The sequence below is a fragment of the Maribacter chungangensis genome (assembly GCF_042676845.1).
GTDB lineage: Bacteria > Bacteroidota > Bacteroidia > Flavobacteriales > Flavobacteriaceae > Maribacter > Maribacter chungangensis.
On the sequence record NZ_JBHTHY010000027.1, the window covers coordinates 1 to 55,159 of the forward strand.

General features: G+C 40.1%; 54 protein-coding genes and 1 tRNA gene. 28 read left to right on the top strand and 27 right to left on the bottom strand.

Features of this window, described 5'->3' with window-relative positions; genetic code table 11:
• The first annotated feature begins 288 nt into the window (after positions 1-288).
• From ACFQZJ_RS18960 to ACFQZJ_RS18990, 7 genes are all read left to right on the top strand, one after another.
• Positions 289-1,164, top strand: coding sequence for a DUF6090 family protein (locus ACFQZJ_RS18960; protein WP_379936550.1), 876 nt, complete (start codon positions 289-291; stop codon positions 1,162-1,164).
• 128 nt (positions 1,165-1,292) lie between these two features.
• A complete protein-coding gene (locus ACFQZJ_RS18965) occupies positions 1,293-1,844 on the top strand; it encodes a hypothetical protein (protein ID WP_379936551.1) in 552 nt (183 codons plus the stop codon).
• The gene (locus ACFQZJ_RS18970) at positions 1,826-1,984 is read left to right on the top strand and encodes a hypothetical protein (protein WP_379936552.1); all 159 of its coding nucleotides are present in this window, start codon (positions 1,826-1,828) and stop codon (positions 1,982-1,984) included. Before ACFQZJ_RS18965 ends, ACFQZJ_RS18970 begins: the two co-directional genes overlap by 19 nt.
• Before the next feature lie 476 nt (positions 1,985-2,460).
• Positions 2,461-3,576: an NAD(P)/FAD-dependent oxidoreductase gene (locus ACFQZJ_RS18975; RefSeq protein ID WP_379936553.1), complete on the top strand. Its 1,116-nt coding sequence runs from the start codon at positions 2,461-2,463 to the stop codon at positions 3,574-3,576.
• A 159-nt stretch (positions 3,577-3,735) separates the two neighbouring features.
• Positions 3,736-4,359, top strand: coding sequence for a hypothetical protein (locus ACFQZJ_RS18980; RefSeq protein WP_379936554.1), 624 nt, complete (start codon positions 3,736-3,738; stop codon positions 4,357-4,359).
• A complete protein-coding gene (locus ACFQZJ_RS18985) occupies positions 4,349-4,819 on the top strand; it encodes a 3-oxoacyl-ACP synthase (protein WP_379936555.1) in 471 nt (156 codons plus the stop codon). Before ACFQZJ_RS18980 ends, ACFQZJ_RS18985 begins: the two co-directional genes overlap by 11 nt.
• Positions 4,820-4,880: 61 nt before the next feature.
• Positions 4,881-5,252 (top strand): SnoaL-like domain-containing protein, encoded by a 372-nt coding sequence (locus tag ACFQZJ_RS18990; RefSeq protein ID WP_379936556.1) that lies wholly within the window; start codon positions 4,881-4,883, stop codon positions 5,250-5,252.
• A 17-nt stretch (positions 5,253-5,269) separates the two neighbouring features.
• Here the strand turns inward: ACFQZJ_RS18990 and arfB are convergent, their stop codons facing one another.
• The 9 genes from arfB to ACFQZJ_RS19035 all read right to left on the bottom strand — a co-directional run bounded on the left by arfB (position 5,270) and on the right by ACFQZJ_RS19035 (position 14,254).
• A complete protein-coding gene (arfB, locus tag ACFQZJ_RS18995; protein WP_379936557.1) occupies positions 5,270-5,674 on the bottom strand; it encodes an alternative ribosome rescue aminoacyl-tRNA hydrolase ArfB in 405 nt (134 codons plus the stop codon).
• Between the two features lie 160 nt (positions 5,675-5,834).
• The gene (locus ACFQZJ_RS19000) at positions 5,835-6,425 is read right to left on the bottom strand and encodes a hypothetical protein (protein WP_379936558.1); all 591 of its coding nucleotides are present in this window, start codon (positions 6,423-6,425) and stop codon (positions 5,835-5,837) included.
• Positions 6,422-6,928, bottom strand: coding sequence for an RNA polymerase sigma factor (locus ACFQZJ_RS19005; RefSeq protein WP_379936559.1), 507 nt, complete (start codon positions 6,926-6,928; stop codon positions 6,422-6,424). Before ACFQZJ_RS19005 ends, ACFQZJ_RS19000 begins: the two co-directional genes overlap by 4 nt.
• 283 nt (positions 6,929-7,211) lie before the next feature.
• Positions 7,212-8,186: an ABC transporter ATP-binding protein gene (locus tag ACFQZJ_RS19010; protein ID WP_379936560.1), complete on the bottom strand. Its 975-nt coding sequence runs from the start codon at positions 8,184-8,186 to the stop codon at positions 7,212-7,214.
• An 89-nt stretch (positions 8,187-8,275) separates the two neighbouring features.
• Positions 8,276-10,432 carry a prolyl oligopeptidase family serine peptidase gene (locus tag ACFQZJ_RS19015; protein ID WP_379936561.1) on the bottom strand — a complete coding sequence of 719 codons (2,157 nt, stop codon included), beginning with the start codon at positions 10,430-10,432 and terminating at the stop codon, positions 8,276-8,278.
• A gap of 306 nt (positions 10,433-10,738) precedes the next feature.
• A complete protein-coding gene (locus tag ACFQZJ_RS19020; protein WP_379936562.1) occupies positions 10,739-11,728 on the bottom strand; it encodes an aspartate-semialdehyde dehydrogenase in 990 nt (329 codons plus the stop codon).
• A gap of 288 nt (positions 11,729-12,016) precedes the next feature.
• Positions 12,017-12,424: a large conductance mechanosensitive channel protein MscL gene (mscL, locus tag ACFQZJ_RS19025; RefSeq protein WP_379936563.1), complete on the bottom strand. Its 408-nt coding sequence runs from the start codon at positions 12,422-12,424 to the stop codon at positions 12,017-12,019.
• 86 nt (positions 12,425-12,510) lie between these two features.
• Entirely contained in the window at positions 12,511-13,617 is a 1,107-nt protein-coding gene (alr, locus tag ACFQZJ_RS19030) for an alanine racemase (RefSeq protein ID WP_379936564.1), read from the bottom strand.
• Positions 13,610-14,254: a thymidine kinase gene (locus ACFQZJ_RS19035; protein WP_379936565.1), complete on the bottom strand. Its 645-nt coding sequence runs from the start codon at positions 14,252-14,254 to the stop codon at positions 13,610-13,612. Before ACFQZJ_RS19035 ends, alr begins: the two co-directional genes overlap by 8 nt.
• Positions 14,255-14,463: 209 nt before the next feature.
• On the opposite strand from ACFQZJ_RS19035, the gene ACFQZJ_RS19040 reads away from it, so the two are divergent.
• The 6 genes from ACFQZJ_RS19040 to ACFQZJ_RS19065 all read left to right on the top strand — a co-directional run bounded on the left by ACFQZJ_RS19040 (position 14,464) and on the right by ACFQZJ_RS19065 (position 20,165).
• Positions 14,464-15,144 carry a hypothetical protein gene (locus ACFQZJ_RS19040; protein WP_379936566.1) on the top strand — a complete coding sequence of 227 codons (681 nt, stop codon included), beginning with the start codon at positions 14,464-14,466 and terminating at the stop codon, positions 15,142-15,144.
• A gap of 117 nt (positions 15,145-15,261) precedes the next feature.
• Positions 15,262-15,933: a 16S rRNA (cytidine(1402)-2'-O)-methyltransferase gene (rsmI, locus tag ACFQZJ_RS19045; protein WP_379936567.1), complete on the top strand. Its 672-nt coding sequence runs from the start codon at positions 15,262-15,264 to the stop codon at positions 15,931-15,933.
• 30 nt (positions 15,934-15,963) lie between these two features.
• The gene (locus ACFQZJ_RS19050) at positions 15,964-17,004 is read left to right on the top strand and encodes a succinylglutamate desuccinylase/aspartoacylase family protein (protein ID WP_379936568.1); all 1,041 of its coding nucleotides are present in this window, start codon (positions 15,964-15,966) and stop codon (positions 17,002-17,004) included.
• Positions 17,001-18,128 carry a DUF819 family protein gene (locus ACFQZJ_RS19055; protein ID WP_379936569.1) on the top strand — a complete coding sequence of 376 codons (1,128 nt, stop codon included), beginning with the start codon at positions 17,001-17,003 and terminating at the stop codon, positions 18,126-18,128. The genes ACFQZJ_RS19050 and ACFQZJ_RS19055 overlap by 4 nt, the downstream gene beginning before the upstream one ends.
• Before the next feature lie 116 nt (positions 18,129-18,244).
• Positions 18,245-18,814, top strand: a complete 570-nt coding sequence (locus tag ACFQZJ_RS19060) for a uracil-DNA glycosylase family protein (protein ID WP_379936570.1) — start codon at positions 18,245-18,247, stop codon at positions 18,812-18,814.
• Positions 18,815-18,965: 151 nt separating this feature from the next.
• Entirely contained in the window at positions 18,966-20,165 is a 1,200-nt protein-coding gene (locus ACFQZJ_RS19065) for an ATP-binding protein (RefSeq protein WP_379936571.1), read from the top strand.
• A 64-nt stretch (positions 20,166-20,229) separates the two neighbouring features.
• On the opposite strand, the gene ACFQZJ_RS19070 is transcribed toward ACFQZJ_RS19065, so the two are convergent.
• Both ACFQZJ_RS19070 and ACFQZJ_RS19075 read right to left on the bottom strand, forming a co-directional pair.
• Positions 20,230-20,385, bottom strand: coding sequence for a hypothetical protein (locus ACFQZJ_RS19070; protein WP_379936572.1), 156 nt, complete (start codon positions 20,383-20,385; stop codon positions 20,230-20,232).
• Positions 20,386-20,871: 486 nt separating this feature from the next.
• Positions 20,872-21,474 (bottom strand): carboxymuconolactone decarboxylase family protein, encoded by a 603-nt coding sequence (locus ACFQZJ_RS19075; RefSeq protein ID WP_379936573.1) that lies wholly within the window; start codon positions 21,472-21,474, stop codon positions 20,872-20,874.
• 128 nt (positions 21,475-21,602) lie between these two features.
• Here ACFQZJ_RS19075 and ACFQZJ_RS19080 point away from each other — a divergent pair, with 128 nt between their 5' ends.
• Both ACFQZJ_RS19080 and recJ read left to right on the top strand, forming a co-directional pair.
• Entirely contained in the window at positions 21,603-22,028 is a 426-nt protein-coding gene (locus ACFQZJ_RS19080; RefSeq protein ID WP_379936574.1) for an OsmC family protein, read from the top strand.
• Between the two features lie 92 nt (positions 22,029-22,120).
• Positions 22,121-23,809: a single-stranded-DNA-specific exonuclease RecJ gene (recJ, locus tag ACFQZJ_RS19085; protein WP_379936575.1), complete on the top strand. Its 1,689-nt coding sequence runs from the start codon at positions 22,121-22,123 to the stop codon at positions 23,807-23,809.
• Between the two features lie 105 nt (positions 23,810-23,914).
• On the opposite strand, the gene ACFQZJ_RS19090 is transcribed toward recJ, so the two are convergent.
• Complete coding sequence (locus ACFQZJ_RS19090) at positions 23,915-24,865, bottom strand: GNAT family N-acetyltransferase (protein WP_379936576.1); 951 nt, start codon at positions 24,863-24,865, stop codon at positions 23,915-23,917.
• Between the two features lie 293 nt (positions 24,866-25,158).
• Here ACFQZJ_RS19090 and ACFQZJ_RS19095 point away from each other — a divergent pair, with 293 nt between their 5' ends.
• The 3 genes from ACFQZJ_RS19095 to ACFQZJ_RS19105 all read left to right on the top strand — a co-directional run bounded on the left by ACFQZJ_RS19095 (position 25,159) and on the right by ACFQZJ_RS19105 (position 27,827).
• A complete protein-coding gene (locus ACFQZJ_RS19095) occupies positions 25,159-26,415 on the top strand; it encodes an MFS transporter (protein ID WP_379936577.1) in 1,257 nt (418 codons plus the stop codon).
• Positions 26,416-26,527: 112 nt separating this feature from the next.
• Positions 26,528-27,007: a c-type cytochrome gene (locus ACFQZJ_RS19100; RefSeq protein ID WP_379936578.1), complete on the top strand. Its 480-nt coding sequence runs from the start codon at positions 26,528-26,530 to the stop codon at positions 27,005-27,007.
• A 130-nt stretch (positions 27,008-27,137) separates the two neighbouring features.
• Positions 27,138-27,827, top strand: coding sequence for a DsbA family oxidoreductase (locus tag ACFQZJ_RS19105; protein ID WP_379936579.1), 690 nt, complete (start codon positions 27,138-27,140; stop codon positions 27,825-27,827).
• Positions 27,828-27,855: 28 nt separating this feature from the next.
• Here the strand turns inward: ACFQZJ_RS19105 and ACFQZJ_RS19110 are convergent, their stop codons facing one another.
• Positions 27,856-28,617, bottom strand: a complete 762-nt coding sequence (locus tag ACFQZJ_RS19110; RefSeq protein WP_379936597.1) for a UDP-2,3-diacylglucosamine diphosphatase — start codon at positions 28,615-28,617, stop codon at positions 27,856-27,858.
• 154 nt (positions 28,618-28,771) lie between these two features.
• Between ACFQZJ_RS19110 and ACFQZJ_RS19115 the strand changes: the two genes are divergently transcribed.
• Complete coding sequence (locus ACFQZJ_RS19115) at positions 28,772-29,224, top strand: PA2169 family four-helix-bundle protein (RefSeq protein ID WP_379936580.1); 453 nt, start codon at positions 28,772-28,774, stop codon at positions 29,222-29,224.
• 87 nt (positions 29,225-29,311) lie between these two features.
• On the opposite strand, the gene ACFQZJ_RS19120 is transcribed toward ACFQZJ_RS19115, so the two are convergent.
• From ACFQZJ_RS19120 to ACFQZJ_RS19150, 7 genes are all read right to left on the bottom strand, one after another.
• Positions 29,312-29,764, bottom strand: coding sequence for a 6-pyruvoyl trahydropterin synthase family protein (locus tag ACFQZJ_RS19120; RefSeq protein ID WP_379936598.1), 453 nt, complete (start codon positions 29,762-29,764; stop codon positions 29,312-29,314).
• Positions 29,765-29,838: 74 nt separating this feature from the next.
• Positions 29,839-31,056 carry a histidinol-phosphatase gene (locus ACFQZJ_RS19125; protein WP_379936581.1) on the bottom strand — a complete coding sequence of 406 codons (1,218 nt, stop codon included), beginning with the start codon at positions 31,054-31,056 and terminating at the stop codon, positions 29,839-29,841.
• A 183-nt stretch (positions 31,057-31,239) separates the two neighbouring features.
• The gene (locus tag ACFQZJ_RS19130; protein ID WP_379936582.1) at positions 31,240-31,668 is read right to left on the bottom strand and encodes a DUF3592 domain-containing protein; all 429 of its coding nucleotides are present in this window, start codon (positions 31,666-31,668) and stop codon (positions 31,240-31,242) included.
• 210 nt (positions 31,669-31,878) lie between these two features.
• Entirely contained in the window at positions 31,879-32,436 is a 558-nt protein-coding gene (locus ACFQZJ_RS19135) for a hypothetical protein (RefSeq protein ID WP_379936583.1), read from the bottom strand.
• Positions 32,437-32,445: 9 nt separating this feature from the next.
• Positions 32,446-33,216, bottom strand: a complete 771-nt coding sequence (locus tag ACFQZJ_RS19140) for an enoyl-CoA hydratase/isomerase family protein (protein ID WP_379936584.1) — start codon at positions 33,214-33,216, stop codon at positions 32,446-32,448.
• Between the two features lie 213 nt (positions 33,217-33,429).
• A complete protein-coding gene (locus tag ACFQZJ_RS19145) occupies positions 33,430-34,761 on the bottom strand; it encodes an MATE family efflux transporter (RefSeq protein WP_379936585.1) in 1,332 nt (443 codons plus the stop codon).
• 9 nt (positions 34,762-34,770) lie between these two features.
• The gene (locus tag ACFQZJ_RS19150) at positions 34,771-35,271 is read right to left on the bottom strand and encodes a GNAT family N-acetyltransferase (protein WP_379936586.1); all 501 of its coding nucleotides are present in this window, start codon (positions 35,269-35,271) and stop codon (positions 34,771-34,773) included.
• A gap of 52 nt (positions 35,272-35,323) precedes the next feature.
• On the opposite strand from ACFQZJ_RS19150, the gene ACFQZJ_RS19155 reads away from it, so the two are divergent.
• From ACFQZJ_RS19155 to ACFQZJ_RS19165, 3 genes are all read left to right on the top strand, one after another.
• On the top strand, positions 35,324-36,121 hold the full coding sequence (locus tag ACFQZJ_RS19155; protein ID WP_379936587.1) for a universal stress protein: 798 nt from the start codon (positions 35,324-35,326) through the stop codon (positions 36,119-36,121).
• Positions 36,122-36,292: 171 nt separating this feature from the next.
• A complete protein-coding gene (locus tag ACFQZJ_RS19160) occupies positions 36,293-36,487 on the top strand; it encodes a GIY-YIG nuclease family protein (protein ID WP_379936599.1) in 195 nt (64 codons plus the stop codon).
• Positions 36,478-36,551 (top strand) — tRNA-Ala (locus ACFQZJ_RS19165). The genes ACFQZJ_RS19160 and ACFQZJ_RS19165 overlap by 10 nt, the downstream gene beginning before the upstream one ends.
• A 378-nt stretch (positions 36,552-36,929) precedes the next feature.
• Here ACFQZJ_RS19165 and ppgK read toward each other — a convergent pair.
• The 6 genes from ppgK to ACFQZJ_RS19195 all read right to left on the bottom strand — a co-directional run bounded on the left by ppgK (position 36,930) and on the right by ACFQZJ_RS19195 (position 48,697).
• A complete protein-coding gene (ppgK, locus tag ACFQZJ_RS19170) occupies positions 36,930-37,685 on the bottom strand; it encodes a polyphosphate--glucose phosphotransferase (protein ID WP_379936588.1) in 756 nt (251 codons plus the stop codon).
• Between the two features lie 95 nt (positions 37,686-37,780).
• Positions 37,781-39,523, bottom strand: coding sequence for a RagB/SusD family nutrient uptake outer membrane protein (locus ACFQZJ_RS19175; protein WP_379936589.1), 1,743 nt, complete (start codon positions 39,521-39,523; stop codon positions 37,781-37,783).
• A gap of 16 nt (positions 39,524-39,539) precedes the next feature.
• Entirely contained in the window at positions 39,540-42,695 is a 3,156-nt protein-coding gene (locus tag ACFQZJ_RS19180; protein ID WP_379936590.1) for a SusC/RagA family TonB-linked outer membrane protein, read from the bottom strand.
• A 6-nt stretch (positions 42,696-42,701) separates the two neighbouring features.
• The gene (locus tag ACFQZJ_RS19185) at positions 42,702-44,321 is read right to left on the bottom strand and encodes a glycoside hydrolase family 32 protein (RefSeq protein WP_379936591.1); all 1,620 of its coding nucleotides are present in this window, start codon (positions 44,319-44,321) and stop codon (positions 42,702-42,704) included.
• A 23-nt stretch (positions 44,322-44,344) separates the two neighbouring features.
• Entirely contained in the window at positions 44,345-45,712 is a 1,368-nt protein-coding gene (locus ACFQZJ_RS19190) for a sugar porter family MFS transporter (protein WP_379936592.1), read from the bottom strand.
• Between the two features lie 243 nt (positions 45,713-45,955).
• Positions 45,956-48,697: a hybrid sensor histidine kinase/response regulator transcription factor gene (locus ACFQZJ_RS19195; protein WP_379936593.1), complete on the bottom strand. Its 2,742-nt coding sequence runs from the start codon at positions 48,695-48,697 to the stop codon at positions 45,956-45,958.
• A gap of 516 nt (positions 48,698-49,213) precedes the next feature.
• Here ACFQZJ_RS19195 and ACFQZJ_RS19200 point away from each other — a divergent pair.
• From ACFQZJ_RS19200 to ACFQZJ_RS19225, 6 genes are all read left to right on the top strand, one after another.
• Positions 49,214-49,483, top strand: a complete 270-nt coding sequence (locus tag ACFQZJ_RS19200; RefSeq protein WP_210707319.1) for a helix-turn-helix domain-containing protein — start codon at positions 49,214-49,216, stop codon at positions 49,481-49,483.
• Positions 49,484-49,558: 75 nt separating this feature from the next.
• A complete protein-coding gene (locus tag ACFQZJ_RS19205) occupies positions 49,559-50,764 on the top strand; it encodes a primase-helicase family protein (RefSeq protein WP_379936594.1) in 1,206 nt (401 codons plus the stop codon).
• Positions 50,765-50,972: 208 nt separating this feature from the next.
• Positions 50,973-51,929: a toprim domain-containing protein gene (locus ACFQZJ_RS19210; protein ID WP_379936595.1), complete on the top strand. Its 957-nt coding sequence runs from the start codon at positions 50,973-50,975 to the stop codon at positions 51,927-51,929.
• Positions 51,926-52,231: a mobilization protein MbpA gene (mbpA, locus tag ACFQZJ_RS19215; RefSeq protein WP_379936596.1), complete on the top strand. Its 306-nt coding sequence runs from the start codon at positions 51,926-51,928 to the stop codon at positions 52,229-52,231. The genes ACFQZJ_RS19210 and mbpA overlap by 4 nt, the downstream gene beginning before the upstream one ends.
• Positions 52,228-53,097, top strand: coding sequence for a relaxase/mobilization nuclease domain-containing protein (locus tag ACFQZJ_RS19220; RefSeq protein WP_210707312.1), 870 nt, complete (start codon positions 52,228-52,230; stop codon positions 53,095-53,097). The genes mbpA and ACFQZJ_RS19220 overlap by 4 nt, the downstream gene beginning before the upstream one ends.
• Before the next feature lie 11 nt (positions 53,098-53,108).
• Positions 53,109-53,582, top strand: a complete 474-nt coding sequence (locus ACFQZJ_RS19225; RefSeq protein WP_210707311.1) for a DUF6730 family protein — start codon at positions 53,109-53,111, stop codon at positions 53,580-53,582.
• Positions 53,583-53,696: 114 nt separating this feature from the next.
• Here the strand turns inward: ACFQZJ_RS19225 and ACFQZJ_RS19230 are convergent, their stop codons facing one another.
• Positions 53,697-54,914 carry a site-specific integrase gene (locus ACFQZJ_RS19230; protein WP_210707310.1) on the bottom strand — a complete coding sequence of 406 codons (1,218 nt, stop codon included), beginning with the start codon at positions 54,912-54,914 and terminating at the stop codon, positions 53,697-53,699.
• Positions 54,915-55,159: the final 245 nt, after the last annotated feature.

Consider the following 55,159-nt stretch of genomic DNA (forward strand, 5'->3'; position numbering starts at 1 on the left):
AACGACGATAGAAATTGTTCTTTGGTATACGTTCGCTCAGTTGAAATTGTGCGAACAGCTTTTCCTGGTACTCCTTTTTTCCCTGCATACCTAAAGGTACGATCAATCGCCCCATGGGCAAGATCGAAAAGCAACTTTTTTGCCTATCTTGTGCAACAGGCACACAACCTATAAACAATACGGGCTTCGGGTTTAATCCAAAGGTTTGTGTATTTTTATGAAGTCCGCAAAATCTTTGGGATTTTGCTTTAACAAGGAAAAGAAAAAACAAAACCAAAAGATTTCGCTATGTGCGTGGCGGAAAGCAAACGCTGGTTTGCTCCCGTACTGTTCATAGCTCAACCGTTGTGCTTCATTATAACCAACCGCTATCTAATGATAAAATTTTTTAGAAAAATTAGACAAAACTTGCTTTCGGAAGGAAAAACGGGAAAGTATTTTAAATATGCTCTCGGAGAAATTATACTTGTAGTAATTGGAATTCTAATTGCGCTTCAAATTAATAATTGGAATGAGCAAAGAAAAGATAAAATAAAGGAACAAAGTTTACTTAAACAACTACAAGAAGATTATCAGTCTAATCTTTTACAATTAGAAGAAAAAATGGCGACCAGAGAAATCATGCTTAAATCAGCAGTACAACTGTTGAATGCTTTTGATGAACCAGTTGGTGTTTTTAGAGATTCCGTAATTAAAAATCTCGCTGACATTAGGAATGAGCCGACATTCGATCCTATAAAAAACAACTTAACCAGTTCGGAGAATTTAAGATTGATTAGCAACAACGAATTGAGACGTTTACTATCAAATTGGTCATCTGATGTAGTTGGAGTAACAGAAATCGAAACTAATTGGATTAAATTACTGAACGAGCAATATCATCCAATTATTTCAGAATTAGGTTTGGGCAGAGATGTCTATAATAGTTTTATGAACGCATCTAAACATTATTGGCTATTAGATAAGAACTCAAATTCTTTTAAATCAGAAATTGGAATTTCAAAATTAAGCGCTACCCTAAATGAAATATTAATTAATAAAAATTTGGAATCTATCATTTCTGCGGCAATTGTTCTTAATAGAGGTGCTAATCTGCAATCTGACGCTTTACGACGAAGAATCTTGGAGATTTTAGAATTAATTGAAGACGAAATGAAAAATTAACGAAAGCACAACAATGGCTATTACAGGCTTATCCTGAAAATTCCGCAGGAATTTTCAGCTTGTCGTATAATTGCAAAAGTCCGTACTAACCCACGCAACTACTCATAGCCAAACCGTTGTAAAACATTTTGAAAAAAATAATCGCCATATCAATTTTAAGTATTCTTTTTAGCTGTAAAGAAAAAGAGCAAAAAGTATTATCGGAATTTACCGAGCAAGATGCTTACGAAATAATTAACACTCACTTTATCGGACAACTAAACGAAAGTGATGCCGATTCAATAATTTATTGGAATAACCGACAATTAAGAAGTCCAGAATTTGAACATACATTTATAGAATCTGATAGAATTTTAAACTTTACAGAAATTCCAGCACCATATCCAATTTTTACGGCTGAATATTGGAATACGGAAAAAATAAATGGAATTAAGGTTATGGAATGGAAAGAATACGATTCGTTCTTTAAGAAAAATGATTCAATGAATCTAGAAGTTTTATGGGACACTAAATTTAATGGAGAATATGTTCACAATGTTTCATATCCAATTTACAATCCTGAAACAAAGATTGCGGTAATACGAGATTATGATTATCGACCATTTATAATTTGTGGAACTGGATTGGACAACATATACTATTATAAGAAAAATGAAAGTGGTTGGAGTATACTCAGATAGAAAATTGGGCAGACGGAATTGAAAATGAAAACGCAAAGTTTACGCAGACGGAATTTACAAGGTTTATGGAAAAGAAGGATATTATTAAAATCGTTGCGGAAAAAACGTTTTACAACAACGTATCCTATGAAAAGCCCTAGTCCAGTTCTCTAAAGGTAATCAATATTCTCTTTTTGCCTTAAACCACCTTTTTTTCTTTTTAATATAACGTGCTCCGCATCCTGTGTGTGATACACCTTTTTTCAGGGTTCACCGGTCCCGAACCTTCGGGATAGACTGTTTAAACGATTAAGACCGAGAAATACTAAAACAAAAAGGTATAAAACAGGAAAACGAACCATACAGATAAAATTTGACCAAAAAGTGCCGAAAACAGAAATAAAAAAACTGGTAAAGGAACAAGCTAAACTGAACCAAAAATAAATACTACTGCTCATAATAAAGCCACCTATGAAAAGCCTGGCATGGTTCTCTAGTGCAATTTCCTTTTTGCCTTGAACCAACGTTCTAGACCGCTAATTGCCTAGTTTGTTTTGTAATGAATTTTGTGTTGGTACTTAATTAAATACTAGTTTTGAGTGCTGGTTTTATGCTAGAACCAAAAACAATTAATATTATGAACCTAAGCTACTGGGAATATAAAACTTGGCTGTCCAACATTGATTTTACCGTCGTTGGTAGCGGTATCGTTGGACTTAATTGTGCTTTACAGTTACGTAAACGATTTCCTGAGGCCAAAATTCTAATATTGGAAAGAGGCCTATTGCCGCAGGGTGCCAGTACCAAAAATGCGGGTTTCGCCTGCTTTGGGAGTATTTCCGAAATCCTTTCAGACCTAAAGACCCATTCAGAAGAAGAAGTACAGCAACTGGTACAAGACCGATGGGACGGTATAAACGGCTTACGTGACATGTTAGGCGATGCTGCATTGGATTTACAGCTGCTTGGCGGTCACGAGCTTTTTTTGGAAGAAGATAACGCGCTTTTTCATGAATGTGTGTCGCAGCTACACCGTGTAAATGAATTGTTGCGTCCCGTTTTTGGTGCCAATGCCTTTGAGGTCTCTCCCAATAGGTTTAACTATAAGGGCATTGCTCCAAATTATATATCGCACACCTTTGAAGGGCAGATAGATACCGGAAAAATGATGCAGGGCTTATTGCAGAAAGCGACTTCCGAGGGCATTAAAATTTTAAATGGCGTCACCGTAATATCGGTTAACGATAGTGCCGATGGGGTTGCGATAACGACCGATGCATTTACGTTTTTTTCCAAGAAATTATGTGTCGCCGTTAATGGTTTTGCAAGCGATTTGATACAAGAAAAAGTACAACCGGCAAGGGCGCAGGTAATCATCACCAAACCTATTCCAAACCTGCCTATAAAAGGCACGTTTCATCTTCAGGAAGGGTATTATTATTTTAGGAATATAGACAATCGCATCTTATTGGGCGGCGGTCGAAATTTGGATTTTAACGCCGAGGAAACGACCGAGTTCGGCACGACCAAGTTAGTTCAGGACAAATTAGCTGAAATATTAAATGTGGTTATATTACCCGATACGCCTTTTGAGATTGACTATGCGTGGAGCGGCATCATGGGTGTGGGCAAACAAAAGAAACCCATAGTAAAATTAGTGTCCAACAATGTGGCTTGCGGTGTGCGTTTAGGAGGCATGGGAATCGCCATAGGAACTTCTGTTGGTATACAACTGGCAGATATGTTTCAATAGGGGTTCTTTTTAAAATAACCCAATAGAATTGCATACGCTAAGATATTATTTTTATATTGTAGCCCCCATCATATCTTCACCTTAGGTAATTGCATACATCCTTAACCTTTTAATTGTAGTTCGCTGCACTATGGCATACGCATAGCTGAACACTATAATATGAAAGTAGATTTTAAAAATTACGGGACGCATGTTTTGTTGTCTTTGTTGATGTCCTCTGTTTTTGGATGCGCTAGTATACAAACCTCCTATCAGAGAGAATACAACAGGATTTGGAGAGAAATGGTCAAGTCCGAGGCTTTTCAAAAATCATTGGAAAAACAGGCACAGGAACAAGATCTTTATGCCAGTGCGGACGATGACATGATACTTTTGGAAGAACCCTACGAAGTCAAGACCAATATCTTGTTTGAAAAAGAGTATCAATCTTTGGTGTCACGGGCTTACTTTAAAATCATAACGGAGGCGGAGAAAGCGGATGCCCGCATATCGTCTGAGTATAGAATGCTAAAGGAACAGGAGGATAATAATCCTACTGGTATGGATAAGGCTATTAAAAAACGAAAAGAACTGGTAACTAAAAAGTACAACGCGCACAAGGCAATGCTCGGCGGACTAAAATCTTGGAATATATTTAGTGAACATAGGTCCGGAGACCTGGATTATTTTAAGGCCGAAAACCGGGATGCTATTTCAAAAATGAAGGCGAATGGTGAGGACAATGCCCAAATCGTAAATTACCTGATCTATAAAATGGCAGATTTGTACCATCTTGAAGAATAACGACGATCTCTACGCTCTTAAGGAAGTTGCATTTACCCACTGCAGCACATTTGTAGCGGAGCGATTAGCTCGGTTAAACCGGCAGGCCAAAGAAATTTCAGATGCACTTACCTCCGAGACCAAAAGTAGTGCAGGCGATAAGCACGAAACAGGAAGGGCCATGCTTCAATTGGAACGTGAAAAATTAGGGGCACAACTTGCCGAAGCGGAAAAAATGCAAGCTTTGTTACATAAAGTTCCTAAAAACAAAGCACTTGGCCATGTTGGTCTAGGGGCATTGGTCATTACAAACCTCAGTAGCTATTTTATCGCTGTTTCCGCTGGCGAAACTAGCCATAAAAACCAGAAGATCTATTGTATTTCCCCGGCAACTCCCATAGGAAAATTACTCATGGGAAAACAGGCAGGAGACAACTTCACTTTTCAGGCCAAGGAGACTATAATATTGACAGTCATTTGATTATAGGTTGAGTATAGTACTTTTCTTCGTATCTTTTAGGCACTAATCAATACATAAAATCATGACAACAGAAGAAGTAGCTCGCAACTTAGTGCGTTTTTGTAAAGAGGGCAAATATCCGGAGGCATACGATTTGTATGCAGACGATGCGGTGAGTATGGAAATGGAAGGAATGGCTTTTGGAAATCAGATTACCAAAGGGAAAGCCAACATTTTGGAAGAATTTGTCCAATGGCAAAATAACATTCAGGAAATGCATGGCGGCAGTGTGGGCGAGCCCATGGTGGCCGGCAATCATTTTGTGGTTCCTATGACAAGCGATGTAACCTTTAAGGAAGGCGGCCGCATGCAGATGGAGGAATTGTGCGTATACGAAGTTGCAAACGGAAAGATCAAAAAGGCCCAATTTTTCTATGAAGTCCCTCCGCAGTAGTTTCCCAAAGTGTTAGTTTAATCCAAGCGAGGTTTGCTCCGATTCGCTTTTTTAAGCGCGGCCTTTTTTTTGGATTTCAGCCTTTTTTCTATGGATGACCTGGACGGTTTGGAAGGTTTTCTTTTTTTGGGGATAATGAGTGCTAGGTCCAGCAGGGACAATAAACGTTTAATAACTATGGATTTGTTACTGTGTTGACTTCTGGATTCATCACACTGTAACACTAACAATCCATTTTTAGATAATTTGGATTTCAGCTTTAATAAAAGGCGGCTTTTTTCCCTTTCGCTGAGTCCATTGGAATTTTGGACATCAAAGGACACCTCAACCTTAGAGGAAACCTTGTTCGCGTGCTGGCCACCGGGACCACTGCTGCGAACGGCCTTAAATTGAAGTTCCTGTAAAATGATATCACGATCCAAAATATAATTTTCGGTAAAAATAGCGAAACCAACAATAATGTTAATCTGTGAATTGTCTTTCCGACCCAAGGAGGAATCCCACGTACTGTTAAGTAGAGATTGCCCCTACTTCGGATAGGAAAACAAGTGGTTAAACGCTTTAAAAAGTAACCAAAACCAGCTATCCCTTTAGTTCTGCTAATAATGCATCGACCTTGGCTATTCTTGGTTCGATTTCATTTTTTACTCTTCGTTTATTTAAAAAATAGCCATATAGTCCTATGGCGATAGTTAGCAAATAGCTAATAACTATTATAGTTCGCTTTTCGGGTATCTCCCAAAAGTCAAATAGAAAAAGTAGCATTATTGGAAATAGCGGCAGAATTCCCCAGTAGAAGTAGGTTTCAAGCAGTTTCTTTTGGGCTTCAAGATATACTTTAGTCTTTTTTAGATGTTTTAGGTAATTTTCCTCCAAATTACTTGGCTTTGTTTTGTTTACGCCTAGTATTTTGGTTAATGTAATAATCCCTAAGACAATTATTAAAATAGAGGCGATTTTGGCAGTGGTAAATGGAACCCAATAGACTACGAATGCAAAGGAAATAATGCCAATAATTACCGAAATGAATTCTACTAGTTCTAAATACTTCCACCAACGATGTAACCTTCCCAAACTGGATTGTAGCTCTATCATCAATCTAGATTTCTCGAACTTTATACGTTCTTGTTCACTTGAGGATTGCCAAATTTTAATCAATTCATCTTCTATCATGAGTTTTCGTTTATACAGTTCAACAATTTTGATTTAATCCGCTTGACCTTTACCGCTATGTGATTTTCCGATAATCCTAGAATAGTTGAAATTTCCCTGTAGGCAAGTCCTTCCAAGTAGAGGGCAACTATCGCCTTATCGGCTTCATTTAGTGTTTTCACACAGATTCTTAGTTTATGGAGTTTTTCGTTTTTGTCTTCACGATAATCCACTGAATCATAATTGGCAATAACGATACTATCCAATCGGATAAACCGGTGTTGATTTTTGGTGTGTTTGGATTTAAACCGTAGACAAACATTTAAGGCAATTCTATACATCCATGTGCTTATTGCGGCATCACCTTTAAACGTGCCCATAGCCTTCCAAACATGAACGAGTATTTCTTGAAATAGGTCTTTGGCGTCGTCATCGTCTTTGGCATAGATGGAGCAAATACGAAACAGTTTCTCTTGGTGCTGTTCCAGCGCGGTAAGAAATAAAGTTTCCTGTTGGTTTTTCATGGTCAATGTCCCTTTCTACTAGTTTAGTTACCAAAGTCTTTTAAATATGACACTTTGTTATAAAATTATTTGAAATTGAATAGCTAAGAGCGTTTATAGTGAAAAGGACATGGCAAGTTTAAACCAGCAGCATTCACATTAATTTAATTATAATGTGGTACGTTGCTTGTGTAGAAAAACAAAAATGTAAAAGATTGAGATTCCTATGTTGTATCCCTTAATGGCTACTGCGGACTTGTGGGTTTCCAAGTTATCTAGGCATATACCAAAAGATCGGCCCGGGCTATTGTATTCGTTGGTTTATGGTATCTAAGGAGATATTCAGATACAATTCTTTTCCTTTTGGTAAAACCGTATGATGCTGAAAATAAATTGATTCTCCATTTGCTATATTCCCTATGTTAAGGTAATAATTACCCATAGGAAAACTTTCTATAACGGTAACGGCTAGGCCGGAAGTGTTCGAAACCTTCAGTTCATGCGCGTAGACAATAATGGTTTTGTCCGATTGGGCGTATGATTTTAATTGTGACATGGAAATACTATTTGCCTCCCCAAAAAGGGATGCGATGTATAGATTTCTAGGATTTCTAAAGAGCTCCATAGGGTGATCATCTGCAATAATGCCTTTATCCCGCAATACGACCATGCGGTCCATAAAAGGCAGTACATCGTTGTGGTCATGCGTGGCTACAATACACGTTATACCATTGTCCTTTGCATACTTAAATATGTTCCTGCGCAGGCTATTTTTTAAGAAGTTATCAATATGGCCAAAGGGTTCGTCCAATAAAACTACCTCAGGTTTTTGGGCCAATACCCGTGCCAAGGCAACCCGTTGCTGTTGTCCCCCGCTTAGCGTATTTACTTTTTTATGAGCGAAATCGGTGAGCTTTATTAGTTCTAAAAGTTGCTGGGTTCTGTCTTTAAGTTGTTTTGGGTAAAATACGGACAGGTACTGGCTTATGTTTTCCTTGACTGTGGTAAAGGGCATTAAATCAAAGTCTTGGGATAAATATTTCATATAGGGTGCTCCTGGTACCAAATTATAGGCCGGGCCAAGAATGGGTTCGTTTTCCCAAAAGATTTCTCCTTGTTCCAAGTCCATTAACCCGTATATGAGTTTTAAAAGGGTGCTCTTTCCGCAACCACTTTCCCCTATAAGGGCTACGTGCTCGCGCCGTTGTATTCTTAGATTAATGTCCGCTAAGACAGGTACGGTGTCATAGCTGTAAGATACATTTTCAATTCTTAACATGGGGAATAGCCTCTAGTCTAGTACGATAATAGGAAATCCGTTCATAACAAGAACGGATTTCCCAATAGTATATTGATTTAAAATTGAATTTATTCCTTAAATTCTTTTAGAACGGCTTGGTTGGGCAATTCGTTAAAACCCATATTGTAGAGCGTAAATCCAAAAATATCGGCATATTGTTCAATGGTTTTGCTCACAGGTGTTCCCGCACCATGTCCTGCATTGGTCTCTATACGGATCAGGGTAGGATGGTCACCCGTTTGTTTTTCCTGTAATTCTGCAGCAAATTTAAAACTGTGGGCCGGCACCACACGATCATCATGGTCTCCGGTAGTTACTAAGGTTGCAGGATAGGAAGTTCCCGCGGTTACGTTATGTACGGGCGAGTAGCCTTTCAAATAATTGAACATTTCCGCATTGTCTTCCGAAGTACCATAATCATAAGCCCAGCCTGCACCTGAGGTAAAGGTATGGTAGCGAAGCATATCCAATACACCAACAGCGGGCAGTGCTACCTGCATCAAATCGGGTCGCTGTGTCATGGTTGCGCCAACCAGCAATCCACCATTGGAACCGCCTCGGATGGCCAAATATTCCTTGGAGGTGTAGTTGTTATCAATGAGGTATTCCGCCGCGGCGATAAAATCATCGAAAACGTTCTGTTTTTTTGTTTTGATACCCGCATCGTGCCACTGCTTGCCATACTCGCCACCGCCTCTTAAATTAGGTACGGCATAGACACCTCCCTGCTCCATCCAAACGGCATTTACAATACTAAAAGAAGGTGTAAGGCTGATGTTAAAACCACCGTAGCCATATAGGATAGTTGGATTCTTGCCGTTGAGTTCCAGTCCTTTTTTGTGCGTTATGATCATGGGTATTTTAGTACCGTCCTTAGACGCATAGAATACTTGCGTAGATTCGTAATCGGCAGGGTTAAAATCTATTTCCGGTTTCCAATACTGTTCGTATTTTCCCGTTTCTACATTGTACTTGTACGAGGAACCGGGCGTGTTGTAATTGGTAAAGGAAAAGTAGAATTCCTTATCCTCTTTTTTGCCGCCAAAACCGCTCGCACTTCCTAATCCCGGAAGCTGAACTTCCCGCACTTGTTTTCCGTTGTAATCATATTGATAGACCTTGGATATGGCATCTACCATATATTCCGCGAAAAAATAGCCGCCACCTGTACTTGGACTTAAAACGTTTTCGGTTTCGGGAATAAAATCTACCCAATTTTCATGTCCGGGATCTGCGGCATCTACGGTCACTATTTTTTGGTTGGGTGCGTTTCTGTTCGTTACCAGAAATAATTTGGAACCTACATTTTCTATAAGGTACACATCGGATTCCGTGTCGTCTACAATCGGAATCAGAAGTCCGTTGGGATCTTCCAAATCCCTAATGAACAATTTGTTCCCGGAAGTGGATACCGATGCGGAAATGGTGAGGTATCTATTATCCTCCGTTACACTAGCCCCAACATAGCGATGCTTCTCTAGCGGCGTGCCACCAAAGATCAAGGCGTCGTCTTTTTGATCCGTGCCCAGTTTGTGGTAATATACTTTGTGCTGATCTGTTTTGGCGGAGAGCTCACTGCCCTCTGGTTTGTCGTAACTGGAATAATAAAAACCATCGTTCCCTTTCCAGGAGAGACCGCTGAATTTTATATCTACGAGGGTGTCCGCTATAATGTTTTTGGATGCTGTTTCCATAACAATGGCCTTGCGCCAATCACTACCGCCTTCAGAAATCAAATAAGCGGCCAAAGAACCGTCTTTCGTAAAACTAAGTCCGGCCAAGGAAGTGGTGCCGTCTTCGGAAAAGGTATTCGGGTCCAGAAAAACTTCTGCCTCTGCATCTCCTTTTTGGCGGTAGACAACATATTGGTTCTGTAGCCCGTCGTTCTTGTAAAAATAGGTGTAATCCCCTTCTTTAAACGGGGAACCTAATTTTTCGTAGTTCCATAATTTTTCCAAACGATTTTTAAGGTCTTTACGAAATGGAATATTTTCTAAATATCCGAAGGTAGTTTTGTTCTGTTCGGCAACCCAAGCCTCTGTTTCCGGGCTACGGTCATCCTCCAACCAGCGATAGGGATCTGGCACATCGGTTCCAAAATACGTGTCTACGGTGTCAACTTTTGCGGTTACGGGATAGTTCACTGCTACGGGGTCTCTTTTAGTTTCTGTTTGGCATGCAACAAAAATAACAATTGTTGCTAGGCTTAAAATTAGTTTTTTCATGGTGCTAGTTGCGTTTATTTGGATAAAACTACCATAAAAAAACCTTCAAAACAGGATAGTTTTGAAGGTTTTAACATTGAAGTCATTTAAACTTTTTCTGTTCGCTAAAAAATTGCTCTTTTTCGCCGCGGGCTGCAGCTGGCTCCTCATTCAAAAGCCAAATTGTTGGCTTTTGTTTCGGCCCTGTCTTTTTTTCCTTCCATAGCTGTGCTATGCAACTCAAAAAAGCCTTCAAATGGTCATAAAATTGCTAATTTTCGCTTGAACGTGAAAAGTTTAAACCACTTCATTCTGTATCGCTAATGGTTACACGAGTTTGTTCTCTACTACGTACTCGGCAATTTGTACAGCGTTCGTTGCTGCTCCTTTTCTAAGGTTATCTGCAACGATCCACATATTTAAAGTATTGCGTTGGGTCTCGTCCCTGCGGATGCGCCCAACAAATACCTCATCTTTATCGTGGGCATAAATTGGCATGGGATAAGTATTGGTATCCGGATTGTCCTGTACGGTAACGCCTGGTGTATCGTTTAGGATACGGCGGATCTCGTTCAATTCAAAATCATTCAAAAACTCAACGTTTACGGATTCCGAATGCCCTCCTGCCGTAGGGATGCGCACCGCTGTTGCCGAAATGGAAAAAGAACGGTCGTTCAATATTTTTTGTGGTTCTCGGGCCAGTTTCATTTCTTCCTTGGTGTACCCGTTTTCCAGAAATACATCGCAATGTGGAAGGGCATTTCTACCAATAGGATAGGGGTAGGCCATTTCACCCTTAACACCCGCTATTTCGTTTTCCATTTGTTTTATCGCCTTAACGCCCGTTCCGGAAACGGACTGATAAGTAGAGATAACCACGCGCTTCATTTTATATTTTTGGTGCAAGGGCGCCAATGCCATTACCAACTGAATCGTAGAACAGTTGGGATTCGCAATAATTTTGTCGGTGGCCGTAAGTTCGTGGGCATTGATTTCGGGCACTATTAATTTTTTGTCCGGATCCATGCGCCATGCAGATGAATTGTCTATCACCGTAGTACCGGCCTCGGCAAATTTAGGGGCCCATTCCAAGGACGTGTCCCCACCGGCAGAAAAAATAGCGATCTGCGGTTGTTGCGCGACGGCATCTGCCAGACCAATGATGCTGTGTTCCTGATTTTTATACGTCAATTTTTTACCTACCGATCGCTCCGAAGCTACCAGTAAGAGTTCTGTTATAGGGAAATTGCGTTCTTCCAATACCCTTAACATTACCTCACCTACCATTCCTGTGGCACCTACTACTGCTACTTTCATTTGATACTCATTAAAATTAAGCGACAAAAATAAGGAATACCCAGTGTTGTAGTCTCAAAAATCAATAAAATTTTAAAAATATAACAAATTGTTTTTTATGTAACATTTTATGGTTGTAAGGGTATTTAGGATAATTGCGCTGACGAACGTATAGAAAAGGTAGTAGGCCATAAACTAGTTTTCAAAAAAAACCGTCAATAGTGTTAGCGAAACAACTATTGACGGTTTTAAGATTAAACTGTGGTGCAGCGGCATGTCCCGAGTTAGTTCGGGAAATACGTTCTATACTTACTTTTTCAAGGCATCCCTGATTTCGGTAAGTAATTCTTCTGCCGTTGGCCCTGCAGGTGCAGCAGGAGCTTCTTCGACCGGCGCTTTTGTTTTATTGTAAGCTTTAACAATCATAAATAGCACAAAACCAACAATGATCAAGTTGATGATGGTATTTACCCATTTTCCGTACATGATGGCATTTTCCGGTGTTGTTACCGTACCATCGGCTGCTTTAACAGCTTCGCTCAATATTACTTTCATATCCGCAAAATTTACACCACCGGCAAAATGACCGATAATGGGCATCATAATGTCGGATACAAATCCGTTTACTACCATTCCTACGGCACCTGCCAAGATAACGGCAACCGCAAGGTCAATGACATTCCCTGTCATTATAAAATTCTTGAATTCTTTTAACATGATCTAGTGTTTTTTAATAATGGTTAAAATTAAGTTGGTGCAATGTACTAAAAAAATTACTTCTTAATAAAATGTTAATTAAAGATTTAGCTAATTACCATACGTTTTACACGTTGGGAAATTCCGGTTAGGAGTTCATAAGAAATAGTATTACCAGTTTCTGCAAATTCTTGGGCAGATAATTCCTTGCCAAAAATGAGCACTTCGTCTCCTTCTACGCAGTCGATTCCCGTAACATCGATCATGATCATATCCATACATACGTTTCCGATAATGGGTGCTTTTTTGCCATGTACACTTACGAAGGTTTTTCCGTTACCGTAGTGTCGCCCAATGCCGTCTGCATGCCCCAATGGTAAGGTTGCGGTAACTTTAGGATGTTCCGAGCTAAAGCCTCGATTGTACCCTACCGTTTCATTCGGTTTTAGGTGATGAATTTGGGATATGATCGTTTTTAAGTTCGCTACGGGTTTTAATTGCTTATCAAATTTAGTTTCGTTGCCATAACCGTAGAGCGCAATGCCGCTACGTACCATATCATATTGTGCTTCAGGATAATTCATGATTCCGGAGGTATTCAATAAATGGCGGAACGGCCGGTAGGATAAAAGTTTGTCCAATTCTTCCGTAATGGTATGGAACCGGCTAATCTGGTTTGCAGTAAATTCCCTTTCCGAATGATCTTCGGAGGCTGCCAAATGTGAAAACACGGAGAGGGCCTTGATCGCTGTAGCCTTTTTCATGACCGTTGCAATATGTGTTATATCCTCATATTGGAACCCAAGCCTATTAAGTCCCGTGTTAAATTTAAGATGTGCCGGGTAGTCTTTTTGGCCATGCTTTTTTGCAGTCTTTATAAATCCGTCCAGAATATGTTTGGCGTATATACTGGGTTCTAGGCATCTTTCTATAATCGTGTCAAAACTCACTTCTTGCGGATGCAATACCAAAATAGGTTTTGTGATGCCCGCGTCACGTAGCGCAACACCTTCGTTCGTGTAGGCTACCGCAAAGTAGTCGGCTCCCAGTTTTTCCAATTCTTGTGCAATAATTTGGGTGTCGCTTCCGTATGCAAATGCTTTTACCACGCACAGGAACTTTGTACCTGGTCTAAGTTTGGCCCGTAAATAGTGGTAATTATGAGCCAAGGCCTTAAGGTCCAGTTGGAGGACGGTCTCTCGCACCTTAGCCATTAGCGCTTTTATTTTTGTTCTTTATCTCTTCAGCTGTCACATGGATTCCTTTTACTTTTTCCTTGAGCATGGCCTTATAAAAAGCGCCCCTACTCAATGGTTCGTACTCCTCGGTTTCACCCAACATAACCAATTTATCGTTACTGGATTTTCTAAAGCTGTAATTGGCCAGGTTTCCGGTACGTGTGCAAACGGCATGTACTTTGGTAACGTATTCTGCGGTAGCCATTAGGGCCGGCATGGGACCAAAGGGGTTTCCCTTAAAATCCATATCCAGACCGGCAACGATAACCCGCACGCCCTTATTGGCCAGGTCGTTGCAAACGGTTACGATTTCGTCATCAAAAAACTGGGCTTCGTCTATGCCTATAACATCGCACGTGTCTGCCAATATTCTGATATTTGCCGCTGCTGGAACCGGTGTAGAGCGTATTTCATTGGCATCGTGAGACACTACCATTTCATGGTCATAACGGGTATCTACCATGGGTTTAAAGATTTCTGTCTTTAACTTGGCAAACTGGGCCCGCTTTAAGCGACGTATCAATTCTTCGGTCTTACCGGAAAACATGGATCCGGCAATCACCTCTATCCAGCCGAACTGTTCTTTGGGGTTCACGGTATTTTCGAGAAACATTTTGTAATTTTAGACGAAAATAAGTCGTTTTTCCGTTCTAGTTCTTAGAATGCTAAAGTTATTAAAAAAATAGGGTGCATGTATGTAATATTGATAAATTTGGGGAGTTGTTGTATATGGAATTGATTTTGCATCTTATGCCGTAACGCATAATTAAAAACTATGTGTCGCTGGCCTAAAAAGGTCTTGGATAGAAAGAAAAATAAAAGATGAAACAAAAGTTAAAAGAAGAATTGATCAAAATGTCTACGGACATTATTACATCTAGGGATATGAACGACCTTCCCGCCATGTACGAAGCGGCCAAAGGCTTGTATGAAAAACTGGCGGTACTTAAGTTTATTGAGGAAGAGTTGAACGATATCCAAGTAGATGTATCCAAGAATGTTATTGCAGAGAAATTTGAAAAAATGGCCAATGCAGTATTGAGTGCCAACTCTTCTGTTCCCGAAAGTAATCCGCACCAAGAGGATATCATTGTTCCAGGAATGGACACCATAAGGGATATGGTTTCCGAAATGCCCAACTCTGAAAGTCTGGATGAGGTCTTGAACGAATTTATGACCCAACCGAACTTAATGAAGAACGATATGGAGGTTTTTATGCCACCGGAAGACAAAAAGGAAGACCTGCCAAAGTCGTTGAACGACAGACTCTCCAACAATGAACTTAAGGTAGATCTAAATAATCGATTGGCCTTTGTGAAGCATTTGTTCCATGGTAGTACAGAGGATTATAATCGCGTGCTTTCACAGTTAAGTACGATAGATACCGAAGAGCGTTCCGTTGCTTTCATCACCAATATGGTAAAACCAGATTATAAGAACTGGGAAGGTAAAGAGGAATATGAACAACGATTTATGGAGCTGATAGCGCGTAGGTTCGCTTAAAGAAAAACGAATATTGTAAAACAAAAGACCTGGTACAATGTTGCCGGGTCTTTTGTTTTAATTAATGACTAAAGGTCTTAATCACTACTTTTGGGGCTACTGTATGACCAGTTTGTTATGGGAAAATTATATTTGGTGCCAACACCTATTGGAAATTTGGAGGATATGACCTTAAGGGCCATTCGTGTTCTAAAGGAAGTGGACTTGATTCTTGCCGAAGATACCCGTACCAGCGGAAAACTTTTGCAGCATTTTGATATAGGTACCCAAATGTATAGCCATCATGCGCACAACGAGCATAGTGCTATAGACGGTATTATAAAACGCTTACAGAACGGGGAGACCATAGCCCTTATTTCCGACGCAGGAACGCCCGCCATTTCCGACCCCGGGTTTTTATTGACACGCGCATGTTTGGAACACGAGATAGCCGTGGAATGTTTACCGGGAGCAACGGCCTTTGTTCCGGCATTGGTCAATAGTGGCCTACCGAACGACAAGTTTGTCTTTGAAGGATTCCTACCGGTCAAGAAAGGAAGACAAACCCGTTTAAAACTATTGGCAGAAGAAACCAGGACGATCATTTTTTATGAATCGCCCCACAAACTATTAAAAACGCTTACTCATTTTGTAGAATATTTTGGGGCGGACAGACCTGTATCCGTTTCAAGGGAACTCACGAAATTGTACGAGGAAACTGTACGAGGAACCGCGGCCGAAGTGTTACATCACTATACGAAAAAGCCACCTAAAGGAGAATTTGTCATTGTTGTGGGCGGGAAAAAATAAACACTATATTTAACTAATTAGTTGGTTGATATGAAGAGTTTACTTAGCGCGTTTTTTTCTATATGTTTTGTTATCGCCCTTGCTGCACAAGATGCAGAAGTCCCTACCGTAGACGACCTATCATTAGGGCAATTGGAAAAAGGAGAAATACATAAGCTCTGGTTAAGTCTTGGGGAAGACCATCTTTCAAATCCCATCAAAGTTCCTGTTTTGGTAGCCAAGGGAGCGGAAGACGGGCCGGTGCTGGGTCTTACCGCTGCCATTCATGGAAACGAACTTAACGGTATTGCCGTAATACACCAATTCTTTGAAACTTTGGAGCCTAAAAATTTAACGGGTACCGTGGTCGCCATTACCGGACTTAATCCTATGGCCATAGCCAACAACCAAAGGGAATTTGTAGACGGCACCGACCTTAACCGTATTTTTCCCGGTAAGCAAAAAGGCAACCGATCGGAACAAATGGTGTATCGTATCGGGGAGAAAATCATTCCCTTTTTCAATTATCACGTAGACCTGCATACCGCAAGTTTTGGGCGGGTAAATTCCTTGTACGGGCGCGGAGATATGCAAAACGATACCTTGGCCGGTATGCTAAATGCATTGGCTCCTGATATTATTGTAACGAACAAGGGTAAGGCTAGTTTTGGCTCTGCAGCAGGACTTACCATGCGGGCTTTTGCCATAGCTAAAGGTGTGAGTTCTGTTACGGTTGAGTATGGAAATCCGCAAGTTTATCAAGAGGAAATGATAACGAGAGGCGTGGCAGGACTACAAAATCTTATGGTGCATCTTAACTTTTTAGAAGGAGCGATTCAATCTTCAAAAGAGCGTAAAATATGTGCTAGATCATACTGGTTGTATACTGATATGGGCGGGTATCTAGATGTTGCCGTAGACCTGAACCAAGAAGTAAAAAAAGGTGAGGTCATTGCCATACTTAAGAACTCTTTTGGTGAAGTAATTGCAACATACAAAACCCCGGAAGATGGTATCGTGGTCGGAAAAAGCACCAATCCGGTAAGCAGTTCCGGTTCGCGGATCGTTCATTTAGGCATTTTAAAAGAATGACGGATCCATGGTTAATTACGGTATGTACGGTTTTAGCGGTATACTATCTAGATCGCTGGGAGAACAAACATGTAAAATCCATTTTCGATTGGGTACCTGCTATCTTGTTGGCCTACATTATCCCTGCCATTATTTCCAATTTTTTAAAGGTCGATTACGCACAGGCAGCCATTCACTCCTTTAGTAAGGACTATTTTATTCCTTTGGCTATTGTTGCCGTAATGAGCAGCTTATCTTTGGGCCAGCTTAAGAACATCGGTTTAAAACCTGTTGTAGTTTTCGCTTTTGGCTCTTTGTTCATAGCTGTATTTCCGGTTTTATTCATGTTGTTTTTTTCGGACACCCAACTCATATCCAAAACCATGGTAGCAGAGAACTATTGGATGGGAATTCCGCCCATAGTGGGCAGTTGGATCGGGGGCAGTACGAGTCAGTTGGTATTAAAAGAGTTAGTGGAATGCCCAGAAAACATATTCTTGGCGGTATTGGTGATGGATACCATTTTGGTAAATGTATGGACCATCTTAATGTTTCAAGGTATTAAAAGAAGCGACAAGCTCAATTTATGGTTTACCATTACCGATGTCGCAATTCCGGAGGATATACGGGTTGGAACAGGAGCAAAACTAAGTCCTTGGTTGAGTGCTATCATATTGTTAGGGTTTGTAGTACTATCTCATTTTTTGATTTCTAGTTTTGTATTAAAGGTAGTTTTGCTTTCCGTTGTAGGACTGTTACTAAGTAATTTTATTCCTAGGTGGAATTTTACCTTTGCATTAAAAGTGGGCAGTATTTTGATTATTGTAGTGATGGCCGTCTTGGGACTAAAACTACAGATAGCTACGCTAGGGTTTAATATGCCGTTTCTCGGTTTTCTTACGGTATGGCTGGTAGGCCATTTTGTTATTATGATGCTGATCGCTAAAGTATTAAATGTAAATATGGCGTGGGTGCCCATTGCGAGCATGGCCAATGTTGGTGGTATTGCAACGGCTCCCGCCGTAACAGCAGCTTATAATATTAAATGGATGCCACATGCGATCGTGCTAGCTATTTTAAGTATGGCTACGGGCACTTTTTGGGGAATGCTCACTATATGGTTGTTGAAAATGTTTGTGGTATAGGATCATTTTATGACGGATAAATGATGAGCCATAGGAAATAAAACCTCGTCTTTTCCTTTTTTGTGGTCAGCAATGGAAGGCCTTATCTACGGGAGAAACGAACAGTAATAGAACGGATGCAAAACCTACTTAGCCAAATAAAAAACTGTACTGTCTGCAAGGCACATTTACCCTTGGGGCCACGTCCTATTATTACGGGCACCAAGAATTCAAAAATTGTTTTAGTAAGTCAGGCACCAGGCAGAAAGGCGCATGATAACAACAGGGCTTGGGACGATGCCAGTGGTAGGAAGCTACGGGAATGGTTGGGCGTTACCGAAACACAGTTTTATGACCCAAATAATTTTGCGGTACTGCCTATACGGTTCTGTTATCCGGGTAAGGGAAAAACGGGGGATCTTCCTCCGCGACAAGAATGTGCGCCCTTATGGCATGCACCGGTTTGGGTACAATTTAAAAAGGTCGAATTAGTTCTTTTGAAAGGAAAGTATGCCCAGGACCAGTATTTGGGAGCTAATGCCAAAAAGAACCTGACAGAAAATGTGGCGAATTATACTGATTTTCTTCCAAGGTATTTTCCCTTGCCACATCCGTCTCCCGTAAACCATTTTTGGCGTGGAAAAAACCCGTGGTTCGAGGATGTGGTGGTAGGGGAGTTGCAGGACATAGTGGATGGAATACTTTAATAGTCCAGTAATTTCAGCTTGAACATATCCATACTTTGCTTGTTGTTACTTGCAATTTTTTACAAATTTGTTGGTAGTTAAAGACAATATTGGTTATTTTTGTTTGCGTATACAAACAAACTGTGTAATTGTATAGCATTACTTTATTGATATGGAAACGCTTTTTGATCTTCAGGAACAACTACTAGAGCAGGTCGATACTAGGTATCGTTATCTATTAAAAAAGATAGATTGGAACGAACGCCTAATAGCGATCAAAGGGGCTAGGGGCACCGGAAAGACTACCATGCTATTGCAATACATAAAATTTGAGCTTGGTACAGCCTATACTCCGCTATATGTTTCATTGGACAATCTTTATTTTTCAGACAATAATCTGGTCTCTTTGGCCCAAGAGTTTGTTTTGCACGGTGGCACGCATCTATTTTTAGATGAAGTACATAAATACCCAAACTGGTCCAGAGAATTAAAATTGATCTATGATCAGTTCCCTAGGTTGCGAACTGTATTTACATCATCCTCCATGTTGGAAATCTATAAAGGAGAGTCCGATTTAAGCAGAAGGGCGGTAAACTATCATTTAAAAGAACTCTCGTTTAGAGAGTTTGTACTATTCGAAAAAGGAATTGAGCTACCAAATTTTGAATTTGATCAACTTCTTAAAGACCACAATAAAATTGCCAAAATAGTAAAGAAAGATTTAGGGAACCCGTTAAAGGATTTTAGAAATTTTTTGAATTACGGATCATATCCTTATTTTTTACAAGGACAAAACGGATATCTACAAAAACTGTTGCGCACTATAAATTTGATCATAGAGGTGGACGTAAACGCGGTAGAGAACATCCCTTATTCCGATAGTCTTAAAATTAAAAGATTATTGGTTGCTATAGCGCAATCCGTACCCTTTACACCAAATATTTCAAAATTGAGCGAACGGTTAGGAATCTCTAGGGAATTTTTAATAAACTCGATTAAATTGCTTAATAGGGCAGATTTGGTCATGGAACTTTTTAAGCCAGACAAAGGAATAGGACAGTTTACAAAACCGCAAAAATTATATTTGAACAACACTAATTTAATACGGGCGCTCAGCAAAAATGTAAACGAAATAGGAACGATGCGCGAAACATTTTATGCCAATATGTTTAAAAATTTAAACAATCATGAAATTCACTTGGCAGGGAAAGGCGATTTCCTAATAGACCGGAAATATATATTTGAAATTGGGGAAAAAGGGAAGTCTACCCGACAGATAAAAGGTCTGGATAATGCCTATGTAGTGCGCGACGATATAGAATTAGGAAGTTTAAACGTGATTCCACTGTATTTGTTCGGCTTGTTGTACTAGTTTTTAATTAACAAACTTGATACAGTAGGCGAAGGAAGCTTTAAGAGCATTATATAAAGTGTGGCTAATTATACAGATTTTCATTCAACTTATTTTCCTTTGCCACATCCGTCGCATGTGAATCATTTTTGGCGCGGAAAAAATCCGATGTTCGAGGATAAGGTGGTGGTGGAGTTGCAGGGAATAGTGGGTCTATATTGTAATATTCGTGAGAGTTCATTTGGAGTATTTTTTTAGTATCCTTGTCATCGCTTTCAATTTTTTATTGTTTGCTGGTAAATCAAAGACAATTGTGGCATATTTTAACCGTACTATCAAAGAACTTTTATTGTTATTTTCTAACTAAGCTCTTTACAAAGAAATATTAAAACAAATACCGGCATTGAGAGCATAGCGAGGCAATCTTTTCATTTGTGAAAAACCTATACAACAGATTGCTTTATCGTATCTCCACACGAAGACGGTTTAACTAGGCTCTAGTTTAGAATGGCTATTTTGTTTGGAGTAGCTTATTTTTCGTGTTTTGGCTCCGTTTGCAGCAGAGTAAAACGGTATGCCGAAAATCCGGTCATTTTTTCCCTGGCGTTAAAGAGAATAGTCGGATTTTCTACGTTTGTACCAACTTAAGACATTCATAATTTCAATTTTAATCATAACAACAGTGCTACATTAAACTAAAGCCTTTAACTACAAACCAGTCTAAAATCTAATAAACACTCCCATCATGCTTCCCTTTCTCCCAACCGTGTTTCCCTAAGTATTGCTTGCCACTTTCCACGGCACCGTCTTCAATGGAGGTGCCCATGGAATCGTTCCATCGGTTCAAGTAGCCAAAAAGGGAAATCACCCCGAGCATTTCAACCACTTCGCCCTCGTTCCAATATGTGTAAAGACGTTCTTTTATTTCTGCGTCAACGGCGTTGGGTACTTGGGAGGCTTGTAGCGAAAAGTCGAGTGCGGCGCGTTCCGCATCGGAGAAAGCAGGATGCGTGCGGTATTCCCAGATATTATCCAGTTGTTCTTGTTCTGCACCGTAACGTTCCGCAGCACGTATGGCATGCGCTTGGCAATACCGGCAGCCAGTGGCATTACTACTTACCCAGGCGATCATTCTTTTCAGGGCAGAGGTAACGCGTCCTTCATTGGCCATAACGGCCTTGTTCAGATTAATAAACGCCTTGGAAATGGCCGGTCTGTGTTGCATGGTCAAGACCGAATTGGGGCAAAAACCTAAGGTTTCGTTAAAGAATTTGGCCAATTCGGCAGTTTCGGGACTGTGACTGGGATCAAGCGGACGTACTAAGGGCATATTTTTAAATTTTATAATTTGTGTTACATCGAGCGCAGTCGAGATGCATCTGTCCATCTTCTGGACTGCGCTCGAAACGACATACTAGATTATTGTATTTTTGTACCTGTACAAGAAACACAAAAATTATGGCGACAACAAATCATATCACAACGAAATGGAAAGGCGGAATGGCCTTTGAAACCAATAATCCGTCCGGGCATACCGTAAACATAGACGTGGGGCCAGAAGATGGCGGCGAAGGAAGTGGGTTTAGGCCCAAGGCATTAATGCTATCCGGTCTGGCCGGGTGCTCCGGACTGGATGTGGCTATGTTAATGAAGAAAATGAAATTGGAAGTAGACGACTTCCAAATAGAGACCATTGCCAACTTAACCGATGAGCATCCAAAGTACTATGACAAAGTGCGAATAGAATATCACTTTCACGGGGCTAATTTAAACGAAGAAAAACTACAACGTGCCGTAGATTTATCTGTAGAAAAGTACTGTGGCGTCATGGAAATGTTCAGAAGGTTTGCCGAGTTGGAAATCAAGACCATATTTCATAAATAACGTCTTTGCGAGGCACTAAGCAAACTGTTCATTCGATATTCCTAAGCAACAGATTGCTTCACTTTGTTCGCAATGACGTATAAAACAACCACATGCGCTGGACCATAAAACCAAAACCTGAAGCAGCAGAAATATACCAATTGGCAAAAGCCCTAAAGGTCGATGTACTGGTGGCGCAACTGTTACTGCAACGTGGAATAAAGACTTACGACGAGGCAAAAAGCTTTTTTAGACCCAAATTAGAAGCTCTACATGATCCTTTTTTGATGAAGGACATGGATGTTGCCGTGCTTAGAATTGAGACGGCGATCGCCAACAACGAAAATATTTTGGTTTTTGGCGATTACGATGTAGATGGCACCACGGCGGTAGCTTTGGTTTCTTCGTATTTATTGGGTTATTACCCAAATGTGGCCACTTATATCCCAGACCGGTATACGGAGGGTTATGGGGTTTCCTACATGGGAATCGATTTTGCCGAGGACAACGGTTTTTCCTTGATCATAGCTTTGGACTGTGGTGTAAAGGCAATTGATAAAGTAGCCTATGCCAAGGAAAAAGGAGTCGATTTTATCATTTGTGACCATCATAGACCGGGCGAAAAGCTACCTGAAGCGGTTGCTGTTTTAGACCCCAAAAGGTCCGATTGCGATTACCCCTACGACGAATTATGTGGTTGCGGCGTAGGTTTTAAGTTGATACAGGCTTTAGGTTCCCGAAGAGGTGAAACAATTTATGACCAAACACAATACTTGGATTTAGTGGCCACTGCCATAGGTGCCGATATTGTTCCGATAACCGGAGAAAATCGAATATTGGCCTTTTATGGCCTTCAGGTTATTAATGAAGCACCGCGCATTGGTTTTAAGGCTATTATAGACCAAGTGAACAAGGCAACGTTGACCATTACCGATGTGGTCTTTATCATAGCGCCTAGAATAAACGCTGCCGGACGAATGAAACACGGTCAGCATGCGGTAAACCTGCTCACCGAAACAAACTTGGAGCAGGCTGCAAAATTTGCGGCCGAGATAGAAAAATTCAATACGGACCGTAGGGAACTGGATCAGGAAATCACCCAAGAAGCGCTCCTTCAAATTCAGCAGAATCAAGAGGAAGAAGGTTTCACTTCTGTGGTGTACAACGAGACCTGGCACAAAGGTGTCATTGGGATTGTGGCGTCACGATTAACCGAAACCTATTACAGACCCACCTTGGTGTTTACCAAAAGCGGGAATAAATTGGCGGCATCCGCACGATCGGTAAAGGGCTTTGATGTGTATAATGCCCTGGAAGACTGTTCCGATTATATAGAACAGTTCGGAGGTCATAAGTATGCAGCCGGACTTACCTTGTTGGAAGAGCAGTACCATAATTTTAAGCATCAATTTGAAAAAGTAGTCAAGGAATCCATAGACCCACAGTTATTGGTGCCGGAAATTACGGTGGATGCCGTTATCGAACTAAAGGATATTACGCCCAAGCTATTGCGTATCATCAATCAGTTTGCACCTTTTGGTCCGGGTAATATGAGTCCAACCTTTATGGCCGAGAATTTGATAGATACGGGTTATGCAAAAGGTGTGGGAGCAGAGGAAGCCCATCTAAAGCTGGCCGTTACCCAGAACGATAGCTATAAAATTGGCGGTATTGGTTTTAATCTAGGGGATAAATTACCCTTGGTAACCAGCAGAAAACCGTTTAGTGCCGTATTTTCTATTGATGAAAATGAATGGCAGGGGAACGTGAGCCTTCAATTGAAACTTAAGGATATCAAGTAAAGCGTCTATCATGTTGGGTTGGCGACGGTCAATAAAGCATGGTGCTAACAAATTGGAGTATTACTATTCAAAGGTAGCATACGTTACTAGGTTTACAGTGCATCGTTATACATCCACTACCATCTGTATATTGCAACGTTCATAAGGCGTAGGCAATCCGGTCACCTTCTTAAACCCCAGTTTCCGATACAGGTTTATGGCCGGTTTTAAAACAGTATTGCTTTCTAGATATACTTGGTTAGCTCCTAGATCTTTTGCTTTGTTTAGCATTGCCTTTCCTAAAAGGTAGCCTATTCCCTTACCGTGGGCACGTGGTGAAACCGCCATTTTTGCCAGTTCATAGGGATATGGGTGGTCTTCCAATTTTTGAAGGGCACAGACTCCCACTACCTCACTGTTATGCAGTGCCACAAGAATCTCCCCTCCTTTGTTTAGAATGTATTCTTCGGGAAAGTCCAAGGCCTTATAGTCGGAATCTTCCATCTTAAAATAATGCCGAATCCAAGCTTCGTTCAAGGCTTTAAAATCTGCGCGATAGTTTTTGGTATAGGGTACGATTTTAATGGAGGCCGATTCCCGCTGCTTCTTTTGTTCCACTACCCTATCGAACAAGGTTTTTTCCTTCAGCAGGTATTCCAGTTCCAGAATGCCCTGCCAAATATCATGGGTGCTTTCTTTAAATAAAAGTGCAATAGCACTTGTTACATCGGTGTACTGTTTTTGAATGTCCATGGCTATTTTTTCGCCCGTTTTGGTCAAGCGAACAAGCTGTTTTCTTTTGTCGGTCTTATCTTTAGTTTTTACGATAAGTTTTGCTTTTTCCATCTCGCGGACGATAGCGATTACCGATGGATGTGAATGTCCTATTTGTTCGGCGATTGCTGTAATGGATTTCTCGGTTTCTTCTTGTGTAAGCACATAAAAAACGGGAAACCAATTTGGTTTAAGCGCTACGCCGTATAGCGCATACAGTTTTGTAGCATCTTTGGTCACGGTTTCGCTCAACATGCGCAATCGTGTGCCCAATGCCATTGCTCCAAGGGATTCATAAATCATATCGGTATATATTTACGTAACCAATTACGTAAATATATAAATTAGTTTTCATACGGTTTTTTAGCACCGTATTTTTAGCGAAATGTAGTTCAGAAATACGGATTTGGTCTGACGGCTCCTTCATAGAGTCCTTTGTGCATTAAGACTATAGGGAAACTTTCTGTTCCATAACGTATAGGCCATAGTAATTTAAAGTTGCCTAGAGAATCATGTTCCTACCAAGCCACTTTTTGTAGAAAATGGGGCGGAGGTCTCTCTCAAAATGTATCTTTGCCTAACTTTTTAAGAAAAAAATGGACCCCTACGCAGCACTACGCTTTAAGGAATTCAACATATTATTAGGTGTGCGTTTTGCCATGGTTTTCGCATGGTCCATGCAGTTTATTGTCATAGAATGGCAGGTCTATACGATGACCAAAGATCCTCTTGCCCTTGGTATCATTGGATTAATGGAGGTGATTCCCGCGGTAGGAATGGCCTTGTTTGCAGGGCATATTGTAGACCAAAAGGAGAAGCGTAATTTATTGATCAAATGTATTCTTGGCTTTTCGGTCATAAGCCTGGGACTTTTTTTATTAAGCTGGCCTGGTCTGGAGCAAGATTGGGGAACCCGGCGTATCTTATACAGCATTTATGGTTTGGTATTTTTGGGCGGCTTGGTACGTGCCTTTTTAGGCCCCACAATATTTTCCTTGATTGCACTTTTGGTACCTAAAAGAATTTATCCCAATGCCGCTACTTGGAGCAGTTCTACATGGCAGATGGCGTCGGTTTTAGGACCCGCTTTGGCCGGTTTTTCCATTAGTATTATTGGCGTGCACTGGTCCATGTGCATTATTGTAGGCTTTTCGGTAACGGCGTTATTGCTCTTGTTCCAAATTGATAAAAAACCGATCTTGAACCCTAAAATTGGCGAGCCCGTTTTTGAAAGTTTAAAGGAAGGGCTCCATTTTGTATATAGGACGAAAGCTGTATTAGGTGCCTTGACCTTGGATATGATCGCCGTGCTTTTTGGCGGCGCGGTGGCACTATTGCCCATTTTTGCACAGGATATTCTACAGGTGGGTTCGGAGGGTTTTGGTATTTTGCGCGCCGCCCCTGCGGTAGGCGCGGCCATTACCATGTTGGGCGCCACACGGTTTCCGTTGCATAAAAACGCCGGTAAAAAGTTGTTGTGGGCCGTTGCCGGATTTGGCGTCTGTATTATTGTATTCGGTCTTTCCACCTATTTCTGGTTATCGGTCATTGCCTTGTTTTTGAGCGGCGCGGTAGATGGGATATCGATGATCATTCGCCAGACCATTCTTCAATTAAAAACACCGGACAATATGCGTGGTAGGGTCGCCTCCGTAAATTCTATGTTCGTGGGGTCTTCCAATGAGCTCGGCGCCTTTGAAAGTGGTTTGGCAGCAAAACTTATGGGAACGGTAACGGCTGTGGTCTTTGGTGGTGTGATGACTTTATTGACCGTAGGTACCACCGCTTTGGTGTCGCCCGGATTTAGACGTTTGGATCTATCAAAGGATGTGGCCGAGCATGATAGGGAATAAAGATACGGCAACCTTGCATATCCTATATGTTTTTTGACCGTCATAACTATAATAATTTGTATCTTTATAACGTGTTTGAAAAATAAGATTCACGATTAAAATGTAGCAAAAAATGCGAAAATTACTCATGTTAGTAGCGGTAGGTTCCCTAATGGTAAGCTGTGGCGAAAAGAAGGAAGAAAAGAAAGAGGGTTTTGAAATGAACCGTACCAAAAAGGAAGTTAAAAAAGAAGCGGTGGCCGAAACTGTTCCTGTGGACATGGACAACAAGGGCGTAGGTCCTTTTACCTCCGTTACCTTTGATGATGAAATCAACGCGGAAATGGCAGCTGCCGGTAAAGCAAAATTCGAAGCGATCTGTACGGCTTGCCACATGCCCGAGCAACGTATGATAGGCCCGGCACTTAAGGGTCTATACGATAGAAGAAGTCCGGAGTGGGTAATGAATATGATTATCAATCCTGATGGCATGTTGAAGGAAGATCCAATCGCAAAAGCCCTTTTGAAGGAGTATAACAACGCGATAATGCTGAACCAAAACCTTACGGAGGAGGAAACAAGAAACGTTGCAGAATATCTAAGAACGCTTTAGGTCAAAATCATAAAAATAAACAAACCCTTTCAATTTAAATGGAAGGGTTTTTTTAGTGAAGTGGTTTAAACTTTTTTAATGTTAGGTTTGTTATACAAACGAGACTAAACGACCAACTAGAAAATATAAAATGCAACAAGAACCTATAACGATAGATGTGGTATCCGACGTTGCCTGTCCGTGGTGCTATATTGGAAAAAAAAGAATGGAAGCTGCTTTGGAACAATGGCAAGGCGCACCGGTAGAAGTTCGGTGGCACCCATTTCAATTAGACCCAACTATTCCCGCTGCGGGTTTTGACCGGGACACCTATTTAAGTTCAAAGTTTGGTGATTTGGAAAAAACCAAGGTAATGACAGACCGTATTACCAATGTAGGAACCGAACTGAATATCGAGTTTAATTTTGGCGAAAATTGGTTGGCGGTAAATACATTGCGTTTGCATCAATTACTACATGTAGCCGGTGAAGAAGGATTTGGATCTCAACTAAAAGAGCGGTTTTTATATGGGTATTTCACCGAGAACCTACACTTGAATTCTACCGAGGTCTTGACCACTATTATGGCAGAGTTTGGATGGGATGCCAGGAAAACAGAAGCAGTGATAACGGATGATACCATTGCGTACCAAGTAAAGCAAGAGATCGCACATTACCAACAATTAGGTGTCTCCGGTGTACCATTTTTCATTATCAATAATAAATATGGAATTAACGGGGCGCAGCCAAGTTCGGTTTTTCTAGAAGCTTTTGAAGAAGTTGCTCCGGCTAAAAATTTAGAAGCAGGTGAAAAATGTGGTTTAGATGGGGAAAATTGTTAGTTCATATAGATTTTTTATGATGAAGAGTCTAATCCTCTCCATACCTCTTCAAGCGTAAGGTTTTGCCGTCAAATTGGGCATAGGTATAGTACTTGATCCAATCGCCCAAGTTGGTGTATTTGGATTTGGAATTCAATGCTATTTCCAGCGGAAGGTGCCTATGTCCAAAGATAAAATGATCATAGTGTTTTGTTTCTAGCTTTCGCTTGCAATATTGCACCAACCATTCCTTGTCCTCGCCTAAAAATGTAGCATCGTCATCGCCCGAAATAAGTTTATTCTTTACGGATAGGTACTGCGCCATGCGAACGCCAATATCCGGATGCAACCATCGAAACAACCATTTGCAAAACGGATTGGTAAATACCTTTTTCATGCGCTTGTAGCCTTTGTCCTCCGGGCCAAGACCATCGCCATGACCAATAAAAAAAGAGGTGCCGCTGATCGTATACTGTTGCGGCTTATGAAAAACGGGTATATTGAGTTCTTCCTCAAAATAACCGTTCATCCATAGATCGTGGTTGCCCACAAAGAAATAAATTGGAATTCCGGCATCGGTAAGTTCCGCCAGTTTCCCTAAGGTTCTGGTAAATCCTTTGGGAACAACGGTTTTATACTCCATCCAAAAATCAAATAAGTCGCCAAGTAGGAAAATAGCGCCCGCGTCTTCTTTGATTTCATCCAGCCAGGCAACAAACTTTTTTTCGCGCGGCAAACTTTCTTCCATAGTGGGTGCCCCCAAGTGGTTGTCACTGGAGAAATATACTTTCTTGCCTTTAGGAAGGGGTATGCTGTTCATTTAATATACAAATATAGCGGAATAGCGTTTTGCTTTTGCAAATGCATCAAGATTCATTTGGTTTGCATCGATCTCAAGTATTCTTATTCCGTAACTTATATATATCGATGGTAAGAGTTACTGTGATATAAATCAAAAACTATATATGAATAACGATATTAAGCATATTGAGGATAGAATGAAGGGGATAATTGAAAAAAACGAAGATTCTGTTAAGGGCTTTGAAAAAGCAGCTGAAAATGCAAAAGAAGGCGGAATTAAAAACTATTTTGAGCAGCGTGCAGAAAAGCGTAGACTATTTATAAAAACCTTGCACAATGCTACCCCGGCGCTAAAGACTGGAAACAGGGAAATTGAAGGTTCAATAAAGGGAACAATGCACAGAACCTGGATGGATGCAAAGACATTTTTTTCGGCTGATTCGGATGAGGTAATGTTACAAGAATCCGTAAGAGGTGATAGATCGGCTATAGATGAGTACAATGAAATCTTAGCGGATAGTATGGTACCCCATAGAATGCGCGAAATCATCAAGGAACAACGTGATGAAATTCAAAACGATTTGGAAACTTTACAGATTTTAGAAGAAATCGTATAGAATTTTACAACCAAATTATTTAGTCGCAATACTAAGCTGTCCAGGCCTATATAAGCCTGGGCAGTTTTATTCTTATAAACGAATATGCTAATGATTATCACTAGCGAACCACTCTGCAAAGGAGGTATCCGTTTCTTGAAGTTTTAAGGAATGTAGTTTAATATTCTCCGGAAGTCTGTCCGTTATTTTTTTGGAAAAGTCTATGACCATATTTTCACTCGTTGGCTGGTAATCGGCAAGGATTACGTTATGACCACGGTCCGTAAGTTCCTTTGCCAAATCTACATGGGGCGTATTTTTATTGAATACGGTAGCATGATCAAATTTATTTACAATTTCTTCTTTTACAATTTTTTTAAGATCTGTAAAATCGATAACCATGCCCAGTTTTACATGGGAAGTATCGGTTATGGGCTGCCCAATTACGGTTACGGAGAGCTTATAACTATGTCCGTGAACATTGCGGCATTTCCCGTCATATCCGTACAGGGCATGGCCGGTTTCAAAATTAAATTGTTTGGTAATCCTAATATTGCTCATCATTAACTATTGAACAACAAAGGTAGGGATTCTATAAAACGAAATTATCAATATCTGATTTCTGATGGTTAGTTTTATTCAATTGGCTTCACCGGTTGTGTAAATGCCATTTCATACAACATATCTTCAATAGGATTATCCTGTAATTTGGACGAGGTGATGGTGCATCTGGCAAAAAGTAAATCCGCTGTTAGCTTAAACTCAGCCGTTGTGGCGTTCACTGTTTTTAATACCTTGGTTTCGGTCTCGCCTTTTTTACAGCCAATAAAGCTTATTTCATAACTAACCCCAGTGTCGGGAGCTATTTCAACAGATATGGTATTGTTGTCGTTAGTCAAGCTTTTAAGGACAACTCCCGTACTCGAGTAAAAATGACCAGATTCCAATGCATGTATTAAACTTGCTGCGGAGAGCGTATCGGCCTGCACCATTACCCATCCTCTACCGGCATTACTCCATGCTTTGCCTTTGTTGTGATAATGGTGGGAATCGTCGGTAGCAAGTCCGTACATCATCGGCTTATTATTTTTTAAGTACGCGATGTTGATCAGGTCCCACATATTTTCTGTGGAGATCCGTGTGGAGTCTCCCATGTTATGCACCGCCGGATGCCCATTGTATACCTCAAAAAAACGTTCCCCGTTCAAGGACATCATATCCTCCAGTGTTATGGCGTAACCAAAGTTAGGATGATTAATGTGCGGTATCATGGGAACACCGGTTTCTTTTCGCTGATCAAGAACTTGGTTTATATTATTTTGCATCACTTCCGCAACACTGCCACCTCCCATGGGGTCTATCTTGTTTTGGATATTCGTGGCGTTGATATGAATGGGCCTGCTATCATAGGAGTCGGTTATTTCCTCTGACCTGATTACCAGAAATTCACCTTCCTTTTCTAGCTTCTTCCTGTATTCTTCATAAGTTTTTAATTTCACCACCGTTTTTCCGGAGTCTATTTTGTGTTCCACCCAATTCGCACTGTATGTTTGTAAATAGTGTTGAAATGACTTTTGATAAAGGGAATCTTCCCCAATGGTTATCCATTTCTCCCCTTGGGCTATGGTATTATGATCGGACAAGGCGATAAATTGATAATCGCGCGACTTGTACCAATCTAGAATAACTTCTGGAAATTCATCGCCATCGCTCCAATAGGAATGGGTATGCAAGTTTCCTTTAAACCATTTTTGAGAATCGTCTAGTCGAGGTTCTACCTTGGTTTCTCTACAGCTGGTTCCGATGAGAATTAAAACTAAGGTTATGGCGGTCTGTATTCTAAGGATGTTCATAGGCTTGGTCTCAAGAGATTTATGAACTAAAGATAGGGGATTAATCACGATTTGGCTAGCCCGAGGCCGCTGTCATTATTTTGTAAAAAGAATGAAAACAGGACCTATGTCAAACTGTAATTTGATGCTTAGGAATTACGGTCAGGTTTGGGAAAACATACCTGCTTTGGTCTAACACAAATTTTAATTGTAACTGTAAAGTAGGTACGAACCTCCAATAACCAAAAGTGGACTGGCGATCATGAGAAGGATTACGCTGATACGGTATAGGCCCCAAAACGAGACCACCTTCACATTTTTGGTGTTGCGGTTGTTGTATACGATTTTTACATTCTCGCCAATTTCGTATGTGGGCGGACTACTATTGATACTGCTTGTGAACGCAACCAGCTCCTGCGAACGGTCTTTAAACTCAAAAATGGGTGCGTACAAGGTTCCGTTTTTACCTCTAGAGGTTTTGTACGCTACCACTTTTGCTGTAGTCTGCACACCTTTGTTCAATAAGTCCCGACTTTTTTGGAACTGCGTCCAGGCATAATATGCAAGCAAGGACCCTAAAGCAAATAACAGGGAATAAAAAATAATCCAAATCTGCATTTTTTTGCCGCTCATTTAATGTTAACGTTTGTAACGCCGGTTGTTCCTAATTCTGCCCCCTATGTAAAAAGCAATAGCAATAAGGATTCCGATGGGTAGAATCAGGTCACTGTTTAAAAAATCTATTATTTGCATGGTACTATACTATAATCCGATTTAAGAACGATACTACCTTATGTTTAGTATGTGTTTAGTACTGTAGTCGCTTAAAAGGGGTATTCTTAACTATTTCTTTTCTTCGTTGTAGTTATCAAGTATTCCTTGCAGTTTTTTAGAATCGTACAATAGACCTTCTGTTTTCTTTTTTAAACTTTCCAGACTTGCATCTTCTGGATTTCCTGTAGGGTTGAGCCATTTAAAAAGAACCTTGTTTTTAAAATAGTAGCGATTTTCGGTAATTGTTGTTTTTTCTATGTCAAATACATCTGTAACACCCATTTCGTCAGCAGCTTTTTGATCAAAATAAATAGGAGCGTTGTAGCGGTGATCGGTTTCCAAAACAAAGACAAGTTCTCCGTTATTATAGTAAGCTTCCTGAAACCATTTCCCCGTTTCGCCTAACAAGACTGTAGAAATTTTTTGGATGGTACCGTTTTTATAATACCCTTTGGTTTCGCCCCCTTCTGTTGACATGCCAAAAACAGGAGCAGTTTTAGACCTGTATTGCGGCAGCTCTTTTTGTATGCGATAATAAATCGATTTTATTTCCGTAGTACTTTGGCTTTGAACAAAACAACCGGTTTGTAATAGTCCTACCAGAGTTAAGAAACGGAGGGTTCGCATAAATTTTAATTACTTTTTCTTGAATTTAGCTAATGCATGTTTTGTAAATTCAGACAGCACAAGACTACCTGTAATTTTGGCTCTTTCAGTTAATAAGGTACCCCAATGTTCGGTATGGTTCCAGAGCACTTTTTTCCATTCCGTTAATGCAGCTGGATTATAACTGGCTAGTTTTTGTGTAAAGAAATCTACTTCGGTATCCAATGCTCCAAGGTTATCAAAAACTCTGGCATACAAACCTTTTTCTTGGGCCCAATACGCATTTTTCCATTCGGTGGCAGCCAGGGAAAGTTCTGAAATGGCTGCGGTTCCTATTTTGCGTTCTACCGCGGGAGCGATCACCAAGGGCGCGATACCAATAGAAAGTTCGGATAATTTTATGGATGCACCTTCTACGGCAAAAGCATAATCACAGGCAGAAATCAAGCCTACCCCACCACCTACGGCCTTGCCCTGTACCCTACCAACGATGACTTTTTTACAGCGGCGCATGGAGTTTATGACATTGGCGAATCCGCTAAAGAAAAATTCACCTTCCTCTAGATTGGAAACTTGCATCAATTCGTCAAAAGAAGCTCCTGCACAAAACGCTTTCTCCCCTTCGGACTTAAGTAAAACTACGGTAACCGCATCGTTCTCCGAAAGTTTATCGAGTTCCGCAGTTAGCCTATTAAGTAATTCTAGCGTAAACGAGTTACTGGCAGGATGACCAAATTCTACTGTTGCAATGTGGTTCTCTATTTTGGTGTAAAGGCTTCCGTTGGGTCTGTCTGTTGACATCTGCTTAGATTTTTAGGTTCAAGGTTTAAAGGTACGGAGTTGTAGAGAAAGTTCAAGAATCAAGCTAACTAAAGGCTTTTCGCCATACGCTTTTCATAAAAACCTCCCTGACCCCTCCAAAGTAAGGGATGGATTTTGCGAACGGACTAACTTATGGATTTTGAGATGCTTTTCCAACATTATTTTTTTTCACTACCCACTACCCACTACCCACTAAATATCCAACAACGGTCTAAATTTTCGTCTAAATTTCCACACGAGCGCACCACCTCTTATCAACATCCAAACAGAAAAAGCTAACCATATTCCGGTAAGGCCCCAGTTCATGTATTTTCCAAAAAACAACATAGGAACAAAACCTAGAAAGGTTGCAAACAGGAGGGTGTTCCTAAGATAGCGCATCTCGCCCAATCCTTTGAACAATCCGTCCAGAACAAAAGCTACCGTATTTACGGGCAGACCTAGTATCACTATAAAAAATATGCCATAAAAGGTTTGTAGCACTATGGTTTCCTTCGAAAAGACAGAACCGATAGGGTAGTAGAAAGTAAATGCGAGTACCATAAGCACAAGACTTATGCAACTACCGTATAGTACTATTTTTTTGGAAAGTTCCCAAAGACCCTTGTAATCCCTTGCTCCCAATAATCTGCCTCCCATGATATTTCCAGCTGCCCCGTATCCGTCTATAAAAAAGGCGGAAAATAGCCAGATGTTTATAGCTATGGTGTGCGCACCAATATAGCGATCTCCCATGGCGGTGGCCTCCCTTACGGCCAGTATCATAGCGGTGTTAAGGGCTATGGCCCGTACAAAGAGATTAAGGCTCATGATTACCAAACGACCCAGTTGCGGGTGTATGGGCAGTGTAAATCTTAGACTAATGTTCGTTTTTGTAAGCAAGAGCACAAAGGCCATTACGGCCATTACTACCTGTGCTATTAAACTGGCGTAGGCGGCGCCTTCCAGGTACAGTGGTTGTATCCAACCTTTTATGCCAAAAACCAGTACTACGTCCAAAACAACGTTAACGACCGCACCTACAATGGCGATCATCATGGGCCAGTAGGTATTTTGCAGCCCTCTGAAAATACCCATTATGGCAAATACGAACAAGGTCAATGGAAATCCCCATACGCGAATAGAGTAGTAACTGATACAATACTGTAGTATTTTACCCGAGGCGTTCAACAGTTCAAAAATCTCTTCCACAATAAAAATAGTGGACAGAAGAATAACGATGCTCAAACCAATGTTTAGGTATATGGCCTGTGCCGGTAGGGATTGTACGTCTTCTAATTTTCCCGCACCAAGGTATTGCGATATAATGGCCGAAATGGCACTACGGGTCTGACCTAAGATCCAGATGAGCATGGATAAAAATGAACCCACGATCCCTGCAGCAGCCAAGGATTCCAGTCCGTCTACCGGAATATTCCCTACAATTGCTGTATCCGTTATGGACAGGAGGGGTTCCGCTATCCCGGCAATAGTGGCCGGAATAGCCAGTTTATTTATATTTTTAAGATTGATGGCTGTTTTCAAATACGATGGTTATAGCGGCAATTCATAACAATGAAAGGGGTGCTCACTTTGATTCGGAAAATAGATATCCTCTAATTTCTGATATCCCCGTTGTTCGTAAAAGTGCTGATTTCTTTTATTTTGGCTAAAAGTATCCAATCGTATCGAGGTAAAATGATTGGTTTGCGCATACTTTTCCGCAAAGTCCATTAGTTGCCGTGCATTGCCCTGTCCTTGGTAACTTGGGTGTACCGCCAACCTGTGTATGTAAAGGTTTTTTCGCGTCTCTGTCAACCATGCTACGGTTTTGTATTCGGAATCCATGAAAACCGACAATACGATACACCCAATACAGGTAGTATCTTTTTTAAGAAGGTATAATTCTTTGCGCCCTATATCCTTTTTGAACTGTTTTTCGCTGGGATATTCCATAGTCCATTGAAAAATACCGTTGGACTCCATGTGAATTCGGCACGCATTGGTTAACTTTAGAATATCGGGTATTTCAGATATCTTTGCAAGCTCGATCATAAAAGGAATTCAATTTAATTGTAAATTTAAGGTAATAATCAATAAACGAGTTATGACTAATATTCTAGTTCCTATCGGAACCTCACCAGATGCCCATGAAACTTTACAGTATGCTATAGATTTCGCATCGGATTTTGGGGCGAATATCTATGTAATGGAGGTTTTCAGTGCCATTGCTAAAACAGGTACATTGGCCAACGTCTCCGAAAAAATTGCAGATAGCGGTAAGGAACGATTAAAAGGAGTTATTGCTAAAACGGACCAAAAAAAAGTAGCCATCAAAGTGGTGACCTATAAGGGCGATTTAGTAGACGGGCTTAACGATATTAACAAGGAAATCGGTGTCGATTTAATTATCCTTTCCCCGCGTAGTTCGGACATTCGGGAAGAACTCTATTTGGGAAGTACTTCTGGCGGCATCGTTAAACGTACAAACATTCCTGCCTTGGTCGTTCCAAAAGGTACTGAATATAGCAGATTCAAAAATGTTCTGGTAGCCTTTAAATCTGGTATTTTAAAGCGTAAGCGTATCTTGGACCCCTTGGCAACAATTGCAAATAAGCACAAGTGCAAGGTGAATTTACTTTTGGTTAAGACGCCGGGTTATTCCGATGACGATTTAAAGATAAATACAGCCTTGATGGATATGAGTTCTCAACTTACCATTACCGAAAACGCTACAACCTACCAAGGAGTTTTGGAGCACTTTAGGTCTCAACAACCAGATTTGTTATGTGTTTTTAGGCGCAAACGAGGTTTTTTTAAGAAACTATGGGAAAAAAGCACCATTTTAAAGTCCGAGTTTTCGTCCACTGTCCCCGTATTGATTTTAAGTGTTAAGAAAGATTAAGATTTCTTTGTTAGCTTAACAAAAAGTAGTTCCTTTGCTATCGCTTGGGGGATTAGCTCAGTTGGCTACCCGCCCGAACGTACCGTTAGGTACGGGCGGGGAGCGTTTTTTTTAGCATATGGTGTATATTTACGTTCTTTACAGTGATGGATTTGATAGGTTTTATGTAGGATTAGCAATAATACAGATGTAAGGCTAAAGTATCATAATTCAGGAAAGGTAAAAAGCACAAAACCATTCAAACCTTGGAGAATAGTGCATACTGAGGAATTTGAAAATAAACAGACGGCTAGGGAAAGAGAAAAGTATCTGAAATCAGCTGCCGGTCGAAGATGGCGGAAAAATAATGTTAAAAAGGGGGATTAGCTCAGTTGGCTAGAGCGCTTGCCTGGCAGGCAAGAGGTCACCGGTTCGACTCCGGTATTCTCCACTAAGTTTTATTGGGCTTCAAGAGTTTTTGACTTTTGAAGCTTTTTTCATTTGCACGCAATTTGCACGCAAAACAGGTTTTAAATTAAGCTTGGTAATATTTGATACAGATTAGTCTATTTTGATGTTTTTTCACTCTTCGCAGTATAGTTTTTTTGAATAAGTATCACATCTATTGTATTCTTCAACTTCAATATTAGATTTGATAATCTAAGTCTTATAAAAGGTTAATTAACGAGAATATAAAAAAAGACCAAAAAAAGGACACCCTTAAGTATAGTTATTATGTTTAGATAAAAGCGTCCTATTATTCGGCCGTTTTCTGGAGCTATATACTAGAAATCAATAACTGTAGGAATAATTTCGACTTTCATTAATTCTAGTTACTGGTGTTAAATTGATATTCTGCATAAAGTGCTGCACCAATAATACCGGCATCATTTTCAAAATGGGCCACTCGTAAGGGAACATCAACTGACAAATACCTACTAAACTTTTCATATTTCTTACTTAATCCCCCTCCAATGATAAAATGGTCTGGAGATGTTACCCTTTTCAAATGTGTAAGGAAGTAATCAAATCGCCCTGCCCATTCTTTCAATTTCAAACCATCTTTTTTCCTTGCCAGTCCAGAAGCAAAAAATTCAATTGGTTCTCCATTTTTATAAAAAACACGACCCATTTCGATATTTGGAATTAAAACACCATTGTAGAAAACCCCTGTGCCCAAACCGGTGCCAATAGTTACCATAATCACTTTACCTTTTAGACCGTTACCGACACCTAATTGCATTTCTGCTAAACCCGCTAAATCGGCATCATTTCCTAGATAGAATTTGGTGTTCGGACATTCTGTCTCAAAGAGTTTATTAACTTGTACATCAACCCATTCATCGGTCATATTTCCGGATGTCTTACACTTACCATCTACAACTACCATCGGAAAACTGCAACCAATAACACCTTGCCAATTCAACCGACGAACCAATTCTTCAACGGTTTTTGCCACTGCCCCGGGATGTGCGGGCTGCGGAGTCGCAAGTCGAAGCCTTTCTGAAACTAATCTTCCATTTTCTGTTTCAACGATGGCCCCTTTAATTCCTGAACCACCGATATCCAAACCTAATATTTCCATAGTATTATTAAAAATAAAAAAAGCACGGGAAACAACCCCCGTGCTTTTACAAACTAACTCAACTAACTCAACTTACTATTCAGTTTTTTGAAAATTTAATATCCGGGATTTTGAACATATAACCCACCAGTAAAATCAATTTCTCTTTGCGGTATTGGATAATATTCATCTCGCCCAGATGTAAATTGGGCATTGGAAAGAAAATCTCTTTTAGTCTTTTCTTCTGCCAAATATGCATTTAGTGTTTCCTCCGCAATTCCCCATCTTACTAGGTCATACCATCTATGCCCTTCCATGGCAAACTCCAACCTTCTTTCGAACATTAAGGCTTTCCATGCATAATCTTTTGATGGGAAGGAAGCATAAGGTGCAATTGCATAAATATCCGTTGCTCCTGCATCTATTGGTCTTTGTGTACTTGCTGCAGCACGACTCCTGACTTGATTTATGATGGGCAAAGCTTCGTTCCATCGATCTAATTGAATCAAGGCTTCAGCCTTCCAAAGAAGAACATCGGCATACCTGATAAAATCCACATTCTTTGATGTACCTACAAATGGCCCTTCTTTTACATAGCACGAGCAATCAGGAGCTTGTTGCTCTTTCATATTTCCAAAATAACCATAAACACCAGGATCTCTGGCCCAACTGAAATTATAAACCATATCTCCTGATTCACTTACCGTATTTCTGTATTTAAACGGTCTTCCCGGTATTCCCACAGTATGGTCAATCCTTGGGTCAACACTCAAACCACTGTCGGGAGGTGTTGTGCCATTGGCGTCTATATTGGTGAAAATGTCAGTATCGTTGAAGGTATCTAGCAGTGGTAATCCCGCAGCATCAGTCTTAAATGAATTCACCATATTTTGACTGGCCAAATGAAATCCACAGCACCCATATAGGCCTGTGCCGTGTGGCGAATTTAAACCAGTTACGAAACTAACTCTACCAACGGTTGTACCGTCATTGATAGAAAACTGGGCCGCCCAGATAGATTCCGGTCCGTTATCAAAACCATCCAAGAAATTTTCTCCAAAATCCGGTTGTAGACTCCCGGTAACTTCATCAGCGTAATCAATCACCTCTTGTAAACGTGCGGTATTGATATTGGTTACTTGGTGTTGGTCATTCTGCTCATAAGCTTGATATAAACGTAATTTTGCCAAATAAGCTGCAGCTGCATTTCGGTCTGCCCTACCCACTTCATCTTGAGCTTGTGGTAGATTGTCATACGCGAAAAGAAAATCCTCAGCAATCGTATTCCATAACGCATCATTATCCACATCATTTGAAGTTTGAGCAATCTCTTCCTGTGTTAAATTTTCCGTGATATATGGGATTTTCTTAAAAATTAATTTAAGCATAAAATGAGAATGAGCCCTTAGAAAGCGTAATTCTGCCTGTCTAGTAGTTTTTTGAGCATATTCACCATCCGGGATATCATTAATAACGGAAAGTGCAAAGTTCGCCCTAGAAATCGCCTTATAATAATCGGTCCACGTTCTAGGTGCCATCCAATCTCCCATATCTGCGATAGTGAGATTATATTGTTCATATTTATCAACAACGTCAACATCACCTCGGCCACCACCACCTTTATAGGCATCGTCCGAACGTACACTACCATAAACCCATTGATGTGTTAATGGTCCAATCATTTCATCATTTGCAATTCCTGCATATGCAGCAATGACCAAAGATTCTGCATTCTCAGCAGTTGCCACGTTTTCACTAGACAAAACACCTTCTGGTTCATATTCCAAATAGTCATCGGAACATGAAGTGAACACTAAGGCTGTGTACATCACTATAACTAATATTTTATTATATTTCATGATTGTCAATTTTTTATTAAAAGTTAATGTTCAAGCCTACGGAATACACGGTAGGTACGGGAATTCTATTTACATCTATTCTTTCAGGATCGGCTCCTATATATCCTTTAGGAGTAAACCAAAATAAATTCTCCCCTTGTAAATAGATTCGAAGTCCGGTCATACCTGCCATCTTACCTATAATATCAGTTGGCAATGAATATCCTACTTGTAAATTTCTAATTTTAAAATAGGAATTGTTTCTAAAGATATAGTCTGAAGTATCCGTAAAATTGTTCACCAATGATAATGAAGGTATTGTAGAGCTTGTGTTTTGTGGTGTCCATGCGTTTAAGACTCCAAGACCTGCATTATCTCTTCCTTGAACAAAATTGTTCCAAAACATATAGGAATCAACTCCTATACGACCTGCAACTCCTGAACCGAAGACTGAAAAATCGAAATTTTTGTAACCTACATCCAATCGAATACCATATTCCAAATCAGGAAGGGTATTACCAATAAAATCACGGTCATTACTATCGATAACGCCATTATTGTCTACATCCACTATTTTTATACCACCTGGTCTAGCATTACCAGTTTGTACACCTCCTGTGGGATGTGCATCAACATCTGCCTGACTTTGAAACAGTCCGTCTGTACGATAACCGAATATAGCTGTTTGCGACTGTCCAAGGATTGAGTTTTGGGCAGTACCGGGAAATGCTGCTCTAACTTCTTCTGGTAGAAAGGTAATTTCATCCTTGAAGGCACCAAAATTTGTAGAAACCCCTAAAGAAAATCCATTATCCCAAACATTGGAATATCCAACATTAAATTCCCAACCTTTAGCGGCCGTTGCGGCACCGTTCAATACTCGTTGTTGTCCTTCGCCTATAACGGAGGCAATTGGAGGAGTAGTCAAAATATCCGTAGTTTCCCTTGTAAAATAATCGAAGGAACCGCTTATTTTGTTATTTAAAAACCCAAAATCGATACCATAATTCCATTCTTTGGTAGTTTCCCACTTTAAATTAGGGTTAGGTGCTTGAGTAGAAACAAAACCTGATGGTAATGTACCTGTGTTATTACCATTAATGTCATATGCTGTACCAACATTATAGTAAATTTCAAAAAACCCACCGGTCAATTGTGCTTGGTTTTGACCATATCTTGATTCGTATAAACCGAATCTTGCAGTATTACCAATTTCTTGGTTTCCTACTTCTCCATAACCTGCCCTAAGCTTTAAATTGGAAATCAATTCACTATCCTTTAAAAACTCTTCCTGACTAATTCTCCAACCCAAAGTTGCGGCCGGAAAAATACCATATCTATTGTTAGCTCCAAACCTTGAGGAACCGTCTCTACGGATTGTAAAGGATGCCAAGTATTTATCATCAAATGAATAGTTTAATTTCCCAAATTGTGAAGCGAGGCTGTATTGGGTAGATATACCATTATTTGTTCTCGCACCGGTTGCGGCGGAAAGCACAAAATAAGATTCTTGTTCTACTGCAAAATCATCTGCTTGCGCAAAAATAGTATCAAAATCTTCTCTTATAGACTCAATACCCAATAGCGCTCCAAATCTGTGTTTCCCAACTTCTAAATTATAATTCAACGTATTTGAAAAAGTTAATGTTCTCAATTTATTGGTGTCAAAAATTAACCTGTTATTACTTCGAGTAACAAAACCGTTAAATACTTTTGGCTCTATATTTTTCCTTTTGAAGTCGCTGAAATCTATGCCTAAACTAGAGCGAAATTTTAGGTTATCAAGAATACTTATCTCAGCAAAAACATTTCCAAAGAAGTTGTTTTTAGTAGCATTGTCCCATCTGTTCAAATATTGCATCAATAACGGATTGTTCCTATCTGAATACCCCGCTCCCAAAGGCCCAGCAAATTCACCATTCGCATCATATACAGGAATTGTTGGTGCCAAGGTAATAGACAAACCTGTAGTGGGTGCACCACCAACATCACTTGCAACCAAGGTTTCATTGGATGTTGAAATTTGAGTATTAACACCAAATTTCACCCTGTCGTTGAAAAGGTTAGTGGTACCATTAATTTTTGCAGTATATCTATCATAACCAGTATACTTTAACATACCAGTATTCTTTAGATAGCCTAGATTTATCAATAAAGAGGATTTTTCCGAACCCGCAGAAACGGTAACTTCGTTATTGAAAACATATCCTGTTTCATAAACTTCGTCTTGCCAATCCGTATTACCCGCCGGTACATCTGGGTTCCCACCAACAAAAGGCTGAACAGCTACACCGTTAAGAACTGGATTAGTAAAATCATTGTTCCAATCAAAATTGTATATTTCACCATAGCCCGCATTTGGATCTGCGCCATCATTTACGGATGCTCTCCACAAAGCTTCACCGCGTTGCTGGGAATTTAACATTTCATAGCGTTGTTTACGCTCTGATTGTACAGATAGATTGGAATTGATGCTCACCGTAAGACGCTCTCCTTTAAGACCTCCTTTTGTACTTACAACAATAACCCCATTAGCCGCTCTTGACCCATATATTGAAGAGGCCGAAGCATCTTTCAACACTTGAATGGACTCTATTGTGGCAGGATTTAAACTTGCGAATACCTCTTGCCTTTTTGTGGGCACACCATCTATGATGTAAAGCGGGTCATTATTCCCTAAAGTGGTAAGTCCCCGTATAAGTATTCTACTGTTCAGCCCCGTAGGATCACCGGATTTTTCTATAAAAAGACCACCCACTCGTCCTTGTAAAGCCTGCATGGCATTACCAGAACTTAAACTTTGCCCTTCTATTGGAGCAACATCCACTACGGTTACGGCTCCTGTTAAATCTACCTTTCGTTCGGTAGAATATCCTGTCAATACTACTTCATCAAGCTGTTGTGCATCCTCTTGTAGCGCAACATTTATCTGTGATTGGCCGTTCACGGGAACTTCAATGGTGGTAAATCCAATATAGCTAAATACAAGGGTTGCATCACCGGCTACATTGTTCAATTCATAGTTACCATCAAAATCCGAGGTGGTACCAGTTGTTGTTCCTTTAATAATTACCGAAGTTCCAGGTAGAGGAAAACCATCATCGGAGGAGGTAACCGTACCCGTAATTTGTCCCTGGGCCATTAGACCTATTGGAACAATTACCATTAATAATAGCAAGAGTTTTAATTTCATAATTGTTTAGTTTAAGTTAAATTTAAGTTGATGTATTTCTATGTATTCAAGTTTAGATTCTTCTAATGGAGCTTCAAAATAAAGACTGTCGAATGGGGCTTTTGGAAAAAATATTTCTGTCATTACGGTTTGGCCGTCATCAAAAAATAATTCTATGGAAGTTTTGTCAAGGACTATTGTTCCTGTCCAATCCTTTTGAGTAGCGATTTTTGGGGCTGTAGCAATCCTGTCACTGAATTTGTTAGAAAAATCAGTAATTCCCGCCTTATTTCTATCCACAAAATAATTACCCTTTGTGGCATCATAACCGAAACGTAAACTATCCCCTTCACTGTTGGAAAGTTCAAAAGTATAAACGCCATCAACTAAATCTTCAACCTTAAAATTAATTTGGGCACTTGTAAAATCGATTGCCTTAGAAGTGGTCAGCAGGGTATTTCCTTCCAATACGACATCTAAATTTTCAAGTTTTTTGCTTTTAAACTCATGTAATTCAGGTACAGGATTCGCTATAAGACGGTATGTATTTTTACCTTTAACTAATTCTAATGTTCTTGCCGTAGTTGTGGCACTACGCCATTTTTCAGTGGGCACCTCATTGGCATATAGCCAATTTGACATCCATCCCATAAACAGCTTGCCGCCATCTTTGTTTTCAATATTTGAAAAAGTAACGCCTGCGTAATTATCTCGGCCATGGTCTACCCAAAAACTATGTTCCCTTTTCATTTCTTCTTTAAATGATTCATCAACAATAAAATTTGAACCATTAAAATCACCCACAAAATATTGGGTTGCAGAGCCTGTATTAGGGCCGCCAGGATTTATACTTACCAACAAGACCCATTTTTTTTCTGAACTGCCAATAACCGGTAATTGAAATAAATCTGGACATTCCCAAACGCCGCTATGATTTCCTATTCCTTCCCCAAAACTTGTAAGTTTCTCCCAAGATTTTAGGTCCTTGGAAATGTAGAATTGAATTTCTTGGCCCGCAGCTACAACCATGTTCCATCTTTTCCTCTCATCATCCCAACTAACTTTTGGATCCCTAAAATCTCTAACGCCTGGATTTTTCAAAACCGGATTACCTTCATATTTTGTCCATGTAAGACCTTCGTCCAACGAATAGGCAATACTTTGATTTTCCACATCTATGTCACCCGTCTTTTCCTTTTTGGGATCATGACTGGTATAGATTGCCACTATAGGCGTTTTGCCATCGACACCAAAACTTGACGTATTTTCAATATCTACCACAGCACTACCAGAAAATATATAGCCTAGTTCATCTGGGAACAAAGCGATAGGTTGCTCTTTCCAATTAAACAAATCCGTACTAATGGCATGCCCCCAATGCATTGGCCCCCAAGTGGTACCATCTGGATAGTGTTGAAAATAGAGATGGTAATATCCATTATAATAGAACATACCATTGGGGTCGTTCATCCATCCTTTCTCGGGCGAAAAATGAAAGTTTGGGCGGTAGAGGTCTTCATTGGAAATGGCAACAGTATCTTGTCCATTTTGAACCTGATCAGCTTTCTTGTCGGTTGTATTTTTGCAAGAAAAGACCATTGCGAAAATTCCTATTGTCATCACGAACTTGTATATCTTATTTTTCATATTTGTTGGTTCTTTACAATACTTCAGTTTAATTTTTGTTCATCAAGACCTATAAGATCATCGGTTGTATTCTTTCTTCCTTTTGTTAGTGTTTTACTAAGTTCCTCTAGCGAGATACCTTTGGTTTCTGGCATTACGAAAATCACAAAGAGCAATTGTAGGAACATCATAAAGGCAAAAAAAGCAAATACGGTACCCGCTCCGATCGTGGTAAACAACACGGGAACTAACGAGGGTATGATAGCGGCTAAAATCCAATGCACCGAACTACCGAACGATTGACCGGACCCTCTTAAATGATTCGGGAAAATCTCTGAAATAAATACCCAAATCACGGTGCCTTGGCCTATTGCATGTGCAGCAATAAATAGGAAAAGAAAAATGGGCACGGCCATACCTTCCCAATTCAGGAAGAATGCACAGGCCACCAAAGTCAAAGAGATGATATAGCCAATAGAACCTGCGTACATCAATTGTTTTCTTCCTAGCCTGTCAATGAGGAATACCCCTAAAAGAGTAAAAATCATATTGGTCACCCCTATTCCTATACTGCTTAAAAGAGCAGTGCTCTCACCAAGGCCAGCTTCTTCGAAAATTCTTGGCGCATAGTACAAAAAGGCATTTATGCCTGACAATTGATTGAAAAAGGCGATGAAAAAAGCCAATAATGAAGGGAATCGGTATTTCTTAATAAAAATATTCTCTCTCGAAACAGTATTCTCACTTTCGGTCTTTAGTTCTAACATCAGTACTTCGGGATCCTGATCGGGATTGATTAATTGCAACACTTTTTTTGCCTCTTCGTTCCGCATTTTGGTCAACAACCACCTAGGGCTTTTTGGAACGCTCAATACGAAGACTGTATAAATAATTGCAGGTATGGCTTCAACACCCACCATCCATCGCCACGCGTTTTCACCTATACCATTTAATAGATAATTGGAAAAGAAGGCAATCAAAATTCCGAACACGATATTAAATTGATAAAGGGCCACTAATTTTCCCCTGTCCTTGGCAGGTGCTATTTCAGATATATAGGCAGGAGCAGCAATGGTAGATGCACCAACCCCCAGCCCACCTATAAATCTAAAAATGGCGAATGTGATCGGATCATTGGCAAATGCAGAACCTAGGGCAGATAATGTATAAAGTATACCTATCCATAATAATGTTTTCTTCCTGCCTATCTTGTTCGTGGGAATTCCGCCTAAAATTGCACCTACTACAGTACCCCATAATGCCATCGCCATAACTATAGTACCATGAAAAACATCTGATGAACCCCACAAGGCCTGCAACTTTTTATCTACTCCAGAGATAACTACCGTATCAAATCCGAACAGGAAACCTGCCAATGCTGCGGTAATAGACCAAACCCATATTTTTTTCATAATCGTAATTCTCTAGTATGGTTACTAAAGTATTCGTAAAAAACAAGAGGGTATTTTGATGATGTATCAATATGTTATATTTTTGTTAAGGTGCATGTTTAAAATGATAAGTGCTTGATAAACAGCACTTAAAAATAGAATTTTAACATGGGCTTAAACGCACTAACTACACTCATGTTACATGAAGTTTAAAATTGATACATTCAAAAGGGACTACGAGGTAAGGATAGTATGAAATGTAAACTAGATAGATTTCCGAAACGCTATGGGAGAGGTGCCGTATTTGTTTTTGAAGGCGGTTGAGAAGTAATTTGGAGAAGAAAATCCGTTGGTATATGCAATTTCGGCTACCGTTAATGAGCCAGTCTCGAGCATCACTTTGGCTTTTTCCAATCTGATGTTACCAATATAATCACTTATACTAATTCCCATCATCGCCTTTACTTTTCTGTATAGTTGCACCCTTGAGATAGTAAGGTCTTCTGCTAGGTTTTCAACCGAATAGTCAGAATTTCCCAAATTTTCATTGATAAGGGAATTCAATTGGTTGATAAATTTTTGTTCTATATTCCCAAAGGTATTTAGTTCTTCAATTTTATGTATGTTACTGGTATAGTAATACCGAAGTTTCTCTCTATTATAAAGTAAAGACTTAATCGACTGAACCAATATAGAATAGCTGAAGGGTTTGGTCAGATACAAATCTGCTCCTGATTGAAGTCCTTTGATGTAAGATTCCTTATTGCCCAAAGCGGTAAGTATTATTGTTGGTATGTGGGAGGTTCGTAAGTCCCTTTTTAGAATTTCACAGATTTCGAAACCATCTTTATCTGGTAGATTTATATCACAAAGTATAATATCAGGGACAGTTTCAAAAGCCTTCTCAATAGCATCAATGCCATCGGAAAGATGAATATCATACTCCAATTGCAATTTATTCATAAGAAATTGAGATAGATCCTTATTGTCTTCAATTATCAATACCGAGTACTTTTCTTTGTTTTTACTCGGTGCCTGAATTAAATAATTATCATCAATCAAGTGGTCTGAAGAAAAATCGATAATATTGGAATCAACCAAATCCTGTTCAGAAATGATTTCAGTTTCATCAAAGTGTGCTTGTCCTTTGTAAAGCGCTACGATGAACTCCGTACCGTGAAGAGATTTAACCTTGATCGTTCCTTTGTGCATTTCAACAAACTCCTTGCTTAAATGCAATCCGATTCCTGAGCTGTTCTTTCTATTGTTCGAGCCCTTGAAAAATGCCTGAAAAACCTCATCCATTTCATTTTGAGGTATGCCAATACCCGAATCCTTGAAACGGATGTTTACAATATTTCCGCCTGCATCATCTTCAATATGTATTTCAATCTTACCATTATCGGGAGTGAACTTAAAGGCATTGGAAAGGAGGTTGAAGTACACTTTGTCCATTAAGTTCCTATCCATAAAAACGTCAAGGGACTCATTATTGGAGATTAATTTAAAATCAATGTTCCTTTTCTTCGCCTCACGTTCAAAATCTTTATAAATGATTTTTGAAAAGCCGAACAAATTGGTTTTGGATGCCTTAAGGTTGAACTTACGATCTTCAATTTTCCTAAAATCAAGTAATTGATTGATCAATCTCAAGAGACGATTGGAGTTGTTGTATATCAACTCCACTTCGTTCCGCATCTTCGAACCTTTCTCCTTTGCAAAGTCGCTCATCGATTCAATAGAACTTAAAATCAAAGTAATGGGCGTTTTAAATTCATGAGAAAGCCCTGTAAAGAAATTCAGTTTCGCCTCGTTACTTATTTTTACTTCTTTCGCAATTTTTTCAATTTGATTTCGCTGCACAGTAACTTTTTCGTTGGTCAATACCAATTGCCTATTTTTCTTTCTAATGGCGAAGATGGAATATATACTATAAACAGCAAGGCTTAAGATAATTGCCAACAACGCCATTGTAATTTTAAGAAGGTTATTTTGCGAATAATAGAGTTCTTCTTGTTTTTTTATTGCTGCCAATTGTTCTTCCATTTGATCTTGCTGTTCATTTATCTTTTCAAATTGGTTATTCATAATATCCGCGTTCAACTCATTGATAATAGTCGTTGAGAGGATGTTATTCTTTGGTATAGCTTCTTTGTTAAAGATTTTCAAAGCCAATTTAATAGCTTCATCACCCCCGGTAGGATAGAGAACCGTTGCCTTCAAAACTCCATCTTTTACAGCCTGAATTCCCCCATTGGTTCCGGCAAGACCATCAACTCCAACAAAACTGATTTCATTTTCTATTCCCAACTCGCGAGCGACCTCCCATGCGCCTACCGCCATTCTGTCGTTGTGGGCAAACACATAATCCACTTTAATTTCATCATTTAATAGTTGTCTAAACTTGTTTTGAATAGACTCTTTTTCCCAGTTCCCTTCAATCGTTGCTGTGATCTGTACCTTCTTAAACTGATCTATTATTTGATTAAAGCCCATGCCTCTTTCCTCGGCAGGAGAAGATCCGACCAGACCTTTTATTTCAATAATCCTTATGGAGTCTTTAATATTGGATGCTATGATTTCCTTTGCAGCATTTCTTCCCACCTCAATATTATCTGCACCCAAATAGGCAGTATATTGCTGGCTTTCTGTTTTTCTATCGACTACCAAAACTGGTATACCAGCATTGAGTGCCTTTTGTACTACTGAAGTAATTGGCTTCGATTGGATGGGGGAGACAATTAGTACATCTACGCTATCTGCAATAAGCTCATCTATCTGTTTTATTTGTGTCAGTACATCGTAATTAGCATCTTTAATTTGTAAATCAATTTCAGGGTTCATAGAAGCCTGCAACTTCATAGAGTTGTTCATGGAACGCCTCCAATCGTCATTGGTCATCGCTTGAGAAAAACCGATGCGAATCTTACCTTCTTCATTTTCTCCTGAGCAAGAAAGAAAAAACAAGGCAAGCAAAAAACATAATGCTAGATAAAACGATTTCATAAGTACACTTTTCCTATATGTAAACTTAGTGAAAATTGAATTTAATAAATCTAATAATTGAGTGGTATGAATATCTAATCAAAAGAAGGTTACGTAAAGTTTGACAAAACGAACGATTTTCAAGACAGTATTTTTCCAAAAAAATGTTTAGATTCCTGCTAGAGGTATTAAAACTAGAAACATCCAGACATGAAAATCTACCTTTTTAAAGTGCCTATTTTCACATTTCTTCATTTTTAATTGTTGATAACTCCGTTTTTTCCATTAAACAACCTATTTGACCAATATTAGGAATGGTTCCATTTGGTATCAAATGAAACCAAATAAAATTAATGGCTCTTGAACCGTATTTCGTTTGGTGGTTTTTGATTTAATTTACTGTATATCAATTATTTGTGAATAACTATTTGGAGTTATCACTTTCTTCCCTTGCCTATTTTCATACATTTATTCTATAACAATATTGAAAGAAAACAAAAGCGCTTTTGTTCATTTTTTAATCTAAAAAGAAACAAAATGGACAATTTTTTGATACTCGAACGGCTCGACCGTTTGGAAAGACTGTTGATCGCCAATAAAGAGGTACTGACCTTCGAGGAAACCTGTGACTATACGGGTATATCCAGAAGCTATCTGTACAAACTTACCGCCGCGGGGCATATTCCGCACTCCAAACCCAACGGGAAACTGATCTTTTTCGAAAAGAAAAAAATCGTCGATTGGCTGCTCCAGAACGAACGGAAACCCATTCCTGAAATCGAAACTATAGCGGAACCAGTTCGTTAGGCAATACCAATCCTGGATTTTTGTCGATTCACAGTATGCCTCTGGAATCACCTTTGGCTTCTAAAGCCTTATCATATGAAATCAATTCCTTATTTAAGGGTGGGCACTTCGTACTACAAATTGGTACAGGCACCGACTATCGCCGGACATTTCAACGAGATCTTGGTCCATTGGAACATCGAGACCATTCGTCAGGACCATGGGAAGGATTATTTGAGCAAGGTGCCCAAGTATGATGGCTTTACCTGTATCCCGAGCCATTTGGGTTTCAAGCAGGAATACAAAGGGTTCTACAACACCTATTCCCCGTTACAGGCAATCCCCAAAGAAGGGGAATATCAAACCTCATTGGGTTTCGTCGAACACATTTTTGGGAAGCACCATGAACTGGGATTGGACTACCTGCAATTACTGTATACAAAACCGGTTCAAGTGCTTCCCATACTCTGTCTGGTCTCCAAGGAACGTTCCACGGGCAAGAGCACTTTTTTAAAGTGGTTGAAGGCCATTTTCGAAAACAACCTGACCTATCTGACCAATGACAGTTTCAGCAGCCAGTTCAATGCGGATTGGGCCAACAAGCTTCTCATCTGTATCGACGAGGTACTGTTCAACAAGGAGGAGCTTACCGAGCGCATCAAGTACCTGAGCACGACCAATATCAACAAATTGGAGGCCAAGGGAAAGGACAAGCGGGAAGTGGAGTTTTTCGGCAAGTTCGTCCTATGCAGCAACAACGAGGACAATTTTATCAAGATAGACGGGAACGAGACCCGGTTTTGGGTACTGAAGATACCAGTGCTCAAAAAAGAGAAAACGGATTTCCTATACCAACTGGTATCGGAGATACCCGCTTTCCTGTACTATCTGCAAAAACGACGATTATCGTCGGAGCATACTACCAGAATGTGGTTTACCCCAAAACAGATAAAGACCGCTGCCTTGAAAAAGTTGGTACAGAACAATCGGAACAGGGTGGAAAAGGAACTTGCCACGATTCTCTTGGGCGCTATGGAACAGTTCGATACTGAGGAAATACTCCTTTGCCCCTTGGATGCATTGCAGTTGTTGAACCGGACAAGGATAAAGACCGATCTGACCCAGCTCAGAAGGTTGCTCAAAAGGGACTGGAAATTGGAAAACAAGGACAATTCCCTCAGCTATCAAAAACCGGTCATCTGGCAGGACGCCTCCATGCAGCTAGTGGACGCCAAGGGGCGCTACTTTACCGTGGAAAAATCCTTTTTGCTTGAAAATTTCGATGAATCGATGACGGATTGAGCTGTTCCCAATGGCTATCGGTGTCGAGGCCGTCATCATTATATCATCATTTGTTCATCAAAAAATAAAACGATGACAGAAAAAAACAGAAAAAACATGAAAACGATGAATCGATGAAGAAAACGATGCCAAGGGAACCATTGCAAATACTGGCTTCCCGATAGTTTTTCATCAAAACATCAAAAATTTGTCCAAAACCATTCGGCTTATGAAAAAAGAAAGAACAAACAAGTTAACGTGTGAAAGAGCCCGAGCTTTTCCCATCGAAAAAGCGCTGGCAAAACTCGGGCACTTTCCGACCAGATCGACCGAAAAAGAAGCTTGGTTCCTGAGCCCGTTCCGCTCAGAAACCCAAGCCTCTTTCAAGGTGTCCAAGAAACTGAACAGATGGTACGACCATGGGGCGGGAAAAGGCGGTAATGTAATCGACCTAATATGCCAAATCAACAAATCTTCCGTTAGCGAAGCCTTAAAGTTCTTGGAAGAGGGCCAGACCTCTTTCTCTTTTCAACAGCAGCCCCCAGTTAGAATCCAGAAGAATACAGGGATAAAAATTCTCCATGAAAGTCCTATTCGGCATTACGGTCTGTTAAACTATATTTTTGAACGGAAAATTTCAATTTCTACGGCATCGACCATTTGTAGGGAGGTCCATTATCTACATAAAGGGCGACGATACTTCGCCATAGGATTGAAGAACGATTCCGGTGGATGGGAATTACGCAACAAATACTATAAGAATTCCAGCTCGCCGAAGGATATCACCCACATCAAAAATGGTAACGGAAAACTCATCGTTACCGAAGGGACGTTCGACCTATTATCCATTTTAGAGGGTACTCAAGAATCAAATTCGGAATATGATTTTCTGGTCCTGAACTCTACGGCATTGGTCAAAAAAGCGATTAAGCTAATGGATCTTTACGACCGAATCGACCTTTATCTGGACAATGATTCGACCGGTAAAGCAACGACCCAAAACTTGCTGGCCCATTTCAATAACTGTTTGGACAAATCAAGTTTATACGAGGGGTTTAAGGACATGAACGAATGGTTGATTTTTAAGGCTAAAAATGGATTTGGTCAGGAAGCGCAAGATGTGTTTTTGTTGCCACAAAAACAATCTTGCTTTGCTCCCGGCGGTCGCAAAGTAAAAAAGAAATGAAAAGGACCTATATCAAGTTCCGGTGCTCCATCTACGAGAAGAAACTGCTCAAGAAAAGGGCGGAACGGGCCGGTATTTCCCTCTCCGAATATTGCCGCAGTTCGGCTTTTGGAAATTCGGTCATCGAACGTTTGACCGAAGAACAATTGGCCCACTATAAAATGCTGGTGAAGTACAAGGGGAATTTTACCCGCATCGGTAATATGTTCAGGAAGCACAATCCGAAACTGGCCAGTGAAGTCGAGACCTTGGCAGAGGAAATAAGAAAACACCTCTATAATTTTAAAAGGACCAAGAAATGATAGGAAAAGGGACATCCATAGCGCACACCGGGACAAGTATCGATTACGGTTGGAACCAGGAGAAGGGTGCCGAGGTGGTCTTCAGTCAACACCTGGCAGGGGAAAACCCCAAAGAGATCACCGAAGAGTTCAGGCTGGTCCAGGAGGAGAACACGCGTTGCCAAAAGAACACCCTGAGTTTTATCCTTAGCCCGACCCGGGAGGACGGTAGGAATTTGACCAAAGCACAACTAAGGGAAATGACCCAACGGTTCATAAAAGAAATGCAGCTGAAGGAACGCCAGGCCATCGCCTTCGTACACAGGGACAAGGCACATACCCATGTGCATCTGTACGTGAACCGTATTGGTTTCGACGGCAAGGCCTATAACGACAGCTTTATCGGAAAGCGCAGCCAACTGGCGGCGGAGAGCGTGGCCAAGGAACTGGGGCTGACCACGGTCAAGGAGGTACAACTTGAAAAGGAACTGGATTCCATAAAGGTCCGGCTGGAAATAAAGGACATCCATCATAAAGTATTGGAAAGCGATAGACCAAAAACATTGGACTCCTACATTAAGGCCATGCAAGAAAGGAACGTGGAAGTCATCCCGACAATAAACCGGGCCAACAAGTTACAGGGATTCCGGTTCCAATATGAAGGCCATAATTTCAAGGCAAGCGAGGTACACCGTTCCATGTCCGGGGGAAGGATAATGGCACAACTTTCCCGGAACAAAGGGATCGCCAAACCAAAAGAAATCGGAAAATCGGTCCAACTACTAGGGAAAACGGTGGAACTGGGTACCAACCTCGCAACGAGCATCGCCAAGAACATCATCAAGAAAACCATAAAAAAGGCCATCGACACGGGAATTGGAATTTAAAACTGAAAATTATGGGATATAAAAAACTGGACGAGATAATGGAACTGCTCACCGACGAGCTGGACGGGTTCAACAAGTCTATCGTTAGATTGGAACAGTTGACCCAAAATACGGATAACATCAAAGTAATACCTGATACTTCGGAAATTGAAAGTTTGCTCCGAGAGCATTTGAATTCCGAGAAAGCGAATAATTCAAAGCTTCAGGAGTCGTTTCAAGACATTAGGCATCAGATTTCAAAAGCAAGATTGGTTCCAAAGATACAGTTGTGGATTCATTACACGATTTGGTTCATATCCTTGGTTATCATAGCGTATCTGGCCTTAGAAGTCTCTGCAATTGGGGAAATTCAAGAAAAGGCTTTTGCGAAGGGAGAGCAAGAAGTAATTTCAAATCTAAAAGGATATTTTGACCAAAACCCTAAGCATTATCAGTCGTATAAAAAATGGATAAAAGAAAAAGATAGCGTTCCAAATCAAAAGTAGTGTGCGCCCTATGGAATTTTTGCTTGACGCTTATCTGCCGGAACACTACAAAAATTCCACAGGATCCATGCGCAAAGTTTAGGGGTAAGATTTGGGGTAAAATTAAGATCAATTCTATATCTCCATCAACTTTTTATTATAATCATCCAATATTTCACTTGGTAAAGACTTGAGATATATTTGAGTAGTAGATAAACGATTATGGCCAAGCATCGCTGAAATAGCTTGCAAAGGAACATCTTGTAGCATAGCTTGAGTAGCAAAACTATGACGGGATACATAAGATGTCAAACGCTGCTCTATCGCGCATTTATTGGCAATTTCTTTCAGCCCTTTATTATATCTTTTTCGAGCCCATAATACATCCTTATATTGAAGTTCAAAAGAGTCCCTTTTAACTATCGGAAATATGAAGTCTGATTTACTCTTGTTCTTAAGGTAAAATGAAAGTATCTCCTTCAATTGGGGTGTTATGTTTATATCATAGGGTTTGGATGTCTTTTTTCTCTGGAACTTAATACGGTTATCAATGATGTTTTGAACTTTTAGAAAAGCTAAATCCATAAACGAAATACCATAGAGCATATAGGATGCTAAAAAGTAGTTTCTATAGTGAAACAGGCTATCCGTTTCTTCCAGTTTCAAAAGCATTATAGATTTAATGCTGCCGATATCAAGGGCTCTTTTTTCGGTAGGAGTTGTTTTAATTCTATAATGGGTAAAGGGGTAAGCATCCCTGGAAACAACATCGGCTTTGATTGCTTTATTGAAAATGGCCTTGATTGTTCTCATGTATGCAGAAAGACCGTTCACAGAATTACCTCTAGAAAAATGCCAATTCTCAAATCTTTTAAGAAAGTCGTAATTAACCTCATTAAATTTGATGTCATTTCCACAAGTGAATTTTTCCAATACTTTGATTACAGCATAGTAGGTATTGGCATTGCCAAAACGTTCTGCTGTCCTTAGCTCATTCACAATACCCTTGCCATATTCAAAAAATGATTCAAATGAGGCAGTTTTTACGATTTTACTTTTGAGTTGTAGAATAGATAAAAAGTTGAGCTCGTCCTTTTCGTGTAGGTCGTTAATAATGTCGACTGCTCTGGTCTTTTCTTTCAAAAGACGATTGTTCAGTTTGCTAACTGATGAAGTGCCTTTGAACGCTCTTTTGATTTTCTCGTTTTTATTATCCCAATATTCTTTGTGAATAGATTGACCTAAACTTATTGAGGTCGTTTTACGAAAATGAGTTAATCGTAAAATAACAGGGTAGGATGCATCTTTTTTCTGCCTACGGGTATCCAAAGAAAGTTTTATATTGGTATTCATGAAATTTAAAGGTAATAAAAATTTGCACGCAATTTGCACGCAAATGGTTGGTTTCATTTGATATCAAAACAATCTTTTTTTAATTAATTAAATGATAATCAATTAATTATAAACTAGTTTGGTATGTATTGATATGTAAATCCTCTTGCTGGCAGGCAAGAGGTCACCGGTTCGAATCCGGTATTCTCCACTAAGCACCGCTAAGGCGGTGCTTTTTTATTTTTGTGCCGTTTGATTATGCTCAA

Excerpts from the sequence above, each read along its gene's own strand:
- ACFQZJ_RS18960 (WP_379936550.1), top strand. The coding sequence starts at position 289 with ATGTGCGTGGCGGAAAGCAAACGCTGGTTTGCTCCCGTACTGTTCATA.
- ACFQZJ_RS18975 (WP_379936553.1), top strand. The coding sequence starts at position 2,461 with ATGAACCTAAGCTACTGGGAATATAAAACTTGGCTGTCCAACATTGAT.
- ACFQZJ_RS18980 (WP_379936554.1), top strand. The coding sequence starts at position 3,736 with ATGAAAGTAGATTTTAAAAATTACGGGACGCATGTTTTGTTGTCTTTG.
- ACFQZJ_RS18990 (WP_379936556.1), top strand. The coding sequence starts at position 4,881 with ATGACAACAGAAGAAGTAGCTCGCAACTTAGTGCGTTTTTGTAAAGAG.
- ACFQZJ_RS19000 (WP_379936558.1), bottom strand. The coding sequence starts at position 6,425 with ATGATAGAAGATGAATTGATTAAAATTTGGCAATCCTCAAGTGAACAA.
- ACFQZJ_RS19005 (WP_379936559.1), bottom strand. The coding sequence starts at position 6,928 with ATGAAAAACCAACAGGAAACTTTATTTCTTACCGCGCTGGAACAGCAC.
- ACFQZJ_RS19010 (WP_379936560.1), bottom strand. The coding sequence starts at position 8,186 with ATGTTAAGAATTGAAAATGTATCTTACAGCTATGACACCGTACCTGTC.
- ACFQZJ_RS19015 (WP_379936561.1), bottom strand. The coding sequence starts at position 10,432 with ATGAAAAAACTAATTTTAAGCCTAGCAACAATTGTTATTTTTGTTGCA.
- ACFQZJ_RS19020 (WP_379936562.1), bottom strand. The coding sequence starts at position 11,728 with ATGAAAGTAGCAGTAGTAGGTGCCACAGGAATGGTAGGTGAGGTAATG.
- mscL (WP_379936563.1), bottom strand. The coding sequence starts at position 12,424 with ATGTTAAAAGAATTCAAGAATTTTATAATGACAGGGAATGTCATTGAC.
- alr (WP_379936564.1), bottom strand. The coding sequence starts at position 13,617 with ATGGCTAAGGTGCGAGAGACCGTCCTCCAACTGGACCTTAAGGCCTTG.
- ACFQZJ_RS19035 (WP_379936565.1), bottom strand. The coding sequence starts at position 14,254 with ATGTTTCTCGAAAATACCGTGAACCCCAAAGAACAGTTCGGCTGGATA.
- ACFQZJ_RS19040 (WP_379936566.1), top strand. The coding sequence starts at position 14,464 with ATGAAACAAAAGTTAAAAGAAGAATTGATCAAAATGTCTACGGACATT.
- rsmI (WP_379936567.1), top strand. The coding sequence starts at position 15,262 with ATGGGAAAATTATATTTGGTGCCAACACCTATTGGAAATTTGGAGGAT.
- ACFQZJ_RS19050 (WP_379936568.1), top strand. The coding sequence starts at position 15,964 with ATGAAGAGTTTACTTAGCGCGTTTTTTTCTATATGTTTTGTTATCGCC.
- ACFQZJ_RS19055 (WP_379936569.1), top strand. The coding sequence starts at position 17,001 with ATGACGGATCCATGGTTAATTACGGTATGTACGGTTTTAGCGGTATAC.
- ACFQZJ_RS19060 (WP_379936570.1), top strand. The coding sequence starts at position 18,245 with ATGCAAAACCTACTTAGCCAAATAAAAAACTGTACTGTCTGCAAGGCA.
- ACFQZJ_RS19065 (WP_379936571.1), top strand. The coding sequence starts at position 18,966 with ATGGAAACGCTTTTTGATCTTCAGGAACAACTACTAGAGCAGGTCGAT.
- ACFQZJ_RS19070 (WP_379936572.1), bottom strand. The coding sequence starts at position 20,385 with ATGAACTCTCACGAATATTACAATATAGACCCACTATTCCCTGCAACT.
- ACFQZJ_RS19075 (WP_379936573.1), bottom strand. The coding sequence starts at position 21,474 with ATGCCCTTAGTACGTCCGCTTGATCCCAGTCACAGTCCCGAAACTGCC.
- ACFQZJ_RS19080 (WP_379936574.1), top strand. The coding sequence starts at position 21,603 with ATGGCGACAACAAATCATATCACAACGAAATGGAAAGGCGGAATGGCC.
- recJ (WP_379936575.1), top strand. The coding sequence starts at position 22,121 with ATGCGCTGGACCATAAAACCAAAACCTGAAGCAGCAGAAATATACCAA.
- ACFQZJ_RS19090 (WP_379936576.1), bottom strand. The coding sequence starts at position 24,865 with ATGATTTATGAATCCCTTGGAGCAATGGCATTGGGCACACGATTGCGC.
- ACFQZJ_RS19095 (WP_379936577.1), top strand. The coding sequence starts at position 25,159 with ATGGACCCCTACGCAGCACTACGCTTTAAGGAATTCAACATATTATTA.
- ACFQZJ_RS19100 (WP_379936578.1), top strand. The coding sequence starts at position 26,528 with ATGCGAAAATTACTCATGTTAGTAGCGGTAGGTTCCCTAATGGTAAGC.
- ACFQZJ_RS19105 (WP_379936579.1), top strand. The coding sequence starts at position 27,138 with ATGCAACAAGAACCTATAACGATAGATGTGGTATCCGACGTTGCCTGT.
- ACFQZJ_RS19115 (WP_379936580.1), top strand. The coding sequence starts at position 28,772 with ATGAATAACGATATTAAGCATATTGAGGATAGAATGAAGGGGATAATT.
- ACFQZJ_RS19120 (WP_379936598.1), bottom strand. The coding sequence starts at position 29,764 with ATGAGCAATATTAGGATTACCAAACAATTTAATTTTGAAACCGGCCAT.
- ACFQZJ_RS19125 (WP_379936581.1), bottom strand. The coding sequence starts at position 31,056 with ATGAACATCCTTAGAATACAGACCGCCATAACCTTAGTTTTAATTCTC.
- ACFQZJ_RS19130 (WP_379936582.1), bottom strand. The coding sequence starts at position 31,668 with ATGAGCGGCAAAAAAATGCAGATTTGGATTATTTTTTATTCCCTGTTA.
- ACFQZJ_RS19135 (WP_379936583.1), bottom strand. The coding sequence starts at position 32,436 with ATGCGAACCCTCCGTTTCTTAACTCTGGTAGGACTATTACAAACCGGT.
- ACFQZJ_RS19140 (WP_379936584.1), bottom strand. The coding sequence starts at position 33,216 with ATGTCAACAGACAGACCCAACGGAAGCCTTTACACCAAAATAGAGAAC.
- ACFQZJ_RS19150 (WP_379936586.1), bottom strand. The coding sequence starts at position 35,271 with ATGATCGAGCTTGCAAAGATATCTGAAATACCCGATATTCTAAAGTTA.
- ACFQZJ_RS19155 (WP_379936587.1), top strand. The coding sequence starts at position 35,324 with ATGACTAATATTCTAGTTCCTATCGGAACCTCACCAGATGCCCATGAA.
- ppgK (WP_379936588.1), bottom strand. The coding sequence starts at position 37,685 with ATGGAAATATTAGGTTTGGATATCGGTGGTTCAGGAATTAAAGGGGCC.
- ACFQZJ_RS19175 (WP_379936589.1), bottom strand. The coding sequence starts at position 39,523 with ATGAAATATAATAAAATATTAGTTATAGTGATGTACACAGCCTTAGTG.
- ACFQZJ_RS19180 (WP_379936590.1), bottom strand. The coding sequence starts at position 42,695 with ATGAAATTAAAACTCTTGCTATTATTAATGGTAATTGTTCCAATAGGT.
- ACFQZJ_RS19185 (WP_379936591.1), bottom strand. The coding sequence starts at position 44,321 with ATGAAAAATAAGATATACAAGTTCGTGATGACAATAGGAATTTTCGCA.
- ACFQZJ_RS19190 (WP_379936592.1), bottom strand. The coding sequence starts at position 45,712 with ATGAAAAAAATATGGGTTTGGTCTATTACCGCAGCATTGGCAGGTTTC.
- ACFQZJ_RS19195 (WP_379936593.1), bottom strand. The coding sequence starts at position 48,697 with ATGAAATCGTTTTATCTAGCATTATGTTTTTTGCTTGCCTTGTTTTTT.
- ACFQZJ_RS19200 (WP_210707319.1), top strand. The coding sequence starts at position 49,214 with ATGGACAATTTTTTGATACTCGAACGGCTCGACCGTTTGGAAAGACTG.
- ACFQZJ_RS19205 (WP_379936594.1), top strand. The coding sequence starts at position 49,559 with ATGAAATCAATTCCTTATTTAAGGGTGGGCACTTCGTACTACAAATTG.
- ACFQZJ_RS19210 (WP_379936595.1), top strand. The coding sequence starts at position 50,973 with ATGAAAAAAGAAAGAACAAACAAGTTAACGTGTGAAAGAGCCCGAGCT.
- mbpA (WP_379936596.1), top strand. The coding sequence starts at position 51,926 with ATGAAAAGGACCTATATCAAGTTCCGGTGCTCCATCTACGAGAAGAAA.
- ACFQZJ_RS19220 (WP_210707312.1), top strand. The coding sequence starts at position 52,228 with ATGATAGGAAAAGGGACATCCATAGCGCACACCGGGACAAGTATCGAT.
- ACFQZJ_RS19225 (WP_210707311.1), top strand. The coding sequence starts at position 53,109 with ATGGGATATAAAAAACTGGACGAGATAATGGAACTGCTCACCGACGAG.
- ACFQZJ_RS19230 (WP_210707310.1), bottom strand. The coding sequence starts at position 54,914 with ATGAATACCAATATAAAACTTTCTTTGGATACCCGTAGGCAGAAAAAA.